This window comes from Streptomyces sp. NPDC048644, assembly GCF_043199105.1.
In the GTDB taxonomy this organism is placed as follows: Bacteria; Actinomycetota; Actinomycetes; order Streptomycetales; family Streptomycetaceae; genus Streptomyces.
In genome coordinates, this window is sequence record NZ_JBICVO010000001.1 from 637,038 (window position 1) to 693,660 (window position 56,623).

Sequence of the window (56,623 nt, forward strand, 5' to 3'; positions counted from 1 at the left end):
CGCCTACGCGACGCACGGCGAGCCGCTGATCCCGGTCTACGTCTTCTACTCGATGTTCGGTTTCCAGCGCACCGGCGACCAGTTCTGGCAGATGGCCGACCAGTTGGCGCGCGGTTTCGTCCTGGGCGCGACCGCCGGCCGTACGACGCTGACCGGCGAGGGCCTCCAGCACGCCGACGGGCACTCGCAGTTGCTGGCCTCGACCAACCCGGCCTGTGTCGCCTACGACCCGGCCTACGGTTACGAGATCGCGCACATCGTCAAGGACGGTCTGCGGAGGATGTACGGAGAGAACTCCGAGGACATCTTCTACTACCTGACCGTCTACAACGAGCCGATCCAGCACCCGGCCGAGCCGGCCGACGCGGACGTCGAGGGCATCCTCAAGGGCCTGCACCGCATCAAGGCCGGTGAGAAGGGCGAGCACGCGGCCCAGATCCTCGCCTCCGGTGTCGCGGTGCCGTGGGCCGTGGAGGCCCAGCAGATCCTCGCGGACGAGTGGAACGTCAAGGCGGACGTCTGGTCGGCCACCTCCTGGAACGAACTGCGCCGCGACGCGGTGGAGATCGAGCGGCACAACCTGCTGCACCCGGAGGAGGAGCAGCGCGTCCCGTACGTGACGCAGAAGCTCCAGAACGCCCAGGGCCCGAAGGTCGCGGTCTCGGACTGGATGCGCTCCGTCCCGGACCAGATCGCCCGCTGGGTGCCCGGTACGTACCAGTCGCTGGGTGCCGACGGCTTCGGCTTCGCCGACACCCGTGGCGCGGCCCGCCGCTTCTTCCACATCGACGCCCAGTCGATCGTGCTGGGAGTCCTCACCGAGCTGGCCCGTGAGGGCAAGGTCGACCGCTCGCTGCTGAAGCAGGCCATCGACCGCTACCAGCTGCTGGACGTCACGGCTGCCGAGGCCGGGGAGGCCGGCGGCGACGCCTGATCCGCACCGGCACACCGCCGTACGGTGTCCGCCGCGCCCCCGACCAGCGATGCCGCCGGTCGGGGGCGCGGCCGTTGTGCCGGGTGCCGGGTCAGCGCTCCCAGATCTTGAACGCCCTGACCTGGTACGGCGAGCGGGGCACCCAACTGCCGCCGCCCGGGTAGGTGTTGAACTCGCCGGTCTCGGCGCATTCCGCGCTCTGGTAGGTGGTGACCGGCCGGCCGGTGCGGTTGGCGAGCGAGGCCGCCGCGGTGCCCTTGGGGAGCGTGACGCAGCTTTCGATGTCGGTGTCGGACAGCTCGTAGGTCTGCCGCTTGCCGCCGAAGTCCGCCGTGGGCCAGACGCACAGCTGGCCACTGGAGCAGTCGCCCGATGCGGGTGCGGTGCGGCTGCCGGGTGCCGCGTGGGCGGGCGGGGCCGCGAGGACGGCCGGTGCGGTGAGCGCCGTGGCCAGTGCGGCGAGGCCGGTGACGAGCGCGGTGCTGCGGAACGTACGCATAGGAATCTTCCCCCGTGGAGTGCGGTGGCTCTCCGCGGCGGGCCGGTTGCCTGCCGCGGGTTCGAGCCGAGCTTCCCGACCGTGCGGGGCGGCTGCCAAGCCCTCGGCGCACGGACCACCCGGATCGGCGATGGGGACGGAGCGTACGGCTCGGGGCAGGGGTTGGGGGCGCGGTGTTGACGCGGCGGCGGGCGGCGGCGCGCGCTGCGGAAACCGTTCCCCCCTTGGCGGGGCGGCGGGCCGCTGCGGGGTGGCCGGCCGGTCGTGGCCGGGCGGCGGCGGATGGTTCCCGTGGGGGCTCACCCGGATGAGGGATTCGGCCCGGCGCGCTGTGCCCGGCCGCGCCAGGGCATCGGCGGATCCGGGCAACTCGGCTTCGCCGACGCGTGGTTGACGCGTCGGCGGCCTTCCTGCGGCCTCCGGAACGCGACGGCGCGCGGCCCGCCGAGAGGGATTCTCGGCCGGCCGCGCGCCGGGTGGAGCGGTGCGGCAGGGTGCTGTCGCCGCGGGTTCCGCGGCGGTCCGGGCGCCGGCGGTGGCCGCCGGCGCCCGCGGGCCGGTCAGATGTGGCCGACGCCCGCGCCCGCCTCCGCGTTCTTGCCGCGCTTGGTGAACATCGCGACGACGGCCGCGACGATCGCGACTCCGCAGGCGACCGTGAAGGCCAGGCCCATGCCGGAGACGAAGGTGTCGTGCGAGACGGTGACGATCTTCTGCGCCAGCTCCGGCGGGGTGCCCTTCGGCACCGGAGCGATACCGGCGGAGACCGCGTCGGACGCCTGGGCCAGCTGCTCGGGGCGGGCCGGCGGCAGCCCCGCCGCCTTCCAGTTCCCGGGCAGATCGTTCTCCACACGGGAGGCCATCACGGCGCCCAGCACGGCCGTACCGAGGCTGCCGCCGACCTGCATGCCGGCCTGCTGGAGGCCGCCCGCGACACCGGACAGCTCCAGCGGGGCGTTACCGACGATGACCTCGGTGGCGCCGACCATGACCGGGGCGAGACCCAGGCCGAGCAGGGCGAACCACAGGGACATCGGGCCGGTGCTGCTGTTGGTGTCCAGTCCTGACATGCCGTACATCGCGACGGCGGTCAGGACCATGCCGCCGACCAGCGGGATGCGCGGGCCGAGCTTGGTGATCAGGGCGCCGGCCAGCGGCGAGCCGACGATCATCATGCCGGTCAGCGGGAGGAGGTGCAGGCCGCTGTCGACGGGGCTCATGCCGTGCACGTTCTGGAGGTAGAACGTCACGAAGAACAGGCCGCCCATGAAGGCGAAAGCCATCAGGATCATGAGGATGGTGCCGGCGGTCAGCGGCACGGAGCGGAACATCCGCAGCGGGATGAGCGGCTCGCGGACCTTGGTCTCCAGGAACGCGAAGAGCGCGAAGAGGACCACGGAACCGATCAGGAAGCCCCAGGTCTTCATGTCGCCCCAGCCCCACTCGGACGCCTTGATCAGCGGCCAGATGAGGCAGAACATCGCGCCGGAGAGCAGCACGATGCCGGGTATGTCGAAGGAGCGGGGGGCGTTCTCCGCGCGGTGGTCCTTGAGGATCACCAGGCCGAGGACGAGCGCCAGGACGCCCACGGGGACGTTGATGAAGAAGACCGACTGCCAGCTGACGTGCTCGACGAGCAGGCCGCCGACGATCGGGCCGCCCGCGGTGGAGGCGCCGATGACCATGCCCCAGATACCGATCGCCATGTTGAGCTTCTCGGCGGGGAAGGTCGCGCGCAGCAGACCCAGCGCCGCGGGCATCAACAGCGCGCCGAACAGGCCCTGGAGCACGCGGAAGACGATGACGAAGGTGACCTCGTTGGAGAAGCCGATGGCCCCCGATGCGGCGGCGAAGCCGAGGATGCCTATCAGGAAGGTCTGGCGGTGGCCGAAGCGGTCACCGAGCTTGCCCGCGGTGATCAGCGAGACGGCCAGCGCGAGCATGTAGCCGTTGGTTATCCACTGGACGTCAGCGAGCGAGGCGCCCAGGTCCTGCTTGATGGCCGGGTTGGCGATGGCGACGATGGTGCCGTCGAGGGCGACCATCATGACGCCGATGGCGACGGAGAAGAGAGTCAGCCACGGATGGCCGCGCAGCCCCTTGCGGGGCTCCGGTACGGGATGTTCCGGTGCGACGTCGGCAACCGGGGTCTGGGAGCTCATGCAAGGAGAATAATGTCAGCCACTGACAGTTGACAAAGCGATCCATCCGTCGGTAACTGTCATTTCCCTCACAGGTATCCTGAGCAGCGAGAACACCAGGAAAGGCGGCGCAGGATGGCCCCGTCGACGGCGCGGAAGCCAGTCAGCTGCGGTCTGCGCGCACGGAAGAAACAGCGCACCCGCGACGCGCTCATCCGCGCGGCGCTCGAACTGTGCACGGCGCAGGGATACGACGCGACGACCGTCGACGAGATCGCCGCGGCCGTGGACGTCTCCCAGCGCACCTTCTTCCGCTACTTCACCAACAAGGAAGAGGTCGTCTTCGCCGTCCAGGAGATGGTGGAGGCCCGCTTCGTCGACGAACTGCGGCGACGCCCGGCGACCGAGGCGCCGCTGGCCGCGCTGCGCAGCGCGGTGATGGTGGCCTGGGACGAGATCGGCGCCGCGATCGAGTCGGTGGTTCCGGTGGAGCTGCACATGCGCTCCTACCAGATGATCGAGTCGACACCCGCGCTGGTCGCCGCCCACCTGCGGCGCTCCTCCGACCTGGAGGAGGAGATCGCGCAGCTGATCGCCCGGCGCGAGGGGCTCGACGCCGGGCTGGATCCGCGCCCGCGGGTGCTGGTCGCGGTGTTCAGCGGCGTGCTGCGGGCGGCGGGCAAGGTGTGGGGCGAGGGCCAGGACTGCAGCGTTGATTCCCTCCGGACGCTGACCGAGTCCCACCTCGATCACATCAGGCCGGCCATAGACGACGACTGGCGCGCCGGACGGTGAAGCGGCCCGGCCCGGGAAGCGGCCACCGGGCCGGCGGTCCGGCCACGTCCGCCGCCACATATGGCGCCCGACGCGCCGGGCCCGACGCACGCCCGACACGCGGCCGGGCCCCCCGCCGTACGGGCGGCCCCGTGCCGACGCGCCGTCACTGATCCCCGTCGGCACGTCACGACCGCGCCGCCCGATGAGGGTGGCTCCGCGCAGCCGAGCACGGGAATTCCCCACCCCGTGTCCGATTTGGTCGAAATTCCTGGCGCGAAACGTGACATGACTCACGCCCGGGGCGTGCATGGTGCCGCGTCTCCTAGGGTGGCCCGCGGTGAATTCTTTCTCTGGGCTCGGCCCCTCCTTCGGTTTTCTGCAGTCCACCGCCTGGCGTGCGGCACTCGCCCTGGTGGTGGTGTTCGTGATGCTGGCCATCACCGGGTGGACCGCCATCAGAAGCAACCACCAGGAGGACCCCAACCCCCTCGGCACCGCCAAGGCTCGCTGGCAGCACGCCGCCTTCCGCGGGCACCCGCTGCCTGACCCCGACGGCACCCCGGCCACCTTGCGGGCGTTCTTCGCGTCGCTCGACGGCATCGAGCGCCAGCAGCTCGCCGACCGGTATCCGCTGGTCGTCGGCAATATGGACGGCGCACCCGTGCAGCTGCGCTACCGCGCCAACAGGACGGCCCTGGACCAGGCCCGCGCCGTGGAACAGGAACGCGCGTCCGACCACCGCCTCACGCCCGTCGGCCGGCAGACGGCCGACCGTCTCAAGGGCCGCTTCGAGTCGATGATGGCCAAGGGCCGCCAGATCCTTGCCTTCGACCCGGCGGGCGGCGGGCGGGCCGCCGAGGTCTTCGGTGACCTCACCACGGCCCGCCGGGTCTCGGTCGTCGTCCCCGGTGTGGACACCAACCTGACGAACTTCGAACGCACCGCGCGGCCGACCATCGCCCCGGTGGGCATGGCCAAGTCGCTCTACGCGGCCGAGCGGGACGCCAGGCCCGGCGCCCGTACCGCCGTGATCGCCTGGGCCGACTACACCGCGCCCGCCGGTCTCGGTGTGGAGGCCGCCACCGGCCAGCTCGCGGCGGCCGGCGCCGTCCGGCTCCAGTCGCTGACCCGGTCGCTGCCGGACGCCGACTCCGTCTCGCTGTTCTGCCACAGCTACGGATCCGTGGTGTGCGGCCTCGCCGCGCACGACCTGCCGTCCAACGTCGGGGACATCGCGGTGGCCGGCAGCCCCGGGATGCGGACCGAGAGCAGGGCGGGCCTGAAAACCCGCGCCCGGGTCTGGGCGATGCGGGATGCCGACGACTGGATCCAGGACGTGCCGTACATGGAGGTCGGCGGGCTCGGCCACGGCGCCGATCCGGTCGACCCGTCGTTCGGCAGCCGGGTCCTGTCGGCCGACGGCGCCGTCGGCCACGCGGGCTACTTCACCCCCGGGACGGAGAGCCTGCACAACTTCGCGCTGGTCGGCGTCGGCGCGCTCGGCGACGTGGCCTGCGCGTCCGACGACAGCGACTGCAGCGCCGGCCTCGCCTGAGCCGGGTACCGGGCGGGCGGTGCGGCCCGGTGTCCCGCGCACCCCGCGCCACGGAGCGCGACGCGGTGGCCGGGAAGGCGCCGAACGCACACGGCACACGGTGCACGGAAGGGGGACGGGCGGGCAACCGCCGCTTACGATGAGCCGCATGGGTGATGTGCTGGCCGGTTTTCACGCCGTCTGGGAGTTCGAAACGGACTCCGTGCTCATCCGCTTCGAACGGGGGATCCGCAGGCCGAAGCTCTTCCAGGCGCTCGGCGAGCGACGCATTCCGTACGAGGCGCTGAGATCTGTCGAGCTGTCCGAGGGCAGACGCGGCACCGTGGTCCTGCATGCCGTGCCGCGGCCCGGCGCCGATCCGCTGATGGAGGCGGCGGACGGGCAGCTCAAGGAGGACTCCGATCCGTACCGCCTGGTGCTGCCCGCCGAACGCGAGGCGTCGGCCGGGCAGTTCGCCGACGCGCTGCGCGCCGCGCTGGTCCCGGAGGCGGCGGAGCCTGCCGACCGCCATCTGGTGGCGGCGCCCGACCCGCCGCTGGCCTTCAAGGCGTACGACGGCAAGGCGTCCTTCGACGGCGACACGGTCGCGTTCCGCTGGTTCTGGACGGGTGCCTCGTCCGCGAAGTGGAAACGCGGCGACCAGACCTTCGCCGTCGGCGAGCTGGCCGGGGTGGAATGGCGCTCGCCCGAAGTGGTCACCGGACATCTGCGGCTGCTGGAGCGCGGGGCGCACGAGGCGCTTCCCGGCGCGGCGGACCAGGATCCGGCGGCCGTGGTCTTCGGGCTCGGCTACGGCCCGGTCCACGAGTCGCTGCCGTTCGCCGCCGCGGTGCTCCAGGCGGTGCGCGCCGCGGCTTTCGGTGCTGACACCCCCGTCCGCGAACCGGCGGGCAGGGCCGGCGAGACCCGGCGGGATCCGGCCGATATCGCCGACCGGATACGGCAGCTCGGCGAGCTGCACACCGCGGGTCTGGTGACCGACGGCGAGTTCAGCGCGAAGAAGGCCGAGCTGCTGGCCGAGCTGTAGGCGGGGCCTGCGTCCCGCCCGGCAGGCCCGGGGTCATACCGTGGTACGGGGTGCTGCTCCAGACCCCGGTATGACGCCCCGGTGGTATCGGTCCGCTTAGATTTATCGGGCGATGACGAACGATCCTCAGACACCGGAGCCCGGCCGCGGCACGCCCCGCGGGTCCGCGCGGAGGCGGGCGGAGCGCGCCGCACACCAGGCGCTGCGCGTGCTCGCCGACAACCTCGGCACCCCGGCGGGCCCCGGCACGCCGCTGTTCGCCGACGTCCGCAGCGCCTGGCTGCGCCGGCTGCCGTACGTCGTCGCCTTCGCCTTCGCGGTCTCGCTGCTGCCGACGACCCAGCGCCTGCTCAGCGAGGGCTACGGCTTGGACGGCGGCCTGGCCGGCGGGCTGGCGACCGCGCAGACCGTCCCGCTGCTGCTGTCGGTGACCCGGCCGCTCCAGGCGTGGTGGGTGATCTTCGCCGCCGACGCCGTGTGCGCGGCGGCGCTGGCCGCGCTGCCCACGGCCGAAGACGGCTCCTGGCCGTGGCCCCCCACGGTGATCATCGGCTATCTCGCGCTGATGCTGGCGCTGTCGCTGCGTGAGCGCCGCCGCACGCTGCTCGCCGTCTGGCTGACGACCGGCGCGCTCAGCATCGCCTTCGAGGTGGTCGCCCCCGTGCACAGCGACGGCAGCTGGGTGCTGATGTTCGTACTGAGCGGCGTGGTGCTGCTGTTCGGCGCCACGCTGCGGGAACGCGGCGACACCCGGCGGAAGTTGATCGAGCAGGAGACCATCAGCGAGGCGGAGCGCGCCCGCCGCACGCTGCTGGAGGAACGCGCCCGCATCGCCCGGGAGCTGCACGACGTCGTCGCCCACCACATGTCGGTGATCACGGTCCAGGCCGACAGCGCCCCGTACCGCATCGCGGGGATACCCGAGGCCGCGCAGGAGGAGTTCGCCACCATCGCGGCGACCGCGCGCGAGTCGCTGACCGAGATGCGCAGGCTGCTGGGTGTGCTGCGCAGCGCCGAGACGGAGCGGGACGGCGGTCCCGAGAAGTCCCCGCAGCCGGGCCTCGACGAGCTGCCCAAGCTGGTCGACGGCACCGTACGGGCCGGTGTACCGGTTGAGTTGACGCTGCCGGACGAGCCCCTCGGGCTGGAGCCCGCGGTGGATCTGTCGGCGTACCGGATCGTGCAGGAGGCGCTGGCGAACGTCGTGCGGCACGCTCCGGGCGCGCGGACCCGGGTGATGGTGATGCCCGAGTTCGGCGACGCTTCGCTGACCGTTTACGTCGCCAACAGTCAGCCGCCCTCGCCGTCCGAGCCGCTGGAGACCTCCGGCACCGGGCACGGCCTGGTCGGCATGCGGGAGCGGGTGCGCCTGCTGGGCGGCTCGCTGAGAACCGGGCCGCTGCCAGGCGGCGGATTCCATGTGGCCGCCCAACTCCCGCTCACTCCCCCTCAGTTGACCGTGAAGGACACCGACTCCACATGACCACACGAGTGATCATCGTCGACGATCAGGCCATGGTGCGGGCCGGTTTCGCCGCGCTGCTCTCCGCGCAGAGCGACATCGACGTGGTGGGGGATGCCCCGGACGGCGTGCAGGGTGTCGAGCTGAGCCGCCGGACGCATCCGGACGTGGTGCTGATGGACGTCCGGATGCCGGAGATGGACGGCCTGGAGGCGGCCAGACAGCTGCTGGGTCCGCCGCCGGGTGTCAGCCACCGCCCGAAGGTGCTGATGCTGACCACGTTCGACGTCGACGACTACGTCTACGAGGCGCTGCGGGCGGGGGCTTCGGGCTTCCTGCTCAAGGACGCGCCGCCGGCCGACCTGATCTCGGCGGTCCGGGTCGTCGCGGGCGGCGAGGCGCTGCTCGCGCCGTCGGTGACCCGCCGCCTGATCGCCGACTTCGCCAGGCAGCGGCCCGCTCCCCGCAAGGAGAGCACCGCGCTGCGGCTCAACGGCCTCACCCCGCGCGAGACGGAGGTGCTGGAGCTGATCGCCCGCGGCCTGTCGAACCAGGAGATCGCCGAGGCGCTGGTGCTCGCCGAGCAGACCGTGAAGACCCATATCGGGCGCGTCCTGGCCAAGTTGGCGCTGCGGGACCGGGCCCAGGCGGTCATCTTCGCGTACGAGTCGGGGCTGGTGTCGCCCGGCGATCACTGAACGAGGGGATCCGGGCGGGCGGCCCGTACGGACCGCCCGCCCGGCGCCGGATCCCGCCTCAGCCGTGGACGGTGACCGGGCGGTCCGCCCGCAGTTCGGCGAAGAGACGACGCGACAGTTCACGGTCCCAGACGACGGCGCTGCCCTTCGATGTGCCCAGGCCGACGGTGGAGACCGGCACGTTGAGCTGTTTGCCGCCGCCGGACGACACCTGGCGCAGCGCCTTGAAGAGGCGGGTCAGCTCGGGCAGCCCGGTGGACGCGTCGACGATCAGGGTGTCGAGGCCCGCGCCTGCCGTGCCGAACACGGCGGACGGGCTGAGCCAGACGTCCGGGGATGCCGCCTTGGCCGCCAGGGCGGACAGGAACTTCTGCTGGTTGCGGGAGCGGCCGAGGTCGCCCTCCTTCTCCTGGTGGCGCTGGCGCACAAAGGCCAGCGCCTCCCGCCCGTCGAGGACATGGCAGCCCCGGGTGAGGTCGAGGCCGGACTTCTCGTCGGCGATGTGCCGGTCCACGCACATGCGCACCCCACCGACCGCGTCCACGATGCCGACGAATCCGGCGAAGCCGATCTCGGTGTAGTGGTCGATGTGCAGGCCCGTATTCGACTCGACGGTGCGGACCAGGAGTCCGGGGCCGCCGAGGGAGAACGCCGCGTTGAGCTTGTTCCTGGCGGCCTTGTGGTGGATGCCGGTCTTCGGGTCGACGTAGGCGGGGACGGTGATCCAGGAGTCGCGCGGGAGGCTGGTCATGGTGGTGCCGTGGGCGCCGGTGTGCAGCACCATCATCGAGTCGGTGCGGCGGCCTTCCGCGCCGATCCCGGAGCCGGTGTGCAGCTTCTGCGCCTGCTCCTCGCTGAGGCCCGCGCGGCTGTCGGAGCCCACGATCAGGTAGTTGGTGCCCTGGCCCGGGGCGGCCCTGCCCGGCAGCGCGGACAGGTCGACCGCGTCGTCGAGCCGGGAGTCCGCCCAGGCGTAGGCGCCGGCCCCGCCGAGCACAACCAGGGAGAGCAGGAAGCCGGTGGCCCGCAGGGCACGCCTGCCCCGTGAGCGCCGCCGCCGCGACCTGCGCCGGACGCGCCGGGGTGCGCCGCCGCCGGGTGACGCGCCGGGCAGCGGGCCGTACCCGTCTTCGTCATCCGGGGTGCGGACCGCCGCGGGCCGTGGGGCGTACCCGTCTTCGTCGCCCGGGGTGCGGACCGCCGCGGGCGGCGGGGCGTACGCGGTCTCGCTCCGCAGCAGGCCGGGCGTGGGGGGCTCCGGGGTGTACGCGTCGTACGGGACGTAGGGGGTGTGGGGGTTATGGGGGTTGTGGGGGTCGTATGAGTTGTACGGGTCGTATCCCTGCCCCGGCGGGCCGGGCGCCGCGTACGGCGGGAGGTGGTCGCCGATGGGGTCGTGACCAGGGAATCCGGAGGTGGGGGGCTCCGGGGATGTGGGGGGTAGAGGGGATGTGGGGGGTGTGGGGGGTAGAGGGGATGTGGGGGGTGTGGGGGGATACAGGGTCGTCACCTCGTAACGGTCAGGCTGCGGCGGTCGTGGGGTCCGCCGATGTGCTGGGCCGCCGCGGCGGCCGTACCGGAGCGGTGCATGCGCTGCCACTTCAGGCGGCTGCCGGTCACGAAGGCGACCACCGACTGAAGGACGACGAGGTACATCAGCTGCCGGTAGACCAGGAGCTGGAAGGGGAGCGACCACAGCGGTCGCCGGCGCTCCCCGTCGAGCCGCAGCGCGTACGCCGCCACGACGAGCTGCACGGTCAGGAAACCGAGCCACGTCGCCACGGACTTCACCGGGTTGTCGGTGAACAGCGCGCTGTAGAGCATGAAGACGTCGATGATCGGGGCGAGCAGCGGCAGCAGCACCTGGAAGAGGAGCAGGTACGTCAGACCGCGCCGCCCGAAGCGCCCGGCGTGCCCGACCTCACGGACGGCCGCGCGGTGTTTCCACATCGCCTGGAGGGTGCCGTAGCACCAGCGGTAGCGCTGGCGCCACAACTGCCTCAGGGAAGTGGGAACTTCGGTCCACGCGATGGCGTTCTCCTCGTAGACCACCCGCCAGCCGGCCCGCCACAGCGCCATGGTCAGGTCGGTGTCCTCGGCGAGGGTGTCCTCGCTCAGGCCGCCCACGCCCATCAGCGCGTCGAGCCGGAAGGCACCGATGGCACCGGGCACGGTCGGCATGCACTCCAGAACCTCGAACATCCGGCGGTCCAGGTTGAACCCGAAGACGTACTCCAGGTGCTGCCAGCGCCCGAGGAGCCGGGTGCGGTTGCCGACCTTCGTGTTGCCGCTGACCGCGCCGACCGCCGGGTGGGCGAGCGGCTGGATGAGGCGCGCGATCGCGTCCGGTTCGAAGACGGTGTCCGCGTCGACCATCACCACGTACGGGCAGCGGGCGTACGCCAGACCGTGGTTGAGGGCGGCGGCCTTGCCCGCGTTGGGCTGGCACACCACCTGCACCCGCGGGTCCTGCTCCGCGTATCCGTTGGCGATCTCCACCGTGCGGTCCGACGAGCCGTCGTCGATCACGATGATCTGGAGCCGCTCGTGCGTGGAGGCGAGCAGCGAGCGCAGCGTGGTCCCGATGCCGGCCTCTTCGTTGTACGCGGGCACGAGGACGGTCACCGGGTCGCGGATCTCGCGCAGCCATGGCGCACCGGGCCGTTGCCGTTCCAGGCGTCTGACGTGCGCACGGGCGAACAGGACCAGGACGAGCAGGCGGATCAGGCCGAGCGCGGCGGCGAGGGTCAGCACCCAGGTGAGGGCGGAGACGAAGCCGCGGCCAAGCCACTGGAACCAGATCAGCGCGGTGCCCGCCCATCGGTCGGGCGCGGCGACGTCGGTCATGGCGGACGCGTCGGCACCGATGCCCTCCGAGATCGTGGTGAACCGGCGGGCGCCCCGGTCGGCGAGCAGCCCCGCCGTCTCGCGGTAGGCGAGTGAGGTCTGGCTGAACTGCCGGACCAGGCCGTCGGACGGATCCCGTCCGGAGCGGTCCGCGGCGACCACGAGGTAGCCGTGGGCCGATGCGCGTTGCACGGCGGGCCACTCCGCGCCGCACAGGGTGGCGACGGTGGTGGTCATCGGCATCCGCAGCAGCTTGGTCCGGAAACCGTCGGCGCCCGCGAACGCACCCTGGGTGAGCCGGAGTTCCAGGGCGCGGCGCACGCCGGAGGCGTTGCCGAGGTCGGCTCCGGTGTAGGAGTGGGAGCCGATCTCGTGCCCCTCGTCCCGGATCTGCCGGACGAGATCCGGGTACTGGGCGGCGTCGGCGCCGCTGAGGAAGAACGTGGCGTGCGCGTGGTGCTTCTTGAGCAGGGTGAGCAGCCGTGGGGTCCAGTACGGGTCGGGGCCGCCGTCATAGGTGAGCGCGACGGTGCCGGCGGGCATCGCGGCCGAGCGCACCCGGTCGCCGTCCACCGACAGAACGGGTCCGGCGTCGGCGGCGGCCCGGGGCACCGGCTGGTCGCAGGACCGTTTGGTCTTGGAGCCGTCGACCTCGTTCTCGGTCCAGCCCTGGAAGAGCAGGGCGCCGAAGAGAACGGGCAGGGTCAGCGCGAGGAACAGCCAGTGCGCCCTCGGAGCCCGCGCCTGTTTGTGCCGAGCCGCCATCAGGAGCGGACTGCACTGGTGTCCGGTCTGTGGTCACCGTCCGGTCTGTTCCAGTCTGGTCGCGGCGACCGTATTCGCCACCCGTTCTCCACTTTCCATTCACACATGGCAGGGGAGTGTATCCGGGACCTACCGGTGAGTTGGAGATCCGGTTCCCGCCATGACGCCCCGGACGGTCCGGAACGGGCAGCCGTCTCCATTACGGCACGGAAGCGGGCAATCACCCTTCTCCCGGACACCGTCTCGACCGATGACGAGGCGCCGCCACCCGCTGCGACACACTCCCCGACCGCTGCCGTCAGCCCGGTCGGCACCCTCATCCGGCTCGGTGCAATCAGCACCCCCCAGCTGGCCCCTCCCCCTTGAGGACCATGCGGGCGCGCACCCCCTACCCCGGTATCACGCGGGAGTTGGCCCCGCAGTGTGACGCCGTGTCACCCGTCGTCTTTCTACGTTTTCCTCCGCCACCAACGGAAGAGGGAGACGACCATGTCCCTGCTGCGAGCCGCCACCCGGCGCGGCAAGCGCACGCTCATCGCCGCCGTGTGCGCGGTGACGATCGCCGCGGGCACCGGCGGCTGGGCGGCAGGCTCCGCGCAGACCGCGGTCACCGGGCCCCCGCCGGGCGCCGCCGCCTGGCGCGCCGACCACTCCCTCGGCGTCCCGCTGCCGGATCCGGCGACCGCGCCGCCCGCCCGCGTCGGCCGCTTCTTCACCACGCTGACCGGTGCCCAGCGCCATCTGCTCGCCGCCCGGCACCCGCTGACCGTCGGCAATCTCGACGGCGCGCCCATAGCCCTCAGGTACGAGGCCAACTCCCGTGCGCTGGCGGCGGAACGGGACCGGCAGCTGGCCCGCGCGAGCGACCCGGCCGGCACCCTCCAGGACCATCAGGCGGCGCGGAAGGCCGCCGCCCGCTGCGCCGGTCTGCTCGCGCCCGGCCGGCAGATCCTCGCCTTCGACCCGCGGGGCCGTGGCCAGATAGCCGAGGTGCACGGCGACCTGACGGCCGCCCGGCGCACCGCCGTCGTCGTCCCCGGTTCGGACATCGACCTGGCCACCTTCGACCGCGCGAAGGACCCGTACGGCACGCCGACCGGGATGGCGCGGGCGCTGCGCGGCCGAATGGCGGCCGACGCCCCCGGCACCCGTACCGCGGTGATCGCCTGGGCCGGCTACACCACGCCGGTCGGTCTGGGGCCCGACGCCGTCACCGGGCGGCTCGCGGAAGCCGGCGCTCCCCGGCTGACCCGCTTCCTGTCCGGGCTCGCCGCCGACCGCATACCGGCGCCCGCGCTGCTGTGCCACAGCTACGGCTCGGTGGTCTGCGGCCTTGCCGCGCCGCACCTGGGCCGCACCCTGCGTGACCTGGTCGTCTTCGGCTCCCCCGGGATGCGCGTCGACTCGGCCGCCGCGCTGCACACCGGCGCCCGGGTGTGGGCGGCCCGGGATGCCACCGACTGGATAGGCAACGTCCCGAACGTCGAACTGCTCGGCCTGGGGCACGGCGAGGACCCCACCGACCCCGCCTTCGGCGCCCGCCGGGTCTCCGCCGTACGGGCCGACGGACACACCGGCTATCTCGCCCCCGGCACCGACTCGCTGCGCAACTTCGCCGCCATCGCCCTGGGCCACTACGCCGCCGTCTCCTAGGCCCTGTCGTCAAACTCCCGTCTGCCCCACGACGCCTGGCACGCACGCTGGCCGCGTTGTCGGGATCTTCCCGGTACGCCCAGTACCGGGAAGACCCTCCGCCTTGCGAGCGCACGCACCAGACGCCGCGGGGCCTGCCCTCCGGGCAGACGACGGGAGTTTGACGACAGGACCTAGCCCGCCCGCGCGGCGGTGGCCCGCCGCAGTCCTCCGACCGCAAGGACGTCTCATGTCCCTCGCCCTGCTCTCACCTCTCAGAGACACCGTCCGCACCATCGACGCATGCACCCCCGCACACCGTGACCGCGCCATCGACGGGCTGCGCGCCCTGGCCCTGCTCGCCGTGCCCACCGGGCACTGGCTGCTCGGCGGCTTCACCCTGGACGCGGACGGGGCGCTGCACAACGCCAGCCCGCTGACCGCCGTCGGCGGCCTGGCACCGGCGAGTTGGGTGCTCCAGATGCTCGGCATCTTCTTCCTCGTCGGCGGCCACGCGTCCGTGCTCTCCTTCCGCCGCGCCACCGGACGCGGCACCTCGCCCGGCGCCTGGCTCGGCACCCGGCTGGCCCGGCTGGGCCGCCCGGTGCTCGGCGTCGCCGCCGTCTGCGCCGCGCTGATCACGGTGCTGGACCTGCTGGGCGTGCCGGAGGCGACCCTGCACACCGGGGCGACGCTGGTCATCCAGCCGCTCTGGTTCGTCGGCGTCTACGCGGTGGTCACCGCGCTCACCCCGTACTGCCTGCGCGCGGCCCGCCGTTGGGGCGCCTGGACCGCGGTCCCGCTGCTGCTCGCCGTCGCCGTCGTCGACTTCCTGCGCTACGGGCCCTTCGAGGCGGCGATGCCGTCCTGGCTGAGCCTGCTCAACCTGCTGCCCGGCTGGCTGTTCGCCTACCAACTGGGCGTCTGCTGGGGCGAGAAGAGACTCGGGCGCGGTGCCGCGTGGACGCTGCTGGCCGGTGGGACCGCCCTGTTCGCCGTGCTGCTGCTGGAGTTCCACTACCCGGCGAGCATGGTGGGGGTGCCCGGCCAGGCGCGGACCAACTCCCATCCGCCGTCGCTGCTGGTGGTGGCGCTGGCGGCGGCGCAGTCCGGTGCCGCGGTGCTGCTGCGCGACCGGCTCGCACGGCTGCTGCGGCGGCCCGCGCTGTGGGCACCGGTCGTGGTGATCAACCTGTCGGCCATGACGATCCTGTGCTGGCACCAGACGGCGCTGCTCGGCCTGGCCGTACCGGCCTCGTACCTGGGCGGCATACCCGGTCTGACGCTGGCCCCCGACTCGTTGGGGTGGGTGCTCGCCCGGCTGGCCTGGCTGCCGGCCTTCGCCGTCGTCCTGGTCGCCATCAGCCGCGCCACCCACCGCTTCGAGGCACCGTGGAGCGGCGTCCCCGGCACCCGGCGCACCCTGGCCGCGGTGCTCGCCGCCGCGTTCGCCGTCTTCGCGCTGCGGCTGGCGTAGGGCGGGCCCGCCGAGGCGCGGGGCCGGGAGGCGCGGGGCCGGGAGGCGCGGGGCCGGGAGGCGCGGGGCCGGGGGAGGCCCGCCCCCGCGCCGCCGGGTGCCGGCTGCGGCTACTCCCGCCCGGCGGAGGTGAACGTCATGTCCGCGTACCGCTCCCCCGCGACCTTCGCCGCGATCGGCGCGAGCCGCGCCAACTCCTCGTCGGTCAGCCGGATGCGGGTGGCGGCGGCATTCTCCTCGACCCGGGTGCGCTTGCGGGTGCCCGGGATCGGCACCACGGCGAGACCGTGGACGGCCGCCTGCTGCTGCACCCAGGCCAGGGCGATCTGGCCGACGGTCGCCCCGTGCGCGGCGGCGACGGCACGCACCGGCTCCAGCAGCGCGGCGTTGGCCGCGGCGTTGTCGCCGGTGAACCGCGGCTGCTGGCGGCGCAAGTCGTCGCTGTCCAGTTCCTTGTCGGCGCTGACGAACGAGCCGGTCAGGAAGCCGCGGCCGAGCGGCGAGTACGGCACGAAGCCGACGCCCAGCTCGGCGGCTGCGGCCACCACACCGTCCTCGACGTCGCGGCTGAACAGCGACCACTCCGACTGGAGCGCCGCGATCGGATGCACCGCCTGCGCCGCGCGCAGTTCGCCGGCGGTCACCTCACTGAGCCCGAGGTGCTTGACCTTGCCCTCGGCGACGAGTTCGGCCATCACCCCGACCGTCTCCTCGATGGGGATGCGCACATCGCGCCGGTGCATGTAATAGAGGTCGATGACGTCCACGTCCAGCCGCCGCAGGCTGCCTTCGACGGCCCGGCGTATGTAGGGGGCGTCGTTGTTGATGATGCGCTTCTTCGGGTCGGCCGGGTCGAAGGACAGCGCGAACTTGGTGGCCAGCACGATCTCGTCGCGGTGCGCCCGGACGAACGGCGCGATGAACTCCTCGTTGGCGCCGTCGCCGTACGCGTCGGCGGTGTCGTAGAGGGTCACCCCCAGTTCCAGGGACCGCTCCAGCGTCGCCCGCGCCTCGTCGGGGTCGTCGGTGGGCCCGTAGGCGAAGCTCATGCCCATGCAGCCCAGGCCCTGCACGCCGACCCGCGGGCCGCCGGTGCCCAGTTCAACCGTCTCGATCTTCTCGTCAGTCATGACCTCAGAACCTTTCGGACGCCCGACGGGCATCGGCATAGATATCGATCTTGCAGTCGAGGACGGTGAGCGTGCCCTGCAGCTCCGCGATGCGCCGCCGTACGTCCTCGCGGTGCGCGGTCAGCAGCCGCTCGCGTTCGGTGAAGGTGCTCTCGCCCGCCCTGACCAGCTCGGCGTAGCGGACCATGTCGGCGACCGGCATGCCGGTCAGCCGCAGCTTGCCGACCAGGTTCAGCCAGTCCAGGTCGCGGGGGGTGAACCGGCGCTGTCCGGTGTGCGTACGGTCGACGTGCGGCATCAGCCCGATCCGCTCGTACCAGCGCAGGGTGTGCGCGCTGAGCCCGGTGATCCCGGACACTTCGCTGATCGTGTAGTGGTCCCGCCCGGCCGGCCGGGGGTGCCACTCGGCCGCCACACAACCGCGTCCGCTCCCCCGCAAGCCACCGGCCGCATCCCCCTGGTCCGTCACCGGCTCGCCCTGCGTCACCGTCATGCCGCGTCTCCCCTACGTCGGTGGCCGATCCCTCTCGACGTGGTCAACGCTAGAGGCTTCGAGTGCACTCCAAGCAAGGCCGGACTTGACCGGGATGTGGGTCCTGACGTCCGGTCCGTACGCCGGGCAGGACGCCCCGGCCATGCCCCGGGAGCCCGGCGTTAGGCTCGTCCCATGCAGAGCCTGCGGATGATCGAGACCTGGCCGGTGCCCCACGCCGCGGCGGCCGTCGTACGAGCCGACGGCGGCGTGGCCGGATCGTACGGCCCCCTGGACCGCCGCTTCCCGCTCGCCTCCGTCACCAAGCCGCTGGCCGCGTACGCCGCGCTGCTGGCGGTCGAGGAGGGCGCGGTCGAGCTGGACGAACCGGCCGGCCCCGAAGGTGCCACGGTCCGTCATCTCCTCGCGCACACCTCGGGCCTCGCCTTCGACGAGCCGCGGGCGATGGCCGCGCCCGGCACCCGCCGGATCTACTCCAACGCCGGTTTCGAGGCACTGGGCGACCACATCGCCGCGGCCACCGACATCCCCTTCCCGCAGTATCTGCATGAGGCGGTGCTCGAACCGCTGGGCATGACGGCGACGGAACTGGCGGGTTCGCCCGCCAAGGACGGCGTCTCCACCGTCGCCGACCTGGCCAGGTTCGCCGCCGAACTCCTGGCGCCGCGGCTGCTGGCCCCGCAGACCCTGGCCGAGGCGACGTCGGTGGTCTTCCCCGGTGTCACGGGCGTCCTGCCGGGCTACGGCCACCAGAAGCCCAACGACTGGGGCCTGGGCTTCGAGATCCGTGACGGCAAGTCGCCGCACTGGACGGGCAGTTCGTCGTCCCCGCGCACCTTCGGGCACTTCGGGCAGTCCGGCACGTTCCTGTGGGTGGACCCGGAGGCCGCGAACGGCGCGGGCGCCGCGTGCATCGCGCTGACCGACCGGGCGTTCGGCCCCTGGGCGGTCGACGTCTGGCCGCCGCTGACCGACGCGGTCCTCACCGAACTGCGCGGGGCGTAAGGCGGGCCCAGCCGGGCAACGGCCGGGCGCGGACGGGCAGGAGAAGCAGGGCGGGGCCGGGCGGACGGGCCCCGTCCGGCCTCAGCCGCACGAAGCCTCAGCCGTACGAAGCCTCGGGCCCCATCTCCCAGATGAGGCACTCGGCGTCCTCATCGGCCGTCAGGCGGAGGCCGTCGGCGTCGGTGATCCGCGCCTCGTCCCCGGCCGCAAGACGCTCGTCACCGAGCAGCAACGCACCACGCACCACCTGCACCTGCGCCCGCGGCCCGTCCGGCACCGCGGTGTGCGCACCGGCCGCGAGCCGCCGCACGTGCAGCGTCGCGCCGGCCCGCGGCAGCGCGTACGGCGTGCCGTCGGCGATCTGGCGCACCACTTCGTACTCCGGCTCCCCGCCGAACTCGACGGGCGCCAGCCACATCTGCACGAACCGCAGGGGCCGATCGGCGTCGTTGCGTTCCACGTGCCGTACGCCGCCGGCCGCGCTGAGCCGCTGGAGGTCGCCGGGCCGCACGGTCGTCGCGTGCCCGGTGGAGTCCCGGTGGGTCAGCTCGCCGTCGACGACCCAGGTGACGATCTCCGTCTCGCGGTGCGGATGTTCGGCGAAGCCGGCGCCCGGGGCCAGCCGCTCCTCGTTGCACGCGATCAGTGCGCCGAAGCGCAGGTTGCCGGGGTCGAAGTGGGGGCCGAAGGAGAAGGCGTGCAGCGTCTCGATCCCGGCATCCGGATCGCCGCCACGGTAGCGTTCCTTGCCTCTGCGCACCGCAATCATGGAGCCACCGTAGCCCCGCCGCGTCACCTCCCCGCCCCGATAAGGCAGTCTTGTCCCGTGTCTGAACCCGCATCGCGCGCCCCTCATCCGCACCAAGCGACCCTTCGCCGGCTGGAGAAGTCGTCCGGCAAGCTGGCGGCTGCCGCCATCGCCCGCATGGACGCGCAGCTGCCGTGGTACCGCGCGATGCCACCGGAAAACCGTTCCTGGATCGGCCTGGTGGCACAGGCGGGCATCGCCGCCTTCACCGAGTGGTTCCGGCATCCCGAGACACCGCAGGCCATCAGCACCGACGTCTTCGGCACCGCGCCGCGCGAGCTGACCCGGGCGATCACGCTGCGGCAGACCGTGGAAATGGTGCGGACGACCATCGAGGTCATGGAGTCCGCGATCGACGAAGTCGCGGCGCCCGGCGACGAGTCGGTGCTCCGCGAGGCGCTGCTGGTCTACGCCCGCGAGATCGCCTTCGCCACCGCCCAGGTCTACGCCCAGGCCGCCGAGGCCCGCGGCGCCTGGGACGCCCGGCTGGAATCCCTGGTGGTCAACGCGGTGCTCTCCGGCGAGGCCGACGAGGGCGCGGTCTCCCGGGCCGCGGCCCTGGGCTGGAACTCCCCCGAACACGTCTGCGTGGTCCTGGGCACCGCCCCCGACGGCGACAGCGAACTGACCGTCGAGGCGATCCGGCGGGCCGCGCGGCACGCCAAGCTCCAGGTACTGACCGGCGTCCTCGGCACCCGCCTGGTGGTGATCGCCGGCGGCTCGGACAATCCGCTCAAGGCCGCGAAGGCGCTGATCGGCCCGTACGCCGCGGGCCCCGTGGTGGCCGGGCCCGTGGTCTCCGACCTGCTGGCCGCGACCAGGTCGGCGCAGGCGGCGGCGGCCGGGCTGCGGGCCTGTGCCGCCTGGCCCGACGCGCCGCGCCCGGTGCTCGCCGACGATCTGCTGCCCGAGCGCGCGATGGCGTCGGACCCGGTGGCGCGCGACCAGCTGGTGGAGGAGATCTACAGACCTCTGGAGGAGGCCGGTTCGGCGCTCCTGGAAACGCTGAGCGTCTACCTGGAGCAGGCCAGCAGTCTGGAGGGCGCGGCGCGGATGCTCTTCGTGCACCCCAACACCGTGCGCTATCGGCTACGACGTGTGACCGACGTCACCGGCTGGTCCCCGTCCGACGTGCGCTCGGCATTCACCCTGCGTATCGCACTGATCCTGGGGCGCCTGGCTGACGGTGAGGCACAGCCCTAGACTTTTGTCGAACACCAACAATTCCCCCGATGGTTCTTCGTCCCTGTCCCCACGGGCGGGCGGGACCTCCCACAAGAGAGAGTGTGAGGGTGCTCGTACTCGTCGCTCCCGGCCAAGGCGCTCAGACGCCCGGCTTCCTGACCCCCTGGCTCGACCTCCCCGGTGTCGAAGACCGGCTCCGTGAGTGGTCGGCCGCCATCGACCTGGACCTGGTCCACTACGGCACGAAGGCGGACGCGGACGAGATCCGCGACACCGCGGTGGCACAGCCGCTGCTGGTGGCATCCGCCCTGGTCTCGTCCCGGCAGCTGTTCGCCACACCCGATGAGTTCCGCGCCGGCGTCGGCGCAGCCGCCGGGCACAGCGTCGGCGAACTCGCCGCCGCCGCCTGGACCGGCACGCTCACCGACACCGCCGCCATGACGCTGGTCCGCAGGCGCGGACAGGCGATGGCCGAGGCCGCCGCCGTCACCGAGACCGGCATGGCCGCGCTGCTGGGCGGCGACGAAGCCGTCGTGCTGCCGCACCTGGAGAAGCTGGGCCTGACCGCGGCGAACGTGAACGGCGCGGGCCAGATCGTCGCGGCCGGCACCGCCGAGCAGATCGCCGCCCTGGTCGAGGACAAGCCGGAAGGCACCCGCCGGGTCGTCCCGCTGAAGGTGGCAGGCGCGTTCCACACCCGCCACATGGCGCCCGCCGTGACGGCGCTGGAGACCGCGGTCGCCGAGCTGACGGTCGCGGACCCGCACACCCGCTACGTTTCCAACCGGGACGGCCAGGTCGTCGCCTCCGGCCAGGATCTGGTGCGGCGGCTGGTGGGCCAGGTGGCCAACCCGGTGCGCTGGGACCTGTGCATGGAGACGTTCAAGGAGCTCGGCGTCACCGCGATCATCGAGGCGGCGCCGGGCGGCACCCTCGTGGGCCTGGCCAAGCGCGCCCTGCCCGGCGTGCAGACCCTCGCCCTCAAGACCCCCGACGACCTCGACACGGCCCGCGCGCTGATCGCCGAGCACCGCTCTCCCGCCGCCCCGTCGGCCGAATAAGGAGCCCGAAGCGCATGACCTCGAAGATCAAGCCTGCGAAGGGCGCCCCGTACGCGCGGATCATGGGTGTCGGCGGCTACCGTCCGACCCGTGTGGTGCCGAACGAGGAGATCCTCAAGCACATCGACTCGTCCGACGAGTGGATCCGCTCGCGCTCGGGCATCGCCACCCGGCACTGGGCAGGCCCCGAGGAGACGGTCGCCGTCATGTCGGTCGAGGCGTCGGGCAAGGCCATCGCCGACGCCGGGATCACGCCCGAGCAGATCGGCGCCGTGGTCGTCTCCACCGTCTCGCACTTCAAGCAGACCCCGGCCATCGCGACCGAGATCGCGCACCGCATCGGCGCGGGCCGCCCCGCCGCCTTCGACATCTCCGCCGGCTGCGCGGGCTTCGGCTACGGCCTGACCCTGGCCAAGGGCATGGTCACCGAAGGATCGGCCGAATACGTCCTGGTCATCGGGGTCGAGCGGCTCTCGGACCTGACCGACCTGGAGGACCGCGCGACGGCCTTCCTGTTCGGTGACGGCGCGGGCGCGGTGATCGTCGGCCCCGGCAAGGAGCCCGCGATCGGCCCGACCGTGTGGGGCTCGGAGGGCGACAAGTCCGAAACGATCAAGCAGACCATCGCCTGGGACGCGTATCGTACGACGCCGTTGCCCGGTGGCAACGGCCCGGAGGAGCGCACCGCCCCGGAGGAGATCCGCTACCCCGCCATCACGCAGGAGGGCCAGGCGGTCTTCCGGTGGGCGGTGTTCGAGATGGCGAAGGTCGCCCAGCAGGCGCTGGACGCGGCCGGAGTCAGCCCGGACGACCTGGACGTCTTCATTCCGCACCAGGCCAACATGCGGATCATCGACTCGATGGTGAAGACTCTGAAGCTGCCGGAGAGCGTCACGGTCGCCCGTGACGTGGAGACCACCGGCAACACCTCGGCCGCCTCCATTCCGCTCGCCATGGAGCGGCTGTTGGCGACCGGACAGGCCAAGAGCGGCGACACCGCGCTGGTCATCGGCTTCGGGGCGGGTCTCGTGTACGCCGCGACGGTCGTTACCCTCCCCTAGGCAAGATCTACGCAGCGCCGTCCGTCGTCGGATGTGCCGGATGCTGTAAAGAGCTTCACCACATCACGCAGTTTTCCCCTAGAGCACCAAGGAGCGCCATCATGGCCGCCACTCAGGAAGAGATCGTCGCCGGTCTCGCCGAGATCGTGAACGAGATCGCCGGTATCCCCACCGAGGACGTCCAGGTGGAGAAGTCCTTCACCGACGACCTCGACGTCGACTCGCTGTCCATGGTCGAGGTCGTCGTCGCCGCCGAAGAGCGCTTCGACGTGAAGATCCCCGACGACGACGTCAAGAACCTCAAGACCGTCGGCGACGCGACCGACTACATCCTCAAGCACCAGAGCTGATCCAGCTCCTGCGCATGTCGCCACCCGGCGGTGGCGCCGTATTCAGACCCCTCTACCCGTGGAGTAAGAATTCCTGTGAACGCGACCAATCGCACCGTGGTCGTCACCGGTATCGGCGCAACCACACCGCTGGGTGGCGACAGCGCTTCGACCTGGGAAGCCCTGCTCGCCGGCCGGTCCGGTGTGAGCAGCCTCGACGAGGACTGGGCGGCCGACCTTCCGGTCCGCATCGCCGCGCGGGCAGCCGTCGAACCGACCGAGGTCATCGCCAAGCCCCAGGCCCGCAAGCTGGACCGCTCCGCGCAGTTCGCGCTGATCGCCGCGCGTGAGGCATGGGCGGACGCCGGCTTCACCGCCAAGGCGGGCGAGGACACCTCCGTCGACCCCGACCGGCTCGGCACCGTCATCGCTTCCGGCATCGGCGGCGTGACGACCCTGCTCGGCCAGTACGACGTGCTCAAGGAGAAGGGCGTACGCCGCGTCTCCCCGCACACCGTGCCCATGCTGATGCCCAACGGCCCGTCCGCCAACGTCGGCCTGGACGTGAACGCCCGCGCGGGTGTGCACACCCCGGTCAGCGCCTGCGCATCCGGCTCCGAGGCCATCGGCTACGCCATCGAGATGATCCGCACCGGCCGTGCGGACATCGTCGTCGCCGGCGGTACGGAAGCGGCCATCCACCCGCTGCCGATCGCCGCCTTCGGCAACATGATGGCGATGTCGAAGTCCAACGACGACCCGCAGGGTGCCTCCCGCCCCTTCGACACCGCGCGCAACGGCTTCGTCCTCGGTGAGGGCGCCGGCGTGATCGTCCTGGAGTCGGCCGAGCACGCGGCCAAGCGCGGCGCCAAGGTCTACGCCGAGGCCGTCGGCCAGGGCATCTCCGCCGACAGCCACGACATCGTGCAGCCCGAGCCGTCCGGCAACGGCATCGCGCAGGCGCTGCGGAACCTGCTGGACAACAGCGACCTGGACCCGGCGGAGGTCGTGCACGTCAACGCGCACGCCACGTCGACGCCGCAGGGCGACCTCGCCGAGCTGAAGGCGCTGCGCAAGGTCTTCGGCGACGACACCGACCACATCGCCGTGGCCAGCACCAAGTCCATGACCGGCCACCTCCTGGGCGGCGCGGGCGGCGTCGAGTCGGTGGCGTCGATCCTGTCGGTGTACCACCGTGTGGCACCGCCGACGATCAACATCGAGAACCTCGACCCGGAGATCGATGTGGACGTCATCCAGGGCGAGGCCCGCAAGCTGCCCGCCGAGGGCCGCATCGCCGCGCTGAACGACTCGTTCGGCTTCGGCGGCCACAACGTCGTGCTGGCGTTCCGCACGATCTGATCCCGGCCCGCTGACGTACGAGGGCCCGCCCGGTCGCATCGCCGACCGGGCGGGCCCTCGCGTCATCCGCGCAGGCGTTCAGCCGCCGAAGCTGGCGTGATAGGCGGCGGCGCCGTCCTCGTCGCCGTGCCCCTGCTCCTCCGCCCGGCGGAACCGCTCGGCCGCCGCTGCCGCCAGGTCCATGCGCACCCCGGCCGCTTCGGCGGCTTCGGAGATCAGCCGGGCGTCCTTGCGCGCCGTGGACACCGTGAAGCTCGCCGGGTACGCGCCTGACAGGATCAGCTCCGCCTTCATCCGCAGGTAGGGCACGTCGAGCGGGCCGTCGGCGACCGCGGCCAGGAAGTCACGCGGCTCGACGCCGAGCCCTTCGGCGAGCGCGAGCGCTTCCCCCGCGCCGCTGACGAGCGTCAGCACCCAGCTGTTGGCGACGAGTTTGAGCCGGCTGCCGGCGCCGTTCGCGCCGTCCTCGCCGACCCACTGGGTGGCCCGCCCGACGACGTCGAAGACCACGGCCGCCCGCTTCCTGACGTCCTGGGGCCCGGCCGCCAGAATCGTCAACTCGCCCTTCTCCGCGGGCACTTTGGTGCCGAGCACCGGCGCGTCGACGAACCGCAGGCCGTGCTCGCGGGCGAAGTCGGCCAGCGGCGTGACCTCTTCGACGCCCGTGGTGCTCATCTGGAGCCACAGGGTGCCCGGTGTCAGCGTGGGCGCGGCCTGCCGCAGCGCGTCGAGGACGGCGGGGCCGTCGAGCAGCATGGTGAGCACGACGTCCGCGCCGTCCACCGCCTGTTCCGGGCTGTCGACGACGCGGATGCCGTCGGCGGCCAGCGGTTCAGCCTTCGCGCGGGTGCGGTTCCAGGCGCGCACGTCGAGTCCTGCGCCGGCGAGATTGCGGGCCATCGCCGTGCCCATGATGCCGGTGCCGAGCACCGCGATCGAGATGTTGTCAGCCATGCCCACAAACTAGAGCGTGGAGTGCGCTCGAAGTCCGCAGGCGGTGGTGCGGCGGGCGTCAGACGACCTGGTGGAGCCAGCGCACCGGGGCGCCTTCGCCCGCGTACCGGAACGGCTCCAGTTCGTCGTCCCAGGGCTTGCCGAGCAGCTTGGAGACCTCGGCGGCGAGTTCCGTCTCGCCGTCGGCCGATCTGGCCAGGGCGGCGCGCAGCCGGTCCTCGGGGATGAGGATGTCGCCGTGGATGCCGGTGACGGCGTGGAAGATGCCCAGTTCGGGGGTGGAGCTGTAGCGCTCGCCCTCGGCCTTGGCGCAGGGCTCGGCCGTCACCTCGAAGCGCAGCAGGTGCCAGCCGCGCAGCGCGGAGGCGAGCTTGGACGCGGTGCCGACGGCGCCCTGCCAGGAGAATTCGGCTCTCCAGGTGCCGGGGGACGCCGGCTGGCGGATCCAGTCGAGGTTGACGCGTACGCCGAGGACGCCCGCGACGGCCCATTCGACGTGCGGGCACAGCGCGCGCGGTGCGGAGTGGACGTAGAGAACTCCACGTGTCGTCACCGGGACCTCCAGTGCGGTTCGAGGTTCGCCTTCCCCAGCGGCCTCGTGCCCGTTCCGGTTGCGGCCGGGACAGTTACTGACATTCTGCCCCAGTGATCACTTCGGCACCAGCATGCCAGGTGACCTACAGTAAACACCATTAGGCCCAATTTGCCGTAAAACAGACAGGAAATGACGGAATGGAATGCGTTTGTGCCGACTGTACGTACCCCGTTCGGGGCAGCGCCGGCACGGCACAGGGCAAAGCTATCCCGCCGCGCCGACCGGAGGGTGACGTACCGTCGGTACCTGAAGAGATATCACTCAGGCGCCGGAGGGGACAGGGGATGAGGACGTTCGGACAGCCGTTCCGGCTCCGGCCCGCACGCTCCGCGATCCTGTCGGCAACGCCTGTGGCCACGGTGGCCGCGCTGCTGTTCTCGCTGGCCGGATGCAGCGCCGACGGCAACTCCGCCGCCGCCCGCCCCAGTCCCGAGGTCACCGCGCCGTCCGTGAAACCGGCGCCGGTCTGGCGCGCCGACCCCGGCTCGATCGCCGCGCTCGGCGACTCCATCACCGTCGGGTTCGACGCCTGCACGGTGCTCTCCGACTGCCCCGAGGTCTCCTGGTCCACCGGCACTTCACCCAAGGTCGACAGCCTCGCCCGGCGGCTGCTGGAACACCCCGCGCGGCACAGCTGGAACTACGCCAGGACCGGCGCGCTGATGAGCGATCTGCCGGACCAGGTGGACGCGGCCAAGGCCCGCAGGCCCGAGCTGGTGACGGTGCTGATCGGCGCCAACGACGCCTGCCGCAGCGACGTACGCGCGATGACCCCGGCCGCCGCCTACCGCGCCGACTTCGCCCGCGCCATGAAGAAGCTGCGGCGCGCGCTGCCCCGTACCCAGGTGTATGTGGCCGCGGTGCCCGACCTGCTGCGGCTGTGGTCCGAGGGGCGCAAGAACCCGCTCGGCAAGCAGGTGTGGCAGTTGGGGATCTGCGGCTCGATGCTGCACGATCCTGACAACCTGACGGAGCGCGCGGTCAGCCGGCGCGAGAGGGTGCGCGACCGCGTGGTGGCGTACAACAAGGCACTTGAGGACGTCTGCGCCGACGACGCCCTGTGCCGCTTCGACCGTTCGGTGTTCGACTACCGCTTCACCGAACGGCAGCTGAGCAGCTGGGACTGGTTCCACCCCGGCACCCGCGGCCAGGAGGAGCTGGCCTCGCTGGCGTTCCGGACGATCACCGGGAACGACAGCCCTTAGACATCAAGAGCCTGTGCGAGGCGGGCGGCCACCTCCGGGTGGGAGAGGTATGCGTCGATGCGGTGGGCGCGGTCGCGGGCGTTGATGACGGCGATGTCGGTGACCTCGCCCCATACGGGTGCGAGGGGGCAGCCGACGGCGACGGCGTCGGTCGGGCACCAGACGTTGATCCAGTCGGTGACGGACGCGGGGCGCTCGGTGCCGGGCCGCAGGAGTCTGCGGTGGACGGCGTCCAGGCCCAGCGGGCTGCCGACGGTGACCAGCGTGAGCGGGCGCAGGCCGGCGGGGAGCCGGGAGACGAGGTCCATGGCGACGACGGTGCCGAGGCTGTGGGTGACCCAGACGAGTGCGCCGGTGGCCGGCAGGGTCTCCAGGACGCAGTCGAGTACGCGCCCGCGGATCTGCCGGTCGCCGAGGTAGGCGGCGACGTCGGAGAGGGTGGCGGCGATGACCCATTCGTCGAGGTCGGTCCGGGCGGCCAGCCAGCCGAGTTGTCTGCGCAGCCGCGCGACGAGCGTTTCGGTGAGGCCCTCGGTGGCCGGCCGGTCGTCGGGCGGCAGGCCGGTGGCCCGTGCCGTCTCGGCGATGAGCTGCCGGTAGATCTCCTCGGCGGGGCCTGGTGGCGCGAGCAGTTCGGCGGGTGAGGAGGCGGACGGTGTCAGGGGCGGGGCGGGCACGGCGTCGAGCGCCTCGTCGGCGGGGTGCCCGGTGGCCGTTGCCAGCAGGTCGCCGTAGTACGGGAACCAGATGTCGGCCGGGGCGAGCGGGGTGGCACCGGCGCGGGTGAGCCCCTGGTTGAGCCCGCCGGTCCAGTCGCGGCGCAGTGCCTCCGGGTCCTTGCCCTGCTGGCTTCTGCCGTGCAGGAACGCCAGGCTGCGTGTGCCGCCGAAGGCTCCGGGGCGGGCCCGCAGCCCGGTGCGGTGGAGGGATTCACCGAATTCACCGGATGCGTCCGGGCCCGGTCGTGGTGTGCCGCCTTCCAGCGGGCCTCCGGGGAGCGGTGTGACCGGGTGGCCGGGGCCGTAGGCGAGGCCGGACTCGGTTCCCATCTCCGCCAGGAGGCTCCGCCGCCTGCTGTCCAGGGGGAGCGCGGCGAGGTGGGCGAGGACCGCGCTGATGCGGATGCCCTCGTTGGCGACGTAGTCGACGGCGTCGTCACCGTCGCTGCGCTGCCACGGCCGGCCGTCGTGCCGCAGGACCCGTCCGCGGTCGTCGGTCCTGGGGACGCCGAGGTGGTGCAGCGCCACCACTTCCCACTGGTCGTTGAAGACCGGGGATCCGGAGTTGCCCGGCTCGGTGTCGGCGGCGTACTGGAGGAAGGCGTCAAGCCGCACCAGGAGGGCGTTGCTCCGGACGGCGATCTCCTTGAGACGGCCGCCTGGGTGCCCGATGACGTTGACCGGCTCGCCGACGACGACGGTGCCCAGCTGGGCGCTGAGTTCGTTCCAGCCGAAGATCTCTCCGGGGGCGCGGCTGCCCGCGGGACGGACGTGGACCAGCGCGAAGTCGAGGTGCTCGTCGGCGAGGAAGAGCGTGTCGGGGTCGAGTTCCATGCGGACCCCCGCGTCGGGGGTGTTGTCGATGGTCACCTGGGCGTTGAACTCGACGAAGCAGGAGTGTGCCGTCGCGGGGTCGGGCAGCACGTGGTGATTGGTCATCAGCAGCCGTGGGGAGACCAGGAAGCCGGTGCCCTGCGGGAGTTCGCGGCCCGCGCGGCGCAGGGATATCCGGGTGACGGTGGCGGCGGCGCGGGCGCCGCGCGGCAGGAAGCTCCAGGGTTGCAGTTCGTTGGAGATCCCGATGATGCGTTCGTTGGTGACCGGCAGGTCGAGGGCGTCGGCGTGGATCTTCGCGACGGCGGCGGCTGCGGGCACCCCTGCCCTGTCGAGCAGCCGCCGCGCGCGGGCCGCGACGGCTTCCCTGGAGTCGGGGAACCGCTTCCCCGCCGCCAACTGCTCCTCGGCGAGGCGGCGTTCGTCGCCGGTGTCCCGGTAGCGGCGCGCGGCGGCTGCGGCTTGGTTCTCCCACTGGGTTCGGGTGTTGTCGATAGCCGGCATGGCTCTCACCGTCCTGGCCGTGGAGGTGGCCGCCACTCAGGTCACGGGCCCGGCACGGGACGCCGGGCCGCCTCATACCCGGGTGGGGCCGATCTGCAGGTGGATGTGGTCCTGGTGGGCCTGCCGCAGGACCGGGTCACCGCCGTAGTCCGGGTAGATGACGAAGCCGGCGCCGCCCAGGTCCGGCATCGGCCAGAGGTTGGCGGCGCCGATGCCGCGGGCCTCGCATTCGTACGTCGCGTACCGGAACGCCGTGGTGAAAAGACCGAACGCCAGGGCGTCGACGTCCGGGGCGATCCGCACCTGGCTGCCGGGGCGCGGCGGGAGGTTTCCCCAGTCGGCTTTGACGGACTTGCGGAAGGCCGCCCCGTCGAGGGTGCCGCCGATGGCCGAAAGGTCCAGCGCACGGCCTTGGTTGTGGCAGTCGTTCGGTGGTCCCTGGCCGTGGCCGATGCCGAGGTGGAACAGTTCGGTGACCTCGGGGCTCGACGCGTTGATCCATCTGGTCAGCCGGTACAGCGCGATGAGCATGCGCTGGTCGACGTTGTCGAAGAAGTTCGCCGCGGTGTTGAGGGCGTTGGTGTAGCGGATGCCGTCGACGGTGGCGGGGCTCACGGTCACCCGCTGGGCGGGGGTGGGAGAGACGATGCCGCCGGGCCCGTCGACGAAGACCGGGCTCTTGAGGGTGAGTTTGCCGCGCCTGATCAGGTCGGCCATCAGCCTGTTGGCCTGGCCGGGGCTCAGCATCCGGGCCGGGGCCACGCCTCCCGCCGGGGTGCCGTCCAGGTGGAAGTCGACCAGGTCGCCGCTCGTGTCGACGGTGTCGGCGTCGACGTCGTAGCGCTGGTAGCGGTCGCCGCGGAAGAAGTAGGCGAAGCGCCCGCCGGGATATACCGCGGCGTCCAGTCCCTGGGTGAAGACACCTGGCCAGGCTCCGGCGATCTTCCGCGGGTAGCCGGGGTCGGCCCGGTCGGCGGTGATGTCGTACCTGAGGTAGGAGTCGCCCTTGAAGAGGAACAGTTTGCCGTTGCCCCAGTTGAGCGCCGCGTCGATGCCCTGCTGCCAGTTCGGTCCGCCGTCCGACCCGTCCGGCAGTCCCGGCCAGCCGCCCGCGACGGTGAAGGGCGGGTTGGGGGGCAGGTACGCGGCGTCGACACGGTCGGAGACCTGGTCGTAGCGCTTGTAGTGGCCGCCGTTGAAGGCGTACGCCTTGCCCGCGCCCCACCACACGAACGCGTCGGGCGAGCCCGTCAGCCCCTGCCATTCGTCCGCCACCACCAGGCCGCCCTGCTCGAAGCTTCCGGTGACCGCGTGGTACCGGTGATAGGTGTCGTCGTCGAAGAAGAGGTACACCTTGTCGTTCGGCCAGGCGATGGCCGTTGCGAGTGCCGCCATGGCGCCTTCCTTTCCGAGTGCGGCCGGTCTCCGTCGTCCTCGCGGGGACCGGCCGTGGAACCGGTGCCGGGGTCGCGGCCGTGGGACGCGACCCCGGCTCCCACTGGTTCGGGAGAGATCTCCCGTGGTTCAGAAGAGATCTCCCGGCCCCGGGTCCTGCGCCCACGGGCACTCCTCGCCCTCGGTGTCGTGGCAGATGACGGGGCCCGGATCGTTCACGTCGCCGCCGCCGAACGCCTGGCCCACCTCCCTGCGGACCAGACTGGCCACCCCCTCGTCGTCGAAGGGATACGCGACAAGGAACGGTTCGAGCGGCTTGGAACGGTTGACCACCCCCTGAACCGGCAGATGGAGCTGCATGATGGTGCCTCCCGTCGAAAGCGCACGGTGTGCGCCGGAGCCCCGGCGCGGCCCGGCCCGCGTGACCGGCGTTCAGCCGGGGTGACCGGACCTGCCGGGGCTGCGCCGGCGGAGCGGCGGACCGCCGCCGCCGGCGCGTACCGGATTCAGAAATCGAGAATGTCCTTGAGCGTGCCGAAGAAGTCGTTCGCCTCGACACCTCCGCTGTCATCCCAGGCAGCCACGGACGCGGCTGCGGTGCGGTCGACGGGCGGCGACTGCCGCGGCATCTCCAACGTGCCGGGCACTCGCGGCCGGTCCGCCTTGCGGTCGGTGCGTTCGCTCTTCATGGCCTTCCTTCCGTCGTGCCGAGTTCCCTCGGCAGAGGGGTCGGGCGCCGGTGGCAGCCGTCGTCACCGGCGCCCGATGTGTTCAGATCGGCAGGATCTTCGAGAGGAGCCCGGTGAGGAATCCGTCCGCCTCGACACCCGCGGTGTCACCTGCCGCACCGGCGACTGCGCCTGTGCTGCGGTCGATGGGCGGCGACTGCCGCGGCATCTCCAGCGCGCCGGGCACCCGCGGCCGGTCCGTGTCCCGCTCAGTACGTTCGAACATCAGATTCTTCCTTTCGCTGTTGTCCCATTCCTCGCGCCGGCGGCGGTTCCGCCGGCACGTTCCGCCCGGTGGGCGCCGCCTGCGGCGGCAGCCCGGCGGCCTCTGTGCACCGACTGTGGGTCACCGACCCCTCGCTGCACCTAGGCTCCGCCGCGGGCGAAGCACATCTGCCGGGCGAGCCCGGTCATGTCCGCGCACCGCATGGCCGCTTCGACGCCACCGTCCGCGGCGCCGTACGCCGTGCCGAGTGCCACGTCGCCGCGGGGTACCGGCGGAACCTGCGCGGGAAGCGCGAGTGCCGGCCCGTGGTCGGGTGCGTTCCTCTGCTCGTGGCCGCTGTTCATCGCCAACTCCTTTGTCTCGCCGCTCCGTTGCCGGATGGCTCAGATGTCGCCGAGGAAGGTGTGGACCGGCGCCAGGCTCACCGGAGGGATGTCGCTGACGTCGATGGTGAACAGGTAGTTCACCTTCGCCCGGCGGTCGTCCTCGGGGTCCAGGAACGTGACGATCACGTCCTGGGAGTCCGAACCCATACGGCAGTACGGGCTCTTCGAGACCCTCACCGAGTCCAGCGCGTAGAAGTTCATGCTCGACCCCGGCACGTAACTGGCGGACAGCAGGCCGTCCTTGATCTGGTTGCCGAACTGGAAGGCGTTGGTGCCCGCGTAGTTCATCGCGCGGTCGGCGGAGCTCTGCCCGAGGTTGCGGAACTGGCGGTAGACCTTGTCCAGCAGTGCCCTGATCGTCTTCTCCAGGTCCTGCTGGTTGGTGGTCTCCTCGTTCCTGTGGTCCTTGGTGACCCCGTCCACCACGGCCTTGACCAGCGCCGTCTCGTTCCAGGTGGCGAGCCCGCGGCTCATGACCTCGACGACGGGTACGACCTGCCCTGAGAACAGCCGCTTGGTCCGGTTGGTGAGCATCCCCGGTATGGACACCCGGGAGACCACGTTCTCGTCACCCGGCAGCCTGGCCTGCCCGGCGATCGCTTCCCGGAAGACCTTGTAGACCGTGGACACCGGCGGATAGGAGTGCTCCATGAGGAGCTGCGCGAGCGCGTCCGGGTCGGTGGCCGCCGCCTTCGCCTTCGCCTTCGCCTCGGCCGGGTCGGGCGGGACCGTGCCGCCCCAGTTCATGCCGACCGGCACCTCCGCCTCCAGCGCGTAGATCGGCGTACGGTCCAGCTCCAGGGTCCAGGTGAGCTTGTCGCTCTCCCACGGGTTCGCCGACAGGTACGCGCTCAGCTGCGTCGGGTTGTAGATGTTGGGCTGGACGAACGACGGTTCACCTTTCGGGCCCGGCTTGCCCTCGGTCCAGGGCATCAACTGCCGGAACGTGTCACGGCGGGCCTCGGTCTGGAAGTCGAAGCCGATCGTCCCGATCGCGTAGATCAAGGGGCCCGCGCCCGCGCCCCCGCAGCCGCAGGACGCTCCGGTCCCGCCACCGCACGCCGCCTGCACTCCCGCGGGCGCGGTGCCGGCCGGCTCCGGCGGTCCCGGCTGCGCCGGTGTGCTCTCAACTGCCCGGCCTGCCTGCGCCGTCTCGCCGGCCGCCGCCTGCGGCATCTCGTGGGGTTCCATGGCACCTGCTCCTTGCCTCGCACCGGAATCCGGCGTCTGCGACGAGGGCTCACCGGTCGCGCTGCCCTCCTGCTCCGCGGCACTCGCCTGCCACTCCTGCGCCGCCGGATCTCCCGGCGCCGCCGGGTCCTGCTCGCCCGCGCCGCCGGGCGGCGGCTCAGGGGGCGCATCGGCGTCCTGGCCCGTGGTGACGGGCACGTCATTGGCATCCATGGCACCTGCTCCCTCACTCGACTCGGTGTCCGGCGCCCCGGACACAGCGGGCCCGCCGGCAGCGTTCACCCCCGTTGCGGGGGAAAGTTCTCCGGTGTCCTGTGCCGCCGCGGGCGACGGCGCCGCGTCGGCCACCCGGCCGGCAGGCGTGCGGTCCGCCTCCGTGATCAGCCGGTGCGCGCCCGCGACGTCCACGTGACCGGCGAGATACCGCCGGCAGCCGGGCGAGTCGCCGGGCGCGCACGGAGGGGCCCATGCGCTGTCGACAAGAGCCCGGCGCACGGCCTCGGGGTCGGCCTTCCGCCCTTCCCGGAGCTGCGTGGCCACCAGCAGCGCGGCGGCCCCTGACACCGCGGGGGTGGCGAAGCTGCTCCCGGTCATCGCTCTGCGCCCGCCGCCCGGTACGGCCCCTTCGATGTCCTGGCCCGGAGCCAGTACACCGTTCTCGCGGTACACCGCCGCCCAGTTGTTGATCTTCAGCGGCGTACCGTCGGTCCCGCTCGCCCCCACCGCCAGCACCGACGACACGGCCGCCGGCACCTGAAGGCAGTCGCATCCGTCGTTGCCGACGGCCGAGACCACCAGCACGCCGCTGTCGTCGCACAGCCGCAGAGCCCTGCTCAGCAGGCTCTCCGCCTGTGTGTCCGGTGTCCGCTCACCACCACTGATGTTGATGATGTGCGCGCCCTCCTGAACCGCCTGTTCGATCGCGCGGGCCAAATCCAGTTGGGGCACGCGCCCTTCCCGCGCGTCGCGGAACACCGGAATGATCAGACCCCGGCACCGCGGTGCCACGCCGACGACGGTGCTGCCCGGCTGCCCGAACAGCAGACTCGCCACATGTGTACCGTGCAGCGACATCGGCCCCTGCCCGGCGGGCTCTTGCACCAGCGTGTTCAGGCGCGTGAGATCCGCGCCCGCGAAACACGGATGGGACAGGTCCACCGGGCCGTCCAGCACGGCGACGCAGACCCTGGCGTCGCCCAGCAGTTCCTCGTCGCTCAGTGCCGGGCACCGGATCACCGACCTGGCTTCCATCCGGACCACCTTTCCGCCAAGGGCACAGGCCCCGGCATCCGTTCACCACGAGGTTCGGACCGCCTCGTTCCGCGGCCGTGCCACGAACGCGCAAGAGGCGTTCCGCAAACGTCTCCGAAACATTGCCGAAGCGTCTGTCGCGCCGGTCGGGCGCCCTGTGAAGAACGCCGGAATTCCTTCCGGAGACCGAGGAAATCCCGCAGTGTCCGCGCCTGTTCCGGCCTTCCGCGTGGCATATCCGGATGCGCGGACCGGCGGCCGGTCCCAGAGTGGTGTCTGTGATCGCGAACAGCGCCTACCTGCAACTCCTCAGGGTTTTCGAGTTCGCTTACGACGGCAGCCGCATTCCCCTCCCCCTGGGCAGCCAGCGCCTGTTGGCCCTCCTCGCCCTGAACCCGCGCGGGGTGCACCGTGGGGCCGCCGCCGAACAGCTCTGGCCCGACTGCACACCCAGCCGCGCGGCTGCGAACCTCAGGTCAGCCCTGTGCCGAGGCCGGCGGATACGTTCCGTAACCGTCATCGACAGCTCGGGGCACCGCTTACGGCTCTCGCCCGCGGTGGACGTCGACCTGCACGCACTGCGGGCCGCGGCGCAGCAGCACAGCTCCCGGCAGCGTCCCCTGCCGGCCGACTGCGACCCGCTGGTCGGCGAACTCGATCAGGAATTACTGCCGGGCTGGCCCGACGAATGGCTCTCCCTCGAACGCCAACACTGGGACCAAGCCCGCCTGCACGCCCTGGAAAGCATCGCCCAGCAGCTCCAGGAGACAGGGGCTTATCTGCTCGCGCTTCAGGCCGCGATGACCGCCATAGATATCGATCCGATCCGCGAATCCGCGCATCGCATCGTCATCGAAATCCACTCGGCCGAAGGCAACACGGCCTGCGCGCTGAAGCATTACCAGAGCTACCGTGAGCTGCTGCGGCAGGAGCTGGAAACCCTGCCGTCCCCGCACATGACACGCCTCGTCGAGGAACTCAGCTCCGCCTAGGGCATTTCCCCCGTGCCGATCAGGGCGTGTCCCTTAGGGGCGCGGGGCGGAAAGCTCATCCCGTGGCGCGACGTCCCGCGGGCCCCGGTGCTGAAGGATGTCCCGTGACCGGTATGCCGCCTGCTTCAGGAGAATCCTTCCCATGTCCCGTCCTCGCGTGTCCCATCTCGCCATCGGCTGCGCGGCGTTGGCCGTGCTGACGACCGGCTGCTCGTTGAGCGGCATGGGCCCGTCCAAGGGGGCGGAGCGTACGTACACGGTGGACGGCACGGTCTCATCGGTGGCGGCGCGCACGTCAGGCGGGACCATCGAGGTCGTGCCGGTGGACGCGGGCGGCCCGGTCAAGGTGACGGAGAAGTACAGCTACACCGGCAGCAAGCCGCACCCCGACCACTCGCTCAAGAGCGGCCGGCTGTCCCTGAACGCCCCCTCGTGCAAGAACATGGGAGACCGCTGCACGGTGAACTACCGGGTGCGGGTGCCGCGCGGCGCCGACGTCGATCTGCACACCAGCGGCGGGGACATCACCGTCCGCGGCATGTCGGGTTCGGTCGCCGCGGAGACCAGCGGCGGGGACATCACCCTCGACGACTCCGCGGCCCGCACCGCGAAGGTGCGCACCAGCGGCGGCAACGTGACGGCCGGATTCACGAAGGTCCCCGATGACGTGTCGGGCCGCACCAGCGGCGGCGACGTCACGATCCGGCTGCCCAAGGGCACCTACGCGGTGGACGCCTCGACCAGCGGCGGCAGCCGGAAGGTGTCGGTGACGACGAACGATTCCGCCGCGCACAAGGTGGCGGCGCACACCAGCGGGGGCGATGTGTCGGTGGTCCCGGCTTCCTGAGGCAGCGGGCCCCGGGGTGTCCCGGGGCCCGCCCCTAAGGGCCTGTCGTCCGGATCAGGCGCTATCCGACGGTGATCTCCGCGGTCAGCCTGCGGTCGGCGACGCTGTGCGCCGCCTCGACGGTGTAGTCACCCGCGATGAGACGCCGGGCGCCGGCCGTCTCGTCCCAGATCTCGAACATCCGCCGGGGCAGGGCGATCTCGGCCTCGACGCTCTCGCCCGGAGCCGCCCGCACGGCCGCGAAACCGGCCAGCCAGCGGGCCGGGCCGGCCGTCTCCCCGCCGGTCGGCGCGGCGCCTGCCGGGCCGCCGTCCACCGGTGCCAGATAGATCTGGACGACCTCGCGGCCGGCCCGTTGCCCGGTGTTGCGCAGCCTGACCCGTACCGAGTCCGGGGTGGTGTCCAGTGATTCGTACTCCCAGTCGGTGTAGCCGAGGCCGTGGCCGAAGGGGTACGCGGGGGCGGCAGCGGCCCGTTCCCAGGCCCGGTAGCCGATGAACAGGCCCTCGGTGTAGTCGAGTTGGCCGTCATCGGGGGTGACGCGGGTGACGGGTGCGTCCTCCAGGCGGGCGGGCCAGGTGGTGGGGAGCCGGCCGCCCGGCTCGGCGGCGCCCAGCAGGACGTCGGCCAGCGCGGCGCCTGCCTCCTGGCCGGGGAACCAGCTCAGCAGCACGGCGGGCACCTGCTCGCGCCACGGAAGCTCCACCGGAGAGCCGGAGTTGACGACCACGACGGTGCGCGGGTTGGCCGCCGCGACGCGGGCGACCAGTTCGTCCTGGCGGCCGGGAAGCCGCAGGTCGGCGCGGTCGAAGCCCTCGGACTCGACCTCTTCGGTGGTGGCCACGACCACCACCGCGAGGTCGGCTCCGGCCGCCGCGCGCACCGCCTCCTCGATCTCGGCGTCCGGTGCCTGCTGCGGCTCCGCGTGCCCCAGGGCGAAGTTCAGCGCGTCCATGTCGTCGCCGAGGCCCAGGCTCCGGGGCACGAACCGCAGCGTGACGTCCACCTGTTCCCCGGCCGTGAGCGGCACCTCGACCCGCTGCTCGGCGGGGTGCATGAACGCCTCGAACGGGTCGCTGCCGTCGGGCGCGCAGTGCGCGTCGAAGTGGACCTGTCCGGCCACGGTCAGCCGCAGCGCGCCGGTCCCGGAGACCGCGAGGACGTGCCGGCCCGTGACCTGCGGGGTGAACGTGCCGGTCAGCTCGACGGCCGCCAGCTCGGCGCGGCCGACACCCTCGGGGTAGCTGCCGATCAGCTGCACCTTGCCGTCGGACTGCGGGGTCTCGGCGAGCACCCGGTCGTCGGCGGCGAGGTAGCGGGTGCGCAGGGCGAAGCCCGTACGGGCGTGCGGGACGCGGGTGCGGGGCTCGGCGCCGACGGCGTAGCGGAGCGCGACGCCTTCGGGCAGGGCGGCGCGCAGGCCCTCCAGGGGCGCGACGACGGCCTCGGGGAAGACGGTCGCCGAGCCGCCGCCGAGCACCCGGGCATCCCGGGCGGCGGCGCCGATCACGGCGACCGTACGGAGGGCGGCGGGGTCGGCGGGCAGCACCGGGCGTCCGTCGGCGACGGGTTCGTTGCGCAGCAGGACGAAGGAGCTGCGGGCGATCTCACGGGCCACCGCGCGGCCGTCGATGCCTTGCGGCACCCGTGCCGGGTCGACGGCGGCCTGCACCCCTTCCAGGCATCCCGTACGGGCCGCCAGCAGCAGCACTCTGCGGACCGCCGCGTCCACCGCGGACTCCGTCACCTCGCCGGCGCGCACGGCGGCGGCGAGGCGGTCGCCGAAGACGGTGCGCGGGCCCGGCATGGCCACGTCCAGGCCGCCGTTCAGCGCGCGGACCGTGTCGCGGGCCGCGGTCCAGTCGGAGACGTTGACGCCGTCAAATCCCCACCTGCCGCGCAGCACTTCGTTGACGAGGTGGTGGTGCTCGGTCATCGTCGCGCCGTTGACCTGGTTGTAGGCGGTCATGATGCCCCAGGGGCGGGCGTTTTCGACGATGTGCTCGAAGGGCGCGAGGTACAGCTCGTGCAGCGGGCGCGGGGCGATGCGGTTGTCGACGGTGAGCCGGTCGGTTTCGGCGTCGTTGCCCACGAAGTGCTTGACGGTCGTGCCCACGCCGCCTTCCTGGACCCCGCGGACGTACCCCGCGCCGATCACGCCGGTCAGGTGCGGGTCCTCCGAGTAGCACTCGAAGTGGCGACCGCCCAGAGGGGAGCGATGCAGGTTGACGGTGGGGGCGAGCAGGACGTGCACGCCCTTGCGGCGGGCCTCCTGGGCGAGCAGGTGGCCTGCCGTGCGGGCCAGTTGGGGATCCCAGGTGGCGGCCAGTGCCGTCGGGCTCGGCAGCGCGATCGAGGGGTCGGCGGCGCTCCACTCCTGCCCCCGTACCCCGACCGGGCCGTCCGACATGACCAGTGACCGCAGCCCGATCTCCGGGATCGCGGGCAGCGTCCACGCGTCCTGCCCGGACAGCAGCCCGGCCTTCGTGTCGAGGTCGAGCGCGGCGAGGGCCGTCTCGACCGCGGCGTGGTGGACGGCGTCCCGCCCGTGGGCGGACTGTGCGTCGGACCGCCGGTCGGTGTCGTGGTCGGTCATGCATCGCTCCCTGGGACAGGTCGGGCACATGGTGGCCTGCATTCTGATGCGGTCACCGTGCACCCGGTAGACGTCGTCACCCTTTCGTTACCCGTACGGGTGAGGGGCACACGGGAAGGGCGGAGAAGGCGGCCCGGACTGCGGGCAGCGGGACGGGAGTTACGGCATGGGGGGCAAGAGTCCTCGGTGCCGTACCGCGCGCGGACCCCTACCGTCCCCGGACCCCCACCGGCTTTACTCGCCGCATGAGACACATACGCACCAGGCTGGGCGCGCTCGGCGTCGCCCTGGCAGCCGCCGTCCCCCTGTCGCTGACCGCTCCGGGCGCGGCCACCGCAGCAGCCACCGCGCCCTCCGGCTCCGGGACCGCGGCATCCGTCGAGGAGGGGCGGCTGGCCCAGGACGTCCCCCAGGAGATCCTGCGGCGCAGCGGATTCGACAGGTGGCAGCGGGAGTTCGCGCGCGGCCTGACGCGGCTCGGCAGCTACGGGGAGAGCCGGCGGTATGTGGCGCGCGAGGGGCGGGCGCTGTGGCACCGGGCCGTGCGGCGGGCGCAGGGGCACGGGCCTGCGGGCGGCGGTCTCAGCCGGGACGACGACCGGCCGCTGTACTGGGCGCGGCTGACCATGACGAAGGAAGTGCGGGACTGGCGGCCGGACTTCGGGCTGAGCACGGCGCGGCGGAAGGCGCTCGTCGCGGCGCTGGAACGCGGCTCGCGGGGACAGGACACGATCGGCCTGCCGCCCGGCGGGAAGGTGCTGCGGATCGTGGTGACCGGCTTCGACCCCTTCCAACTGGACGCCGACATACGGCGCAGCAACCCGTCGGGGGCCGCGGCGCTGGCGCTCGACGGGACGACGGTGCGTACCGCGTCGGGGCGCCCGGCGCGCATCGAGGCGGCCGTCTTCCCGGTGCGGTGGGACGACTTCGCGGCGGGCACCGTGGAGCGCACGCTGCTGCCGCACCTGCGCAGGGGGCCGCGGCAGGCCGACCTGTTCACCACGATCAGCCAGGGCAAGCCGGGGCGGTTCGACGTCGAGCGGACCAACGGGGCCTGGCGTGGCGGCTATCCGGACAACGCCCGGGTGTCACGGACCGGGACGGTGCCGGTACCTGCCGGGGTGCCGACCGTGCGACCGCAGCCGCAGTGGACCACCACCGGCCTGCCCTACCGGCGGATCGTCGCGGCCACGACCGGGCCCTATCCGGTCGTCGATCACACCACTGTCACCGAGATCCCGGCGGGCGGCGGGGCGCCCGTCGAGCGGCCGGACGGCCCCACACCCGGCTCGACGGCCCGCGCCGGTGGCGGCGGCGACTACCTGTCCAACGAGATCGGCTACCGGGCGACGCTGCTGCGCGATGCGGTACGGCCGGGCCTGGCGGGCGGCCATCTGCACACGCCGGTGCTGGAGTTCGGGCCCGGGAACACCGATCCGGCGGGCGGCCGGGTCACCGATCCGGTCTTCGTGCACAACCGGGTGGCGATCACCGCGCAGGTGCGGCGGATCGTGACGGTGGCGGCGTCCGCGGTGGCGGACGGCGGGCACAGTGGGCGGGGCGGCCGGGGGTAGCCGTGCGGTCCCGTGAGGCGGGTACGGCGCTCGGCGGACTCCCCGGGCGGCCGGATCCGCTCATCATCGGCTGCCGCCACGGTAGTTATCCACAGGCCCGAGCGGGGCCGCGGCGTGCCGGGCATGATGACTGCATGATCCTTGCCGCAGCACAGTTCATCCCCCGTCCTGGCGACATCGAGGCCAACGCGGCGCGGATGGCCGCGCTCGTCACCGAGGCGGCCGGCCGCGGCGCCGGCCTTGTGGTGTTCGCCGAACTGGCGCTCACCCAGTACGACGTGACGGCGATAGCCGCCGCCCCGGGGCGGATGACCGTCACTCCGGACGACCCCCGGCTCGCACCCGTACGGGACGCCTGCCGGGCGGCCGGTGCCGCGGCGGTCGTGAACGCCGCGGCCCGCGCCGACGGCCCCGCGCAGGCGCCGACGATCGGCTCGTTCGTCTACGGTCCTGACGGCGCGCTGCTCACCCGCTACGACAAGCGGCACCCGACCGACACGGAACGCGAGGTGTTCGCCCCGGGCGGCGCGGACGGGCGCTTCACCCTCGGCGGGATCCGGTTCGCGCTCGCCACCTGCTACGACAGTGCCTTCCCCGAGGTGGCCGCGCGGGCCGCGGCGGACGGCTGCCGGGTGTATCTCGCCAGTGCCTTCCACAGCGATCCGGCGAGCCTGGACAGGTACCCGGCGCTGGCGCGCGAGCACGACCTGCACATCCTGCTCGCGAACGGCGCGGGCACCGGATCCCCCGGCCGCTCCGTGGGGCTGAGCGGCGCCTGGCTGCCGAGCGGCGAGCGGGTGGCGGGCGCGGGTGAAGGGCGGGCCGTCCCCGGTGGCGCGGCGGACGCGGCGGAACTGGTGCTGACCGATGTCCGCGACCGCATCACGCTGATGGCCGACCCGGCCGTGGCCGCCGTCCCCGTCCAGGAGTGCGGCGAGCCGCTGGTGGACCTGCGGGCCGATGCGCCCCAACTGCTGGCGCCCGGCGGCCAGGAGGAGGACGACGGCGCCTGTGCCCACCTGCGGTCCGGGGTGCTGCGACGGCTGCTCGCGGCGCAGGAAGCCCTGCCGGACGGGCTGCGGCTGCGCGTCGTCGAGGGGTACCGCCCGCTGTCGCTCCAGCGGAAGTACTTCGAGCGGTACCGCGAGGGGCTGCGGGCGGCGCGGCCCGACCAGGACGAGGCGTCCCTCCAGGCCGCCGCCAGCCGTTTCGTCTCACCGCCCGAGATCGCGCCGCACAGCGCGGGCGGCGCCGTCGACCTCACCCTGGTGACCGCCGACGGCACCGAACTCGACATGGGCACACCGATCGACGCCTCACCGGAGGAGAGCGCCGGCGCCTGCTACACGGCAGCGCCCGGCCTGTCCCCCACCGCCCGCGCCAACCGCCGGATACTGAGCGCCGCGCTGTCCGCCGCGGGCCTGGTGAACTACCCGACCGAGTGGTGGCACTGGTCCTACGGCGACCGCTATTGGGCACTGACGACGGGCGCGGACCGGGCGGCGTACGGGCCGAAGGAGATGGCACGGTGAGGGCGGCTGCGCTGCCGGGCGACGCGGGCGCGCGGGAGAGACACGCGGCGGCGGGCGTGGCCGGCGCCGCCCGGAGCCGTGACGCTCACTCCCCCGGCAGCTCCTCCAGTTCGGCCAGGGTCGGGTAGGACGGCTGGGCGCCGGGCTTGGTGACGGCCGCGGCGCCGACGCGGACGGCGAAGCGGGCGGCGTCGGGGAGGCTGTCGCCGTGGGCGAGCCGGGTGGCGAGGGCGCCGGTGAAGGCGTCGCCCGCGCCGGTGGTGTCGACGGCGTCGACCTTCACGCCGGGCACCTCGTGCGTCCCCGACGCGTCCAGGACCAGCGCGCCCTCGCCGCCGAGGGTGACCACGACGGAGCGGGCGCCCAGGTCGCGCAGGGCGTGCGCCCAGTCACGGGGCGAGCCGTCGGCGGCCTGGGACAGCAGCCTGGCCTCGTGTTCGTTGACGACCAGCGGGTCGGCGACGGCGAGGAGTTCGGGCGCCAGGCAGGCGGGGGCGGGGGACGGGTTGAGGACGACGCGGGTGCCGGTGTCCTCGGCGGTCGCCGCGGCTGCCCGCACCGTCTCGACGGGGGTCTCCAACTGGAGGGAGAGGACGGCCGAGCCCGCGATGGTCTCCCGCGCCGCCGCCACGTCCTGCGGGGTGAGGGCGGCGTTGGCGCCGGGCGAGACGACGATGCTGTTGTCGCCGTCCGGGCCGACGACGATCATCGCGGTGCCGGTGCGGGCCGCGTCGTCGACGATGACCGGCGTGACGTCCGTGCCGGCCTCCCGTTGCGCGGCGAGCAGCAGCGCGCCGTAGGCGTCGCCGCCGACCCGGGCCAGCAGCGCGACCCGGCTGCCGATCCGGGCCGCAGCCGCCGCCTGGTTGGCGCCCTTCCCGCCCGCCGACTCGACCAGATCGGTGCCGAGCACCGTCTCGCCCGCGCCGGGCCTCCGGTCCACCCGTACCGTCAGATCCGCGTTGGCCGAACCGACCACCAGGACGTCGTACATGCGCCGTTCTCCTCTTGCCTTCGTCTCACGTCGTTGCCGGGGCCGTGCCGGCCGGCCCGAGCCGGGCCGGCCGCCGTCCTCAGCCGTCGAACTTCGCGGCGTTCTCCGCCGTCACCAGCACCACGGGCACCTTGACCGACGCCGGCAGCTTCGCCCCGCGCGACGCCTCGATCGCCCGGTCCACGGCCTTCTTGCCGAGGAGCTTGGGCTGCTGGGCGACGGTGGCGGTCAGCGTGCCGTCGCGGACCGCCGTCACGCCGTCCGGTGTGCCGTCGAACGCGACGACCTTGACGTCCTTGCCGGAGCGCCCGCCCAGCGCCTTGGACGCGCCGAGCGCCATCTCGTCGTTGGCCGCGAACACTCCGCCGATGTCGTGGTGTGCCTGGAGCATATTGGACATCACGTCCATGCCCTTGGTCCGGTCGAAGTCGGCCGGCTGCCGGACGACGACCTGGATGCCGGGGAACTTCTTGATCCCTTCCTCGAACCCCTGGCCGCGTTCGCGGGCGGCCGATGTGCCGGGCTGGCCCTCCAGGAAGGCCACCTTGCCCTTGCCGCCGAGCGACTGTGCGAGCGTCTTCGCCGCCAGCCGGCCGCCCGCGACGTTGTCGGACGCGATGGTCGAGCCGACGTCGCCGCCGTTGACGCCGCGGTCGATGGAAATGACCGGCACCTTCGCCCGGTTGGCGACACCGACGGCCGGCACCGCGGCGTCCGAGTCGACCGGGTTGATGATGGCGGCCTTGACGTTCTGGCTGGTGAACGTCTCCATCTGGTTGATCTGCTGGGTGGGGTCGTTCTGGGCGTCGGTGATGTTGATGTGCAGGCCACGCGCGTCCGCCTCGGCCTGTGCGCCTTCCTTGATGCCGACGAAGAACGGGTTGTTCATCGTGGACAGCGCCAGGCCCAGGTCGGTGTGGCCGCCGCGGTCGCAGCCGGCCAGGCCCAGGGTGAGGGCGACGGCCAGTCCTGCCGCGGCGGTCCGTGCCGTCCGGGCCCTCATCGGGCGCTCCGGCGCCGCAGGGTGTCGAGGAGCACCGCGAGCGCGATGACGAGGCCGGTGGCGACCTGCTGCCAGAACGCCGAGACGCTCAGCAGGTTGAGGCCGTTGCGCAGCACGGCGAGGATCAGCGCGCCGATGAGGGTGCCGGACGCCTTGCCTGAGCCGCCGGAGAGGCTGGCGCCGCCGATGACGACGGCGGCGATGGCGTCGAGTTCGTAGCCGGAAGCGGCCTGCGGCTGGGCCGAGGTGAGCCGGGCGGCGAGCACGATGCCGGCCACCGCGGCGAACAGGCCGGACAGCGCGTAGATGACGAGCTTGCGGCGCTTGACGTGGATGCCGGAGAGCCGGGCGGCTTCCTCGTTGCCGCCGATCGCGAACATCGCGCGCCCTGAGTACGTACGGGCCAGGATCAGCGCGGCGATCAGCCCCATGGTGATCATGACCAGGACGGGCACCGGCAGCCAGCCGCCGAGGGTGTCGCCGAGCGAGCTGACCGAGGCGGGGAAGGGGATCGGCGAGCCGCCGGAGATCACCAGGGCCAGGCCGCGGCCGATCGAGAGCATCGCCAACGTGGCGATGAAGGCGGGCAGTTTGCCGTACGCGACGAGGGCGCCGGAGACCAGTCCGGCGACCGCGCCGACCGCGAGGCCGAGCAGCACCGCGATCCAGACCGGAAGTCCCTCGCCGGTGGCCGCCCAGGCGACGACGGTGGCGGAGAGCGCGGCGACCGAGCCGACGGACAGGTCGATGCCGGCCGAAACGATCACGAAGGTGACGCCGAACGCCAGGATCGCGGTGACGGACGCCTGGACGCCGACGTTGAGGAGGTTCTGTCCGTTGAGGAAGTCCTGGGACAGCACCGCCATCACCACGACCAGGGCGATCAGGCCGCCCAGCGGGCCGTTCTTGAGGACCGCCCTGGTGAACCACGGTCCGAACGCGGGGCCGGGGGCCGTGGTCGGGGGCGTCTCCCCCGGGGTCTTCAGGAGATCAGTCATCGGAGCCCTCCATCGCGCTCTGACCAGGTGTTTCGTGTGTCGGGTGCGGAGTGTGCCCGGCCTGGGGCTGCGCGGCGCCGTTCGGGGACCGGACGGCAAGCTCCATCACCGCGTCCTGGGTGGCGTCGGCGGCGGCGAGTTCACCGGCCAGCCGGCCCTGCGCCATCACCAGCACCCGGTCGCTCATGCCGAGGACCTCGGGCAGGTCGCTGGAGATCATCAGCACCGCGCAGCCGGCCGCCGTCAGCTCGTTGATCAGCTGGTAGATCTCGACCTTGGCGCCGACGTCGATGCCGCGGGTCGGCTCGTCGAGGATCAGCAGCCGGGTCTCGGCCAGCAGCCACTTGCCGATGACGATCTTCTGCTGGTTGCCGCCCGAGAGGGTGCGGGCGCTCTGCCCGAGGCCGCTCATCCGGACCTTCAACTGCCCGGCGACGGCCGCCGCTTCACGCCGCTGGCCGCCCCGGTCGACCAGGCCGCGCCGGGTGTCGCGGTCCAGTCTGGCCAGCGTCAGGTTGTCCTGGAGCGAGGCGTCCAGGACCAGGCCCTGGCCCTTGCGGTCCTCCGGTACGAGGCCGAGCCCGGCCCGCATCGCCGCCCGCACATCGCCGCGCGCCAGTTCCTTGCCGTCGACCTCGACGGTCCCGGCGTCGTAGCGGTCCACCCCGAACACCGCGCGTGCGACCTCGGTGCGGCCCGCGCCGACCAGTCCCGCGAGGCCGACGACCTCGCCCGCCCGCACCTCGAAGTCGATGTCATCGAAGGCCGGGCGGGCCGGTGAGCCCTTGCTGCTGCGGACGCCGTGCCGGGTCAGGCCGCGGACCCGCAGCAGCGGCGCGCCCGGCGCATCGGGGCGCTTGCGCGGGTACTGCTCGGAGATGTCCCGCCCGACCATCAGCCGGATCAGTTCCTCCTCGTCGGTGGAGGCGGGCACCTCGTCGACGGAACGGCCGTCGCGCAGCACGGTGACCCGGTCGCCGAGCGCGCCGATCTCGTCGAGGTGGTGGGTGATGAAGATGATGCCGACGCCGTCCGCGCGCAGTTCACGGACGATGCCGAAGAGGGTCTCGACCTCGTCGGCTGTGAGCACCGCGGTCGGCTCGTCCATGATCAGGACGCGGGCTTCGAGACTGAGGGCCTTGGCGATCTCCACCATCTGGAGCCGGGCGATGCCCAGTTCGGAGACCGGGGTGTTCGGGGGGACGTCCAGGCGCACCCGGCGCAGCAGTTCGGCGGCGCGGGCCCGCATCGTCTTCCGGTCGACGAGGCCGAGCGCGGTGCGCGGCTGACGGCCGAGGAAGATGTTCTCGGCGACGGTCAGGCCGGGGACGAGGTTGAACTCCTGGTAGATGGTGGCGATACCGAGCCGTTCCGCGTCCTGCGCGGAGCGGATGTGCACCTCACGGAGCCCCTGGGCCCCATCCGTCGCACCGTCCCGTCCGCCGTGCGCTCCGCAATCGGCGAGGATGCGTCCCTCGTCGGGGCGGTGGGCGCCGGACAGCATCTTGATGAGCGTGCTCTTGCCCGCGCCGTTCTCTCCGAGCAGGACGTGCACCTCGCCGGTGCGCAGGCTCAGGTCCACGCCGTCCAGCGCGCGCACGCCGGGGAACGACTTCGTCACCCCCTCCACGCGCAGCAGTTCGCGGCCGGCCGGTACGTCGTCGTTGACGCCGGTCATGCGCTGCCCCTCTCTCCTTCGGATGTGGTGCTCGGGTGTGGTGCTCGGTGGTGGTGCTCGGGTGTGGCGCCGGTGCGTGGCGCGTCAGCCGGCCGGCGGCTCGCCGCAGGAGCGGCGGGGCACCAGCCGGGCCGGCAGCAGCACCGGGCCGGTGGCCCGGCCCTCGATGCGCGCCAGCAGGGTGTGCACGGCGGCCCTGCCCAGTTCGCGGGTGGGCTGGGCGATGACCGTCAACGGCGGGTCGGTGTGGGCGAACCACGGCACGTCGTCGTAGACCACCAGGGCCATGTCGTCGGGGATCCGCAGCCCGCGGGCCCGCAGTTCGTCCAGCGCGCCGAGTGCCATCAGGTTGTCGGTCGCCAGCACCGCGTCGGGCGGCTGGGGCAGGTCGAGGAAGGTACGCATCACGCTGCGGCCACCGGTGTGCTGGAGGTCGGGGGTGGCGCCGACGCGGGTGTCGGGCAGGTCGATGCCGTGCGCGGCGAGCGCCGTGCGGAACAGGTGCAGGCGTTCGTCGCCGGTGGGGGTACCGGCCGGCGCGACGATGATCGCGGGGCGGCGGCGGCCGAGTGCGGCGAGGTGGGCGGCCAGCTCGGTGAGCGCGGCGCGGCCGTCGGCGCGTACACACGGGGCGTCGACGCCGGGTACGGCACGGTCCAGCAGGACCAGCGGGGTACCGGATTCGACGACCTCGCCGAGCATCGCGGAACCGGTGCCGGCCGAGCTGACCAGCAGGCCGTCGATCCGCCGGTCGAGCAGTGTGCGGATGTAGTCGTCCTGCTGCTCGGGGCGTTCGCCCGCGTTGCCGATGATCAGGCTGTAACCGAGGCTGCGGGCCTCGTCCTCGACGGCGTCGGCCAGCTCGGTGAAGAACGGGTTGGTGAGGTCGCTGATGATCAGTCCGAGCGTGCCGGTGCGGGCGGTGCGCAGCGCGCGGGCGACGTTGTTGGGGCGGTAGCCCAGCTCCCGTACGGCGGCGAGCACCCGGTCCCGGGTCTCGGCGACCGGACTGTGCCCGTTGAGGACCCGCGAAACCGTGGCGACCGAGACTCCCGCCCGCTCTGCCACGTCCTTGATGTTCGCCATGGCGCCGTTGCCATCCTCTGCGTGTGATCGAGGCCGGTGCCCGATCCAGGCCGATGCCTGATCCAGGCCGATGCCCGATCCAAGCTGATGCCTGATCCGGGTGATCGATGTGTAATCGATTTCGTGGGGCCTACGTAATCGATTACACGAGGTGCCCGTCAAGACGTGCAGTTTGTGGCCTGCGTCACGCCGACCGAACGGGGAAGGGCGCGGCGCGGCTGCCGGGCGGGCCCTTCGCGGGCCCCGGAGAGGCCGCCGCGCGCAACGGCCGAGGGCCGCACCCCTGGCAGGGATGCGGCCCTCGGCGTACTGCTCTGCCGTGGTCGCGGGTCAGGCGACGGTCAGCGTGACCTCGATGTTGCCGCGGGTGGCCTGGGAGTACGGGCACACCTGGTGCGCCTTCTCCACGAGGTCCTTGGCGGTGGCCGCGTCGACGTTCGGGATCGAGGCGGAGATCTCGACCGTGAGGCCGAAGCCGCCGGCCGGGGTCTTGCCGATGCCGACGTGCGCGGTCACCCGGGAACCCGAGACGTCCGCCTTCTCCTGGCGGGCGACGACACCGAGCGCGCCCTGGAAGCAGGCGCTGTACCCCGCGGCGAAGAGCTGCTCGGGGTTGGTGCCCGCACCGCTACCACCCTGCTCCTTGGGCGGGTTGACGACGACGTCGAGCTTGCCGTCATCGGTGGCGACGCGGCCGTCACGGCCGTTCTCGGCGGTGGCCACGGCGGTGTAGACGACATCAACCTGTTGGATGGACATGAATCCTCCTGTGGTTCGCCGCGACTCGCGCCCACGATCGCGACGGCTTGCCGCCGAGCCTAACTGCCCGCACCGCCAGGTCAGTCGGCGAGGCTCACGATCATCTTGCCGGTGTTCTCGCCGCGGAGCAGACCGAGGAACGCCTCGACGCCGTTCTCGATGCCGGCGACCTTGGTCTCGCCGTACTTCAGCTCGCCGGAACGGATCCAGCCGGAGACCTCCTGGACGAACTGCTGCTGCAGCGCGCGGTGGTCGGCGACCAGCAGGCCCTGGAGGCGCAGCCGCTTGCCGATCACCAGCGCGAGGTTGCGCGGCGCCGGGGTCGGCTCGGTGGCGTTGTACATCGAGATCATGCCGCAGATGGCGGCGCGGCCGTGGACGTTGAACGCGCTGATGGCCGCTTCGAGATGGTCGCCGCCGACGTTGTCGAAGTAGACGTCGATGCCGTCGCGTGCGGCTGCCTTGAGCTGCTTGGTGACGTCGCCGTTCTTGTAGTTGAACGCGGCGTCGAAGCCGTACTCCTCGACGAGGAGCTTGACCTTCTCGTCCGAGCCGGCCGAGCCGATGACCCGGGACGCGCCCTTGAGCTTGGCGATCTGGCCGACCTCACTGCCCACCGCGCCGGCCGCACCGGACACGAAGACGGCGTCGCCCTCCTTGAAGGACGCCACCTCCAGAAGGCCCGCGTAGGCGGTCAGGCCCGGCATGCCCAGGACGCCGAGGTAGGCGGTCAGCGGGGCGAGCGAGGCGTCGATCTTGGCGGCGCTGCCCGCGTCGAGCACGGCGTACTCGCGCCAGCCGAGGCCGTGCAGGACGTGGTCGCCGACGGCGACGGATTCCGCGCGCGAGGCGATGACCTCGCCGACCGCGCCGCCGTCCATGGGCTGGTCCAGCTGGAACGGCGGGACGTAGGACTTCACGTCGTTCATCCGGCCGCGCATGTACGGGTCGACGGAGAAGTGCAGGTTGCGGACGAGGATCTGGCCCTCACCGACCTCGGGCACCGGGACCTCGCGCAGCGCGAAGTCGTCCGGGGTGGGCCAGCCGTGCGGGCGGGCGACGAGGTGCCATTCACGGCCGGTCGCGGGCAGTGCGGACATGGGTCGATCCTCCTAATGTTTCAGGTACTGAAACAACCATGCGCTCGATATTTCATGATGTCAAGCAAACGGTTATCCTGTTTCCATGACTCCGCGCGCAGACCCTCTGACCGTCGAGGTCGTCGACCTCATCGGCACCATCGTCGCCCGCTACCACGAGGAGTACGAGCACGCGGCATCCCAGCACTCCCTGACCGGCGCCCAGGCCAGGGTGCTCGGCCTGCTGGCCGTCGAGCCGCTGCCCATGCGCCGCATCGCCCAGCGCCTCAAGTGCGAGCCGTCGAACATCACCGGCATAGTCGACCGGCTGGAGTCACGCGGCCTGGTGGAGCGCCGGCCCGACCCCGCCGACCGCCGCGTGAAGCTGGCCGCCCCGACCGCCGATGGCAGGCGTACGGCCGAGCGGCTGCGCGGCTCGCTCCACTTCGCCCGCGAGCCGCTGAGCCAGCTCACCGTCACGGAACGCACGCTGCTCAAGGAACTGCTCCAGCGGATGCTGGGCACCGCACCGGAATGAGCGGGGCGGAGGACGGGGAGCCGCGCCGCCACCTGCGGCCGTCCGACGGAGTGGCCGGCCGCGCGGGGCGGCGGGTGGCCCGCGCGTGCGTCCGTGTGCCGCTCTAGCCTGACCCCATGACCTCCCAGAACTCCCCGAGCGGCCAGGACACCCAGGACCCCGGCCGCACCCGGCACACCGTCGACTTCTACTTCGACCCCATCTGCCCGTTCGCCTGGGTCTCCTCCCGCTGGATCCTGGAGGTCGAGCGGCACCGCGACCTCGATCTGCGGTTCCGGGTGATGAGCCTGTCCGTGCTCAACGAAGGCCGCGACGACCTGCCGGAGAAGTACCGCGAGCTGCTCGACGAGGGCTGGGGCCCGGTGCGGGTGTGCATCGCCGCAGCCGCGGGACACGGCGACGAGGTGCTCCGCGACCTCTACACGGCGCTCGGCACCCGCCTGCACAACGACCGCCGCGAGGACCTCACCGCCGTGATCCAGGAGTCGCTCGCCGAGGCCGGGCTGCCGGCCGCGCTGGCCGGGGCGGCCGAGACCGACCGTTACGACGAGCTGCTGCGCGCCAGCCACCACGAAGGCATGGATCCGGTCGGCGAGGACGTCGGCACCCCGACGATCCACATCGACGGGGTGGCCTTCTTCGGCCCGGTCCTGATGTCGATCCCGCGCGGCGATGACGCGGTACGGGTCTTCGACGGCGCCCGGCTGCTGGCCGGATACGACCGGTTCTTCGAACTGAAGCGGACCCGCACCGGCGAGTTCGACTTCAGCTGACCCCCGCACTCCCGGCCGCCGCTCAGCCCTGCCCCCCGCGCAGCCGCCGGGCCCGCAGCACCAGCTCCAGTTCGAAGCGGCGGTCGGGGTCGTCCACCTCGCTCCCCCACAACTCCCGTATCTGGCGCAGCCGGTAGCGCACGGTCTGCGGGTGCACGCCGAGTCTGGCGGCCACTTCGGGGGCGCCGCCGCGGGTCTCCAGCCAGGCAAGCAGCGTCTCGGCGAGCCGCAGTCCGTGCGCAGGGCCGCAGCCGGCCAGGGGGGCGAGGCGGCGGCGGCCGAGGTCCTCGATCAGTTCCTCGGGCGGCAGCAGGACCAGCGCCTCGGTGTGCTCGGTGCACTGGAGCAGATCACCCACGGGCAGCAGGCCGCGCTCCATCAGGTCGGCCGCCGCCCCGGCCCAGCGCAGCGACTTCGCCGCGTCCGCCAGGGGCACGGCGGGCCCGATCGCCCCCGACCAGCCGGCCGCGGCCCGCCGCAGCAGTTCGCCCCGCCCGGGGGTGTCGGGTTCGGGCACCACCATCCGGGGCCGTTCGCACTCCATGTCCAGCAGGATGTCGGGGGCGACGGCGGGCGCCACCGCCGCGCGGTCCGGCCGTAACAGCACGGCAACGGCGACGCGTTCGGGCAGCGGCCAGCCCAGCAGGGCCGCCTGTTCGGCGACCACCGGATCGGGTTCGTGGCCGCCCGCTCCCGCGCCCGGGGCGGCGCCCGCCCGTGCCGCCGCAGGCGCGAACAGCCGCTCCATCAGGCGCCGTTGCAGCCGTAGCCGCTCGCCCGCCTGGCGGGCCGCGGCCTCGGCGTAGCCGCGTACGGAGGCGGCGACCAGGCCGTCCAGGTACTCGAAGCCGGACTCGGCCAGCTCGTACATGGCGGGGGCCGGGATGGCGACCTGCTGCCCGATCTCGGCCAGCCGCCGCCAGGCGAGCCGGACGCCCAGCCGGTAGATCGCCTGGAGGGCGTCCAGGCTGCGGCCCTGCATGCCCTCGCCGCGGCCGAACTCCTGGAAGACGCGCGGGTGGATGTGCGGCCGGTCCAGGCCGACCGTCATGTGCGCGACGAAGTGCTCAAGGGACTGGCGGATGCCGACCAGCGCGGTCGGTTCGCCGAATTCGTCCAGCACCACCGGCAGTTGGGGGAACTCCCGGCGGATCTCGGCCAGGATGTCCTGGGCGAGCAGCGGCACTTCCGCCAGCGCCAGCGCGGCGAACCGCCGTATCTGGACGGATGGCACCTCACGCCACGCCGAACGGACGGCACTCACCACGCGTGCCCTCCTATCCACCGGTCCGGTCGAAGGTGACCAGCGGGACGTTCGGCTGCGCGGGTGCGGTGTCCAGGGCCGCGACGACACCGAGTGCGGCGCCGACGGCCAGCGCGGCGCCCGCCAGGGCGGACAGTGCGGCGGCAAGCATTCTGTGCATGGCGCGTGAGCCCCTTCGTCGATGCCGGATCCGTCGGCGGCCGGGGCTGCCAGGAGACGCCCGGAGGGCCGCAACGACACCGCGTTCCCACAGCGCGGCACCACGGGTGGCCGCGGTGCCTGCCGAGTGTGGAAGGGCATTGACTGCCTGTCAAGAGTTGGCCTACGTTCCCGGCCCATGGCGCATCGCGCCGCCGCACGTGCACCAGAGCGTGATCCACCCCCACCGCTTCCAGGAGTGCTCGTATGCGTGATTCCGGTAAACCTGCCGCGCCGCGTTCGCTCGTGCTGATCGGCATCGGCGTCTTCCTTCTCGTCCTCGCACCCCTGCTGACCTGGTACGTCACCCCACGGGCCAAGGTCGCGCCGGTCGATGTCGACGAGACGAGCGTGTTCACCGGGACCGGCAGCTACTTCGACGTCGGGCGGCTGGCGACCCGAGAACGGCAGAAAATCACCCTCACGCAGCATGTGCTGGGCAACGTCGCGGCGAGCGGGCGGAGCGGGCACGCGGTGTGGGACGTCTCGACGGCCGTCGACACCCCGGGGACGCTGGGCAAGGACGTGCGCAAGGCGTTCCAGTGGACGACCGGGCGCTGGGTCGTCGACCGGCGCACCAACGACCCGGTGCACTGCTGCGACGAGGCGCCCACCGGGCACGACGGCGACGCCTACCTCAAGTTCCCCTTCGACCTCCAGCGCAGGACCTACCGCTGGTGGGACGACACCCTGGGAGCCGCCGTCCCGCTCCGCTTCGCCGGTACCCGGCAGGTCGGCGACCACCAGGGCTACCGCTTCACCGGGAGCGTGCCGCCCACCAGGACCGGCAGCCGCCAGGTCCCTGGGAGGCTGGTGGGCCTGCCGGGGCAGGGCCAGGTCCAGGCCGAGGAGTGGTACGCCGACGCGCGGATGTCGGTGGTCGCCGACCGGCGCACCGGCCGGATCCTCGATGTGTCCCTGTCACCCCACAAGACGCTGCGCGCCCCCGGTTCCCCGCACACCGCCGTCACCCTGCTGCACGTCGACGGCCTGCGGTTCACCCCGGCGACCCGGCGGGCAGCCGAGCGGCTCGCCGCCGCTGACAACCGCAAACTGGCCCTGGTCGGCGAGGTGTTGCCGCTGAGCGCCGGGGCGGCCGGCGGGCTGCTCACGCTGTCAGGACTGGTGCCGCTGGTCCGCGCCGGACGTCCGGGCCGCGGGGTCTGAGCGCGCCGCGCGGGCCGCGGCATGAGCGAAGGTGATGAAGCGGCCCCACCGGGAGCAGCGGATTTTGTCACTCCGGTGAGTAGCCGCATCGAACACGGCGGCGAAAACTATCCACCCCACCCGCGACGACCGACGTCACCGTCCGGCCGCCGCCCCGCCCGCCGGCCCCCCACGACCGGCCCGACCCGCGCGCACGACGGGCCCGTACAGCCGTCCCGCAGACCGTCCGGCACGGCCCGGCCCGGCACGCCCCGCCCCCACGGAGCGCGCCGGACACCCCGCACCACTCCGCACCACCGGCACCACTCAGCACGACTCAGCACGCAGTACGTCCCCCACCGCTGGTACCGCACCCTGAGACGAGTTGGATCGCAGATGCCCCAGCACGTGCAACCGTCCCTGCCCGTCGCGCCCTTCGCACCCCCCACACGGGCCGCCGGCTTACCCGCACCCCCCTCCCCTCCCACACGCACCACCCCGCCGCCGCCCGCCGCGGCGTCCCCCCGCAGGATCGTCTTCCTGGCCCGCCGTGACCTGGGCAATCCCGCGGCCGGCGGCTCCGAACTCCTCGTGGACCGGATCGCCGAAGGGCTGACCGCCCACGGCCACGACGTCACCCTGCTGTGCGGCGGACCCGCCGCCGACCGCGCCTACCGCGTGATCTCGGCGGGCGGCGACGCGGGGCACTTCCTGCGCGCCCCGCGCCGGGTGGGCCCCTGCGACCTGCTCGTCGAGGTCTGCAACGGCATGCCGTACCTCGCACCCCTCTGGCACAGCGGACCGACGTTGTGCCTGGTCAACCACGTCCACACGGACCTGTGGGGGATGCGCTACCCGGCCCCGGCGGCCCGGCTCGGCCGCCGCCTCGAACACTGGGCGCTGGCCGGCACCCACCGGCGGAACCTGATGGTCGCGGTCTCCGGCTCGACCGCCGACGCGCTGCGCGGTCTCGGCGTCCCCGGCGACCGCATCCGCCTGGTGCACAACGGCGTCGAGGAACCAGGACCGCTGCTCCCCAAGGCGCCCGAACCGCTCTTCCTCGCCATGGGCCGCCTCGTCGAGTACAAGCGCATCGATCTGCTGCTGCGCCTGTGGGAGCGGGTACGGCCGGTGACCGGCGGCCGTCTCGTCATCGTCGGCGACGGTCCCGAACGCGAGCGGCTGGAAGCGCTGGCCGGCCCCGGAGTCACCTTCACCGGCCGCATCTCCGAACAGCGCAAACACGAACTGCTCTGCTCCGCCTGGCTGTTGCTGCACCCCTCGCTCGTCGAGGGCTGGGGCCTGGTCGTGATGGAAGCCGCCGCCCGCGGGACACCCGCGGTCGGGTTCGACATCCCGGGCCTGCGCGACTCCGTCGACGACGGCGTCACCGGCCTGCTGGCCCGCGGCGAGAGCGCGTTCGCCGCCCACTGGTGCACCCTCGCGCTCAGCGCCCGCCGCCGCGAGGCCCTGGGCGCCGCCGCCGGGCAGCGCGCCGCCCGCTTCAGATGGAGTCACACGGTCGGCAGTTTCCGGGCGGTCGCCACGGAAGCGTTCGCCGCCGCCTCACCCGGGCGGTGATGCGGGGTGCGCGACCCCTCCCTGCGCCGGTCCTACACGCTCTTCCGCGCCTTCATGAACGAGCAGTCCGACCCGGAACACTGTTACGGACTGCTCGCCCGTGACGCCGCCGACCAGCTCGAACGCCATCTGCCGCTGAAGGGCGCGGTGGTCGCCGATGTCGGCGGCGGCAGCGGCCACTTCACCGAGGAGTTCCGGCGCCGCGGCGCACGCGGCGCGCTCTTCGAACCCGACCCGCAGGAACTGTCCGCCGGCGGCCGGCGCCCCCAGGCCGCGGTGCTCGCCGACGGCTACCTGCTGCCGCTGGCCGACGGCGCGGCCGACATCTGCTTCTCGTCGAACGTCCTGGAACACGTCGCCGACCCGCAGACCTTCCTCAGCGAACTGATCCGGGTGACCAGGCCGGGCGGCCTCGTCTACGTGTCCTTCACCAACTGGCTCTCCCCCTGGGGCGGCCACGAGACCGCGCCCTGGCACTACCTGGGCGCCGAACGGGCCCGCGCCCGCTACCTGCGGCGCACCGGACGTCCTGCCAAACACACCCTGGGCGAGAACCTGTTCGCCGTGCACATCGGCCGCACCCTGCGGCAGGTGCGGGCCCGCGACGACATCTCCGTCGTCTCCGCCCGCTCCCGCTACGCGCCGTTCCTCGCGGAGACCATCCCCCGGATCCCCGTGCTCCGCGAAGTCGCCACCTGGAACCTCCTCCTCATCCTCCGGCGGTTGCCATGACCCAGACGCTCGAACCGTCCACGTCACCGGGGTCACCAGGGCCCGGAGACCCCGCGGCGCCCGCACCCGCCGCACCCGCCCCGCACCCGCCCTGCCGCCGGCGCCTGCTCCTCGGCTTCTGGGCCCTCGCGCTGGCCTGCTTCCTCGCCCCCGCACCGGGCAAGATGACGTTCGAGACCAAGCTGGGGGTGACCGTCGACCCCTGGAAATTCCTCGGGGACCTCGGCGGGCTGTGGCACGACCGGGCCGGTTTCGGCGGCATCGCCGACCAGTACATCGGCTACGCCTTCCCGACCCTCCCCTATTACGGCCTGGCCGATCTGGCGCACCTCCCGGTGTGGCTGGCCGAGCGGCTGTGGATGTCGGTGATCGTCACCGTCGCTTTCTGGGGTGCGCTGCGCCTGGCCGAGCGGCTGCGCTGCGGCACCGCGCCCACCCGGCTGCTCGCCGCGGCCTGCTACGCCCTGTGGCCGACGTTCACCATCGTCATCGGCTCCACGTCGGCCGCGGCGCTGCCCGGCGCGCTGCTGCCCTGGGTGCTGCTGCCGCTGACCGACCCCCGGCTGACCGCCCGCGTCGCCGCGTGCCGCTCCGCGCTGCTGATCCCCTTCATGGGCGGCGTCAACGCGGCGTCCACACTGGCCTCGCTGCTGCCCGTCGGCCTGTATCTCCTCTCGCGTACGGGGCCGCGCCGCCCGAAGCTGCTCGCGTGGTGGCTGCCCGGCGTCGTCCTCGCCACCGCCTGGTGGGTGGTACCGCTGCTCCTCCTGGGCATCCACGGCGAGAACTTCATGCCGTTCATCGAGCAGGCGGACACCACCACAGGACCGATGTCCGCCACCGAACTGCTGCGCGGCGCCGGCAACTGGGTGGGCTACCTCGACTTCGGGAAGCCCTGGCTGCCGGCCGGCTGGACGATGACCGCCAACGCCTTCGCGGTCCTGGGCTCCGCGCTCGCCGCCGCCCTCGGCCTCGCGGGGCTCGCCCGCCGCGATCTGCCCGAGCGGCGCTGGCTGC

Annotated in this window: 49 protein-coding genes and 1 pseudogene (2 of these 50 only partly in view); 25 read left to right on the plus strand and 25 right to left on the minus strand. The window is 72.5% G+C overall.

What is annotated here, in order from left to right; genetic code table 11:
* Positions 1–934, plus strand: partial view of a pyruvate dehydrogenase (acetyl-transferring), homodimeric type gene (aceE, locus tag ACGFNI_RS02875; protein ID WP_393679954.1) — the 3' end only. Its footprint begins 1,799 nt before the window's first position; the window shows 934 of its 2,733 coding nt (coding positions 1,800–2,733); its start codon lies beyond the left edge, outside the window; its stop codon occupies positions 932–934.
* 91 nt (positions 935–1,025) lie between these two features.
* Here aceE and ACGFNI_RS02880 read toward each other — a convergent pair whose 3' ends face one another.
* Complete coding sequence (locus tag ACGFNI_RS02880) at positions 1,026–1,433, minus strand: peptidase inhibitor family I36 protein (protein ID WP_393679956.1); 408 nt, start codon at positions 1,431–1,433, stop codon at positions 1,026–1,028.
* Between the two features lie 560 nt (positions 1,434–1,993).
* Positions 1,994–3,595 (minus strand): MFS transporter, encoded by a 1,602-nt coding sequence (locus ACGFNI_RS02885; RefSeq protein WP_393679958.1) that lies wholly within the window; start codon positions 3,593–3,595, stop codon positions 1,994–1,996.
* 114 nt (positions 3,596–3,709) lie between these two features.
* On the opposite strand from ACGFNI_RS02885, the gene ACGFNI_RS02890 reads away from it, so the two are divergent.
* The 5 genes from ACGFNI_RS02890 (at position 3,710) to ACGFNI_RS02910 (ending at position 9,093) form a co-directional block, all read left to right on the plus strand.
* Positions 3,710–4,369 carry a TetR family transcriptional regulator gene (locus ACGFNI_RS02890; protein WP_393679960.1) on the plus strand — a complete coding sequence of 220 codons (660 nt, stop codon included), beginning with the start codon at positions 3,710–3,712 and terminating at the stop codon, positions 4,367–4,369.
* A gap of 319 nt (positions 4,370–4,688) precedes the next feature.
* Complete coding sequence (locus tag ACGFNI_RS02895; RefSeq protein WP_393679961.1) at positions 4,689–5,906, plus strand: alpha/beta hydrolase; 1,218 nt, start codon at positions 4,689–4,691, stop codon at positions 5,904–5,906.
* A 148-nt stretch (positions 5,907–6,054) separates the two neighbouring features.
* Positions 6,055–6,933, plus strand: coding sequence for a DUF4429 domain-containing protein (locus tag ACGFNI_RS02900; protein ID WP_393679963.1), 879 nt, complete (start codon positions 6,055–6,057; stop codon positions 6,931–6,933).
* A gap of 112 nt (positions 6,934–7,045) precedes the next feature.
* Complete coding sequence (locus tag ACGFNI_RS02905; RefSeq protein ID WP_393679964.1) at positions 7,046–8,416, plus strand: sensor histidine kinase; 1,371 nt, start codon at positions 7,046–7,048, stop codon at positions 8,414–8,416.
* A complete protein-coding gene (locus ACGFNI_RS02910) occupies positions 8,413–9,093 on the plus strand; it encodes a response regulator (RefSeq protein ID WP_393679965.1) in 681 nt (226 codons plus the stop codon). Before ACGFNI_RS02905 ends, ACGFNI_RS02910 begins: the two co-directional genes overlap by 4 nt.
* 58 nt (positions 9,094–9,151) lie before the next feature.
* On the opposite strand, the gene ACGFNI_RS02915 is transcribed toward ACGFNI_RS02910, so the two are convergent.
* On the minus strand, positions 9,152–10,603 hold the full coding sequence (locus ACGFNI_RS02915) for an LCP family protein (protein ID WP_393679967.1): 1,452 nt from the start codon (positions 10,601–10,603) through the stop codon (positions 9,152–9,154).
* Complete coding sequence (locus tag ACGFNI_RS02920) at positions 10,600–12,705, minus strand: bifunctional polysaccharide deacetylase/glycosyltransferase family 2 protein (RefSeq protein WP_393679968.1); 2,106 nt, start codon at positions 12,703–12,705, stop codon at positions 10,600–10,602. Before ACGFNI_RS02920 ends, ACGFNI_RS02915 begins: the two co-directional genes overlap by 4 nt.
* A gap of 489 nt (positions 12,706–13,194) precedes the next feature.
* On the opposite strand from ACGFNI_RS02920, the gene ACGFNI_RS02925 reads away from it, so the two are divergent.
* Entirely contained in the window at positions 13,195–14,358 is a 1,164-nt protein-coding gene (locus ACGFNI_RS02925) for an alpha/beta hydrolase (protein WP_393679970.1), read from the plus strand.
* A gap of 229 nt (positions 14,359–14,587) precedes the next feature.
* Positions 14,588–15,814, plus strand: a complete 1,227-nt coding sequence (locus ACGFNI_RS02930; protein WP_393679972.1) for an acyltransferase — start codon at positions 14,588–14,590, stop codon at positions 15,812–15,814.
* A 110-nt stretch (positions 15,815–15,924) separates the two neighbouring features.
* On the opposite strand, the gene ACGFNI_RS02935 is transcribed toward ACGFNI_RS02930, so the two are convergent.
* Both ACGFNI_RS02935 and ACGFNI_RS02940 read right to left on the minus strand, forming a co-directional pair.
* Complete coding sequence (locus tag ACGFNI_RS02935; RefSeq protein ID WP_393679974.1) at positions 15,925–16,944, minus strand: aldo/keto reductase; 1,020 nt, start codon at positions 16,942–16,944, stop codon at positions 15,925–15,927.
* Positions 16,945–16,948: 4 nt separating this feature from the next.
* Complete coding sequence (locus ACGFNI_RS02940; RefSeq protein ID WP_393679976.1) at positions 16,949–17,437, minus strand: MerR family transcriptional regulator; 489 nt, start codon at positions 17,435–17,437, stop codon at positions 16,949–16,951.
* 174 nt (positions 17,438–17,611) lie between these two features.
* On the opposite strand from ACGFNI_RS02940, the gene ACGFNI_RS02945 reads away from it, so the two are divergent.
* The gene (locus tag ACGFNI_RS02945; protein ID WP_393679977.1) at positions 17,612–18,442 is read left to right on the plus strand and encodes a serine hydrolase domain-containing protein; all 831 of its coding nucleotides are present in this window, start codon (positions 17,612–17,614) and stop codon (positions 18,440–18,442) included.
* A gap of 97 nt (positions 18,443–18,539) precedes the next feature.
* Here the strand turns inward: ACGFNI_RS02945 and ACGFNI_RS02950 are convergent, their stop codons facing one another.
* Positions 18,540–19,211, minus strand: a complete 672-nt coding sequence (locus tag ACGFNI_RS02950) for a pirin family protein (RefSeq protein WP_393679979.1) — start codon at positions 19,209–19,211, stop codon at positions 18,540–18,542.
* Positions 19,212–19,268: 57 nt separating this feature from the next.
* Between ACGFNI_RS02950 and ACGFNI_RS02955 the strand changes: the two genes are divergently transcribed.
* From ACGFNI_RS02955 to ACGFNI_RS02975, 5 genes are all read left to right on the plus strand, one after another.
* Positions 19,269–20,453, plus strand: a complete 1,185-nt coding sequence (locus ACGFNI_RS02955) for a PucR family transcriptional regulator (RefSeq protein WP_393679981.1) — start codon at positions 19,269–19,271, stop codon at positions 20,451–20,453.
* Positions 20,454–20,542: 89 nt separating this feature from the next.
* On the plus strand, positions 20,543–21,496 hold the full coding sequence (locus ACGFNI_RS02960; RefSeq protein WP_393679983.1) for an ACP S-malonyltransferase: 954 nt from the start codon (positions 20,543–20,545) through the stop codon (positions 21,494–21,496).
* A 14-nt stretch (positions 21,497–21,510) separates the two neighbouring features.
* On the plus strand, positions 21,511–22,557 hold the full coding sequence (locus ACGFNI_RS02965; protein ID WP_393679985.1) for a ketoacyl-ACP synthase III: 1,047 nt from the start codon (positions 21,511–21,513) through the stop codon (positions 22,555–22,557).
* A gap of 101 nt (positions 22,558–22,658) precedes the next feature.
* The gene (locus ACGFNI_RS02970) at positions 22,659–22,907 is read left to right on the plus strand and encodes an acyl carrier protein (protein ID WP_393679986.1); all 249 of its coding nucleotides are present in this window, start codon (positions 22,659–22,661) and stop codon (positions 22,905–22,907) included.
* Positions 22,908–22,982: 75 nt separating this feature from the next.
* Positions 22,983–24,248 (plus strand): beta-ketoacyl-[acyl-carrier-protein] synthase family protein, encoded by a 1,266-nt coding sequence (locus ACGFNI_RS02975; RefSeq protein WP_393679988.1) that lies wholly within the window; start codon positions 22,983–22,985, stop codon positions 24,246–24,248.
* 78 nt (positions 24,249–24,326) lie between these two features.
* On the opposite strand, the gene ACGFNI_RS02980 is transcribed toward ACGFNI_RS02975, so the two are convergent.
* Both ACGFNI_RS02980 and ACGFNI_RS02985 read right to left on the minus strand, forming a co-directional pair.
* The gene (locus ACGFNI_RS02980; protein WP_393679989.1) at positions 24,327–25,202 is read right to left on the minus strand and encodes an NAD(P)-dependent oxidoreductase; all 876 of its coding nucleotides are present in this window, start codon (positions 25,200–25,202) and stop codon (positions 24,327–24,329) included.
* Between the two features lie 58 nt (positions 25,203–25,260).
* On the minus strand, positions 25,261–25,755 hold the full coding sequence (locus tag ACGFNI_RS02985) for a DUF3145 domain-containing protein (RefSeq protein WP_227045519.1): 495 nt from the start codon (positions 25,753–25,755) through the stop codon (positions 25,261–25,263).
* A gap of 326 nt (positions 25,756–26,081) precedes the next feature.
* On the opposite strand from ACGFNI_RS02985, the gene ACGFNI_RS02990 reads away from it, so the two are divergent.
* Positions 26,082–27,002 (plus strand): SGNH/GDSL hydrolase family protein, encoded by a 921-nt coding sequence (locus ACGFNI_RS02990; RefSeq protein WP_393679991.1) that lies wholly within the window; start codon positions 26,082–26,084, stop codon positions 27,000–27,002.
* Here the strand turns inward: ACGFNI_RS02990 and ACGFNI_RS02995 are convergent.
* From ACGFNI_RS02995 to ACGFNI_RS03025, 7 genes are all read right to left on the minus strand, one after another.
* On the minus strand, positions 26,999–29,059 hold the full coding sequence (locus ACGFNI_RS02995) for a trypsin-like peptidase domain-containing protein (RefSeq protein ID WP_393679993.1): 2,061 nt from the start codon (positions 29,057–29,059) through the stop codon (positions 26,999–27,001). The genes ACGFNI_RS02990 and ACGFNI_RS02995 overlap by 4 nt on opposite strands.
* Positions 29,060–29,131: 72 nt before the next feature.
* Positions 29,132–30,454, minus strand: a complete 1,323-nt coding sequence (locus tag ACGFNI_RS03000) for a hemopexin repeat-containing protein (protein WP_393679995.1) — start codon at positions 30,452–30,454, stop codon at positions 29,132–29,134.
* 129 nt (positions 30,455–30,583) lie between these two features.
* Positions 30,584–30,814, minus strand: coding sequence for a hypothetical protein (locus ACGFNI_RS03005; RefSeq protein WP_393679997.1), 231 nt, complete (start codon positions 30,812–30,814; stop codon positions 30,584–30,586).
* 146 nt (positions 30,815–30,960) lie between these two features.
* Positions 30,961–31,143, minus strand: a complete 183-nt coding sequence (locus tag ACGFNI_RS03010) for a hypothetical protein (RefSeq protein ID WP_393679999.1) — start codon at positions 31,141–31,143, stop codon at positions 30,961–30,963.
* An 82-nt stretch (positions 31,144–31,225) separates the two neighbouring features.
* Positions 31,226–31,408, minus strand: a complete 183-nt coding sequence (locus ACGFNI_RS03015; protein ID WP_393680001.1) for a hypothetical protein — start codon at positions 31,406–31,408, stop codon at positions 31,226–31,228.
* Positions 31,409–31,548: 140 nt separating this feature from the next.
* Complete coding sequence (locus ACGFNI_RS03020) at positions 31,549–31,752, minus strand: hypothetical protein (protein ID WP_393680003.1); 204 nt, start codon at positions 31,750–31,752, stop codon at positions 31,549–31,551.
* A 39-nt stretch (positions 31,753–31,791) separates the two neighbouring features.
* Positions 31,792–34,236, minus strand: a complete 2,445-nt coding sequence (locus ACGFNI_RS03025; protein ID WP_393680005.1) for a S8 family serine peptidase — start codon at positions 34,234–34,236, stop codon at positions 31,792–31,794.
* Between the two features lie 278 nt (positions 34,237–34,514).
* Between ACGFNI_RS03025 and ACGFNI_RS03030 the strand changes: the two genes are divergently transcribed.
* Both ACGFNI_RS03030 and ACGFNI_RS03035 read left to right on the plus strand, forming a co-directional pair.
* The gene (locus tag ACGFNI_RS03030) at positions 34,515–35,228 is read left to right on the plus strand and encodes a BTAD domain-containing putative transcriptional regulator (protein WP_393680007.1); all 714 of its coding nucleotides are present in this window, start codon (positions 34,515–34,517) and stop codon (positions 35,226–35,228) included.
* A 142-nt stretch (positions 35,229–35,370) separates the two neighbouring features.
* A complete protein-coding gene (locus tag ACGFNI_RS03035) occupies positions 35,371–36,075 on the plus strand; it encodes a DUF4097 family beta strand repeat-containing protein (RefSeq protein ID WP_393680008.1) in 705 nt (234 codons plus the stop codon).
* Positions 36,076–36,136: 61 nt separating this feature from the next.
* Here the strand turns inward: ACGFNI_RS03035 and ACGFNI_RS03040 are convergent, their stop codons facing one another.
* A complete protein-coding gene (locus ACGFNI_RS03040; RefSeq protein WP_393680010.1) occupies positions 36,137–38,671 on the minus strand; it encodes a beta-glucosidase in 2,535 nt (844 codons plus the stop codon).
* Positions 38,672–38,916: 245 nt separating this feature from the next.
* Between ACGFNI_RS03040 and ACGFNI_RS03045 the strand changes: the two genes are divergently transcribed.
* Together ACGFNI_RS03045 and ACGFNI_RS03050 are read left to right on the plus strand one after the other, a co-directional pair.
* Positions 38,917–40,245 carry a pyroglutamyl peptidase gene (locus ACGFNI_RS03045; RefSeq protein WP_393680012.1) on the plus strand — a complete coding sequence of 443 codons (1,329 nt, stop codon included), beginning with the start codon at positions 38,917–38,919 and terminating at the stop codon, positions 40,243–40,245.
* Between the two features lie 134 nt (positions 40,246–40,379).
* Positions 40,380–41,777, plus strand: a complete 1,398-nt coding sequence (locus tag ACGFNI_RS03050; protein ID WP_393680013.1) for a nitrilase-related carbon-nitrogen hydrolase — start codon at positions 40,380–40,382, stop codon at positions 41,775–41,777.
* Positions 41,778–41,862: 85 nt separating this feature from the next.
* Here ACGFNI_RS03050 and rbsK read toward each other — a convergent pair whose 3' ends face one another.
* The 6 genes and pseudogenes from rbsK to ACGFNI_RS03080 all read right to left on the minus strand — a co-directional run bounded on the left by rbsK (position 41,863) and on the right by ACGFNI_RS03080 (position 49,395).
* Positions 41,863–42,771 (minus strand): ribokinase, encoded by a 909-nt coding sequence (gene rbsK, locus ACGFNI_RS03055; protein ID WP_393680015.1) that lies wholly within the window; start codon positions 42,769–42,771, stop codon positions 41,863–41,865.
* A 79-nt stretch (positions 42,772–42,850) separates the two neighbouring features.
* Positions 42,851–44,772, minus strand: a pseudogene (locus ACGFNI_RS03060) (substrate-binding domain-containing protein).
* Entirely contained in the window at positions 44,765–46,450 is a 1,686-nt protein-coding gene (locus ACGFNI_RS03065; RefSeq protein ID WP_393680017.1) for a sugar ABC transporter ATP-binding protein, read from the minus strand. Before ACGFNI_RS03065 ends, ACGFNI_RS03060 begins: the two are co-directional and overlap by 8 nt.
* A gap of 84 nt (positions 46,451–46,534) precedes the next feature.
* Positions 46,535–47,536, minus strand: a complete 1,002-nt coding sequence (locus ACGFNI_RS03070; protein ID WP_393680019.1) for a LacI family DNA-binding transcriptional regulator — start codon at positions 47,534–47,536, stop codon at positions 46,535–46,537.
* A 330-nt stretch (positions 47,537–47,866) separates the two neighbouring features.
* Positions 47,867–48,295 carry an organic hydroperoxide resistance protein gene (locus ACGFNI_RS03075; protein ID WP_393680020.1) on the minus strand — a complete coding sequence of 143 codons (429 nt, stop codon included), beginning with the start codon at positions 48,293–48,295 and terminating at the stop codon, positions 47,867–47,869.
* A gap of 80 nt (positions 48,296–48,375) precedes the next feature.
* Entirely contained in the window at positions 48,376–49,395 is a 1,020-nt protein-coding gene (locus ACGFNI_RS03080; protein ID WP_393680022.1) for an NADP-dependent oxidoreductase, read from the minus strand.
* An 85-nt stretch (positions 49,396–49,480) separates the two neighbouring features.
* On the opposite strand from ACGFNI_RS03080, the gene ACGFNI_RS03085 reads away from it, so the two are divergent.
* Both ACGFNI_RS03085 and ACGFNI_RS03090 read left to right on the plus strand, forming a co-directional pair.
* A complete protein-coding gene (locus tag ACGFNI_RS03085) occupies positions 49,481–49,912 on the plus strand; it encodes a MarR family winged helix-turn-helix transcriptional regulator (protein ID WP_393680023.1) in 432 nt (143 codons plus the stop codon).
* 116 nt (positions 49,913–50,028) lie between these two features.
* Complete coding sequence (locus tag ACGFNI_RS03090; protein WP_393680025.1) at positions 50,029–50,685, plus strand: disulfide bond formation protein DsbA; 657 nt, start codon at positions 50,029–50,031, stop codon at positions 50,683–50,685.
* Between the two features lie 22 nt (positions 50,686–50,707).
* On the opposite strand, the gene ACGFNI_RS03095 is transcribed toward ACGFNI_RS03090, so the two are convergent.
* On the minus strand, positions 50,708–51,952 hold the full coding sequence (locus ACGFNI_RS03095) for a helix-turn-helix domain-containing protein (RefSeq protein ID WP_393680027.1): 1,245 nt from the start codon (positions 51,950–51,952) through the stop codon (positions 50,708–50,710).
* A 10-nt stretch (positions 51,953–51,962) separates the two neighbouring features.
* On the minus strand, positions 51,963–52,109 hold the full coding sequence (locus tag ACGFNI_RS03100) for a hypothetical protein (protein WP_393680028.1): 147 nt from the start codon (positions 52,107–52,109) through the stop codon (positions 51,963–51,965).
* Between the two features lie 245 nt (positions 52,110–52,354).
* Between ACGFNI_RS03100 and ACGFNI_RS03105 the strand changes: the two genes are divergently transcribed.
* The 4 genes from ACGFNI_RS03105 to ACGFNI_RS03120 all read left to right on the plus strand — a co-directional run.
* Positions 52,355–53,314, plus strand: a complete 960-nt coding sequence (locus ACGFNI_RS03105) for a DUF3068 domain-containing protein (protein ID WP_393680030.1) — start codon at positions 52,355–52,357, stop codon at positions 53,312–53,314.
* Positions 53,315–53,689: 375 nt separating this feature from the next.
* Entirely contained in the window at positions 53,690–54,874 is a 1,185-nt protein-coding gene (locus ACGFNI_RS03110; RefSeq protein ID WP_393680031.1) for a glycosyltransferase family 4 protein, read from the plus strand.
* A gap of 6 nt (positions 54,875–54,880) precedes the next feature.
* Entirely contained in the window at positions 54,881–55,606 is a 726-nt protein-coding gene (locus ACGFNI_RS03115; protein WP_393680033.1) for a class I SAM-dependent methyltransferase, read from the plus strand.
* Positions 55,603–56,623: the start of an alpha-(1->3)-arabinofuranosyltransferase family protein gene (locus tag ACGFNI_RS03120; RefSeq protein ID WP_393680035.1), read on the plus strand. Its footprint extends 3,485 nt past the window's final position; only the first 1,021 of its 4,506 coding nucleotides appear in the window; its start codon is at positions 55,603–55,605; its stop codon lies off the right edge, out of view. The genes ACGFNI_RS03115 and ACGFNI_RS03120 overlap by 4 nt, the downstream gene beginning before the upstream one ends.

Excerpts from the sequence above, each read along its gene's own strand:
- ACGFNI_RS02880 (WP_393679956.1), bottom strand. The coding sequence starts at position 1,433 with ATGCGTACGTTCCGCAGCACCGCGCTCGTCACCGGCCTCGCCGCACTG.
- ACGFNI_RS02885 (WP_393679958.1), bottom strand. The coding sequence starts at position 3,595 with ATGAGCTCCCAGACCCCGGTTGCCGACGTCGCACCGGAACATCCCGTA.
- ACGFNI_RS02890 (WP_393679960.1), top strand. The coding sequence starts at position 3,710 with ATGGCCCCGTCGACGGCGCGGAAGCCAGTCAGCTGCGGTCTGCGCGCA.
- ACGFNI_RS02900 (WP_393679963.1), top strand. The coding sequence starts at position 6,055 with ATGGGTGATGTGCTGGCCGGTTTTCACGCCGTCTGGGAGTTCGAAACG.
- ACGFNI_RS02905 (WP_393679964.1), top strand. The coding sequence starts at position 7,046 with ATGACGAACGATCCTCAGACACCGGAGCCCGGCCGCGGCACGCCCCGC.
- ACGFNI_RS02910 (WP_393679965.1), top strand. The coding sequence starts at position 8,413 with ATGACCACACGAGTGATCATCGTCGACGATCAGGCCATGGTGCGGGCC.
- ACGFNI_RS02920 (WP_393679968.1), bottom strand. The coding sequence starts at position 12,705 with ATGGCGGCTCGGCACAAACAGGCGCGGGCTCCGAGGGCGCACTGGCTG.
- ACGFNI_RS02925 (WP_393679970.1), top strand. The coding sequence starts at position 13,195 with ATGTCCCTGCTGCGAGCCGCCACCCGGCGCGGCAAGCGCACGCTCATC.
- ACGFNI_RS02930 (WP_393679972.1), top strand. The coding sequence starts at position 14,588 with ATGTCCCTCGCCCTGCTCTCACCTCTCAGAGACACCGTCCGCACCATC.
- ACGFNI_RS02935 (WP_393679974.1), bottom strand. The coding sequence starts at position 16,944 with ATGACTGACGAGAAGATCGAGACGGTTGAACTGGGCACCGGCGGCCCG.
- ACGFNI_RS02940 (WP_393679976.1), bottom strand. The coding sequence starts at position 17,437 with ATGACGGTGACGCAGGGCGAGCCGGTGACGGACCAGGGGGATGCGGCC.
- ACGFNI_RS02945 (WP_393679977.1), top strand. The coding sequence starts at position 17,612 with ATGCAGAGCCTGCGGATGATCGAGACCTGGCCGGTGCCCCACGCCGCG.
- ACGFNI_RS02950 (WP_393679979.1), bottom strand. The coding sequence starts at position 19,211 with ATGATTGCGGTGCGCAGAGGCAAGGAACGCTACCGTGGCGGCGATCCG.
- ACGFNI_RS02965 (WP_393679985.1), top strand. The coding sequence starts at position 21,511 with ATGACCTCGAAGATCAAGCCTGCGAAGGGCGCCCCGTACGCGCGGATC.
- ACGFNI_RS02970 (WP_393679986.1), top strand. The coding sequence starts at position 22,659 with ATGGCCGCCACTCAGGAAGAGATCGTCGCCGGTCTCGCCGAGATCGTG.
- ACGFNI_RS02980 (WP_393679989.1), bottom strand. The coding sequence starts at position 25,202 with ATGGCTGACAACATCTCGATCGCGGTGCTCGGCACCGGCATCATGGGC.
- ACGFNI_RS02990 (WP_393679991.1), top strand. The coding sequence starts at position 26,082 with ATGAGGACGTTCGGACAGCCGTTCCGGCTCCGGCCCGCACGCTCCGCG.
- ACGFNI_RS02995 (WP_393679993.1), bottom strand. The coding sequence starts at position 29,059 with ATGCCGGCTATCGACAACACCCGAACCCAGTGGGAGAACCAAGCCGCA.
- ACGFNI_RS03000 (WP_393679995.1), bottom strand. The coding sequence starts at position 30,454 with ATGGCGGCACTCGCAACGGCCATCGCCTGGCCGAACGACAAGGTGTAC.
- ACGFNI_RS03005 (WP_393679997.1), bottom strand. The coding sequence starts at position 30,814 with ATGCAGCTCCATCTGCCGGTTCAGGGGGTGGTCAACCGTTCCAAGCCG.
- ACGFNI_RS03010 (WP_393679999.1), bottom strand. The coding sequence starts at position 31,143 with ATGAAGAGCGAACGCACCGACCGCAAGGCGGACCGGCCGCGAGTGCCC.
- ACGFNI_RS03015 (WP_393680001.1), bottom strand. The coding sequence starts at position 31,408 with ATGTTCGAACGTACTGAGCGGGACACGGACCGGCCGCGGGTGCCCGGC.
- ACGFNI_RS03020 (WP_393680003.1), bottom strand. The coding sequence starts at position 31,752 with ATGAACAGCGGCCACGAGCAGAGGAACGCACCCGACCACGGGCCGGCA.
- ACGFNI_RS03025 (WP_393680005.1), bottom strand. The coding sequence starts at position 34,236 with ATGGAAGCCAGGTCGGTGATCCGGTGCCCGGCACTGAGCGACGAGGAA.
- ACGFNI_RS03035 (WP_393680008.1), top strand. The coding sequence starts at position 35,371 with ATGTCCCGTCCTCGCGTGTCCCATCTCGCCATCGGCTGCGCGGCGTTG.
- ACGFNI_RS03040 (WP_393680010.1), bottom strand. The coding sequence starts at position 38,671 with ATGACCGACCACGACACCGACCGGCGGTCCGACGCACAGTCCGCCCAC.
- ACGFNI_RS03045 (WP_393680012.1), top strand. The coding sequence starts at position 38,917 with ATGAGACACATACGCACCAGGCTGGGCGCGCTCGGCGTCGCCCTGGCA.
- ACGFNI_RS03050 (WP_393680013.1), top strand. The coding sequence starts at position 40,380 with ATGATCCTTGCCGCAGCACAGTTCATCCCCCGTCCTGGCGACATCGAG.
- rbsK (WP_393680015.1), bottom strand. The coding sequence starts at position 42,771 with ATGTACGACGTCCTGGTGGTCGGTTCGGCCAACGCGGATCTGACGGTA.
- ACGFNI_RS03065 (WP_393680017.1), bottom strand. The coding sequence starts at position 46,450 with ATGACCGGCGTCAACGACGACGTACCGGCCGGCCGCGAACTGCTGCGC.
- ACGFNI_RS03070 (WP_393680019.1), bottom strand. The coding sequence starts at position 47,536 with ATGGCGAACATCAAGGACGTGGCAGAGCGGGCGGGAGTCTCGGTCGCC.
- ACGFNI_RS03075 (WP_393680020.1), bottom strand. The coding sequence starts at position 48,295 with ATGTCCATCCAACAGGTTGATGTCGTCTACACCGCCGTGGCCACCGCC.
- ACGFNI_RS03080 (WP_393680022.1), bottom strand. The coding sequence starts at position 49,395 with ATGTCCGCACTGCCCGCGACCGGCCGTGAATGGCACCTCGTCGCCCGC.
- ACGFNI_RS03085 (WP_393680023.1), top strand. The coding sequence starts at position 49,481 with ATGACTCCGCGCGCAGACCCTCTGACCGTCGAGGTCGTCGACCTCATC.
- ACGFNI_RS03090 (WP_393680025.1), top strand. The coding sequence starts at position 50,029 with ATGACCTCCCAGAACTCCCCGAGCGGCCAGGACACCCAGGACCCCGGC.
- ACGFNI_RS03100 (WP_393680028.1), bottom strand. The coding sequence starts at position 52,109 with ATGCACAGAATGCTTGCCGCCGCACTGTCCGCCCTGGCGGGCGCCGCG.
- ACGFNI_RS03105 (WP_393680030.1), top strand. The coding sequence starts at position 52,355 with ATGCGTGATTCCGGTAAACCTGCCGCGCCGCGTTCGCTCGTGCTGATC.
- ACGFNI_RS03110 (WP_393680031.1), top strand. The coding sequence starts at position 53,690 with ATGCCCCAGCACGTGCAACCGTCCCTGCCCGTCGCGCCCTTCGCACCC.